Source organism: Staphylococcus sp. HMSC069E10, assembly GCF_001809205.1.
GTDB classification, from domain to species: Bacteria; Bacillota; Bacilli; order Staphylococcales; family Staphylococcaceae; genus Staphylococcus; species Staphylococcus hominis.
On the sequence record NZ_KV796477.1, the window covers coordinates 303,556 to 351,325 of the forward strand.

Consider the following 47,770-nt stretch of genomic DNA (forward strand, 5'->3'; position numbering starts at 1 on the left):
CTTATTTTAACTTAAGTTTAAATATCAAAAGCATCGTATAGAACTTCAACCGCTTTATTTCCATTTTCTGCATCAATAACATAAGAAATACTAATTTCAGAAGTTGTTGTTTGATAAAATGGAATATTAGAATTAATTAACGTAATAAATGCTTTTGAAGCTACACCAGACATATCACGCATTCCTGAACCAATTAACGAAATTTTGACGTAAGCTTCATTAATTTTATAATCTAAAGCATCAAATGTTGTAGAAAGTTCCTCTAAGATACTTGAAATTTGTTGTACATCACTATCTTTAATAGAAAAAGATAGTTGTAAACCTTCAACATTTACGATTTGAGAAATCATATCCACATTAACTGAACCTTCATCTAAAGCAGTAAATAATTGAGTTAGAAGGCGATTATCTGGAAGAGGGTAACTAATTGTTACATGCATCATATGTGTATCTAATGCAACTCCAGTTACGGCTTTTTTTTCTAATATTTCTGTTCTTGGCATAATCCATGTTCCTTTCACATTTGATAACGTTCTACCTAAATACAAGGGGATATCATAATTTTTAGCAAGTTCTACACTTCTTGTTTCTAACACACCAGCACCTAAAGCACTCATTTCCATCATTTCTTCATAAGACACATAATCTAAACGTTTTGCCTCACTCAAAATTCTTGGATCAGTAGCATAAACGCCATCAACATCAGTGTAAATTTCACAAGGGATTTGATTACTAGCTGCTAATGCAACAGCAGTCGTATCTGAACCACCACGACCAAGTGTAGTTAACTCTAATTCGTCGTTCACTCCTTGGAAACCTGCTACAACTAAAACATCCTTGTCTTTAAATTCCTTATTAAATGTTTCAGGATTAATTTCTGCAATTCGACTTTTTAAATGATGACCTACTGTTTTGATACCTGCTTGATATCCAGTCATAGCTCTAGCACTTACGCCAATATCATTTAATACCATCGACAAATAAGAAACTGTTTGTTGTTCACCAGTTGTTAATAATAGAGCAAGTTCTTCATCTTTTGGAGTTGTTGTAAGATGAGAAACATTTTCCATTAATTGATCTGTTGTTTTGCCCATAGCACTTACGACAACAATAAGTTGTTCACCGTCATCTACACGGCGTTTAAGCATTTCTGCAATATTTTTTATCTTTGTAAAATCGGCGACAGATGAACCACCGAACTTCAAAACACGTCGTTTCAAGATTTTACCTCCTAGAATTTAGGGGCACACGTCATAAAAAAGAGCAAGTTCGGAATGTGCGAACTTGCTCGTAATTTATATACAAGTGATGCACTCCATTATTAAATAATAATGACAAACTCTCAGCTCTTAACCACAAAGTCCAACGAACGCTTACTGCGGTTGCAATTCGTTTCGGCATCGCACCCTTTCTATATTAGCCGTGGCAGACAGTGTTCTAATATATACTAATGATTGATGCGCCTCATCAATTTCTTATTCAATTACTATGTTTTTAATTATACATAAGCACCTTTTAACTGTAAACCGATTATTGTGATTTTTTGAAATAAACTGAAAATTATTGAAGTAATATTACTGTTAAAGAAAAGAGATAGTAATAATAAGTAATTTGTATAAATAATAACAATAATTCGAAAATAATAGTATTTTATAAAAAAAACTGTCGCTAAAGTTCGTTATTTAGCGACAGTGTTATGCATAGTTTAAATTTTAAAAATAGAAGATGCTTTATTAAAATCCTATTATTTTAATTTTGTAACACACCAATTTCTTTTAGATATTCTTCATATGGCAATTCTTTAGATAAACTACCTGGTTGGTTTAAATCAATCACGCGATTAGCGATTGTGTTAATAAATTCAAAGTCATATGAAGTAAAGATAATTGATCCTTTGAATGAAGCTAATCCATCGTTAACAGCTGTAATGCTTTCTAAATCAAGATGGTTCGTTGGCTCATCAAGTAGTAAAACATTGGCACTTGAAAGCATCATTTTACTTAACATACAACGTACTTTCTCTCCACCTGATAATACACTTGCTTTTTTCTTAACTTCTTCACCGCTAAATAGCATACGTCCTAAGAAACCGCGTAAAAATGTTTCAGTTTGTTCATCTTCAGGAGCATATTGACGTAACCATTCAACTAAATTCATATCTACGCCTTCGAAGAAATCAGAATTATCTTTAGGGAAATAGCTTAATGAAGTTGTCACTCCCCATTTAAATGAACCTTCATCTGGTTCCATTTCACCAGCAAGTATTTTTAATAGGGTAGTTTTAGCAATTTCACTATCGCCAATTAAAATAGCTTTATCATTTGGATTCATAGTGAATGAAATATTATCTAAAACTTTTTCACCCTCAATTGTTTTTGAGATACCATCAACTACTAATAAATCATTACCAATTTCTCTTTCTGGGGTGAATTTCACATAAGGATAACGTCTTGAAGATGGTTGAATATCATCAAGTTCAATTTTTTCTAATTGCTTCTTACGACTTGTTGCTTGTTTTGATTTTGACGCATTCGCAGAGAAACGAGCAATGAAGTCTTGTAATTCTTTGATTTTTTCTTCTTTTTTCTTGTTTTGTTCTTGAGCCATTTTTTGAGCAAGTTGACTTGATTGATACCAAAAATCATAGTTACCAACATAGACTTTGATTTTACCAAAATCTAAATCTGCAATATGTGTACATACATTATTTAAGAAATGACGATCATGAGATACTACAATGACAGTATTTTCAAAGTTAATTAAGAAATCTTCTAACCAACTAATGGCAGGAATATCAAGACCATTGGTAGGCTCATCGAGTAATAAAACATCTGGATCTCCAAATAAACTTTGTGCCAATAATACTTTTACTTTTTGATTATTTTCTAACTCTGACATTTGCTTATCATGTAAATCTGGGGTAATACCAAGTCCTGATAGTAGGGAAGCTGCATCTACTTCGGCATTCCATCCATTCATTTCAGCAAATTCACCTTCTAATTCAGCTGCACGAATGCCATCTTCATCACTGAAGTCAGGTTTCATATAAATTTCGTCTTTTTCTTTCATCACTTCAAATAGACGTTCATGTCCTTTTATAACTACATCTAATACACGTTCATCTTCATAAGCAAAGTGATCTTGTTTTAATACTGCTAAACGTTCATCTTTTCCAAGAGAAACATGACCCGTTTGTGAATCAATTTCTCCAGATAAGATTTTTAAGAAAGTAGATTTACCTGCACCATTCGCACCGATAAGTCCATAACAATTACCTTCAGTAAATTTAATATTTACATCTTCAAATAGTTTACGATCACCAAAACGTAAACTTACATCCGTAACTTGTAACATTCATTTACTCCTTTATTCATCGTTTATCTAACGCAAAAAATTATATCATATAATGTTCCTATATTCGACCTTATATCATTTATGCCAATGATACTTTATAAAACTCATGTTATAATACTTAGAAATAAACTGCTTAAAGGAGACAACTATGGCATTAGACAAAGATATCGTTGGTTCAATTGAATTTCTAGAAGTTCTTGGATTGGAAGGCTCTACTTATTTATTAAAAGGTCCAAATGGTGAACAAGTGAAGTTAAATCAGTCAGAAATCAATGAGGAAGATGAATTCGAAATTGGAGAAGAATACAGTTTCTTCATTTATCCAAACCGTTCAGGTGAATTATTTGCTACTCAAAATATGCCTGACATTACAAAAGATAAATATGATTTTGCAAAAGTATTAAAAACAGATAGAGATGGTGCAAGAGTAGATGTTGGTTTACCAAGAGAGGTGCTTATTCCATGGGAAGATTTACCTAAAGTTAAATCGTTATGGCCTCAATCAGGAGATTATGTATTAGTCACATTAAGAATCGATAGAAATCATCAAATGTTCGCACGTTTAGCTAGTGAAACAATTGTGGAAAAAATGTTTACACCTGTATCTAATGATGATATGCAAAATCAAGTATTAAAAGCAAGACCATATCGTTTATTACGTATCGGGACTTTTTTATTAACTGAGGATGGTTACAAAGTGTTTGTACATGAGTCTGAACGTAAACATGAGCCAAGATTAGGCGAAGCTGTAGAAGTACGTATTATCGGACATAATGAAAAAGGTGAATTGAACGGTTCATTCTTACCCCTCGCACATGAACGTTTAGATGAGGATGGTCAAGTTATCTTTGATTTGTTAGTAGAGTATGATGGAGAACTTCCATTTTGGGATAAATCAAGTCCGGAAGCAATTAAAGAAGTATTTAACATGAGTAAAGGTTCATTTAAACGTGCAATTGGTCATTTATATAAAAGAAAAATTATAAATATTGAAACTGGAAAAATCACATTAACTAAAAAAGGTAAAAGTCTTATTCAAGAATAATGAGTTCATGAAAATCGAGTTTCTTCCATATTATATAGATAGTTTAAAACCATTGAAAGGTCACACTTTCAGTGGTTTTTTTATGGATTTTATTTATATAAAACATAAGTTTTTTATAAATTAACAAAATATTTACAATTACTCTATTTTATATTAACAAAAGGTATGTAATATAAGCATTGTAAGAAATACATATAACATTTTGGGTTATCTATAATTAGGAGGATGTTTTAATGAAGAAATGGCAATTAGTTGGTACAACTGTTTTAGGTGCTACTGTTCTTTTAGGCGCATGTGGCGGTGGAAATAGTGGCGGCAGTGGTTCAGGAGATGGAAAAGACCTTAAAGGTTCTGCAAAAGGTGAAGGTTCATCTACTGTTGCTCCAATCGTTGAAAAATTAAATGAAAAATGGTCTAAAGATCATCCAAGCGCAACTATTTCATCTGGTCAAGCAGGTACTGGTGCTGGTTTTGAAAAATTCATCGCTGGTGAAACTGACTTCTCACAAGCTTCTAGACCTATCAAAGATGAAGAAAAACAAAAATTAGAAGACAAAAACATTAAATATAAAGAATTTAAAATTGCACAAGATGGTGTAACTGTTGCTGTTAATAAAGATAATGACTTTGTAAAAGAATTATCTAAAGATCAATTGAAAAAAATCTACAGTGGCGAAGCTAAAACTTGGAAAGATGTAGATTCTAGCTGGCCTAACAAAGAAATCAAAGCTTTCTCTCCAAACTCAAGTCATGGTACTTATGACTTCTGGGAAGAAGAAGTTATGGATAAACAAGATATCAAAGCTCAAAAAAATGGAGATACTAACGTTATCGTTCAATCAGTTGAGAAAAACAAAGAAAGTATTGGTTACTTCGGTTATAACTTCTATAAACAAAATAAAGATAAATTAAAAGAAGTTAAAATTAAAGGTGACGATGGTAAATCTGTAGAACCTACTAAAAAGACTATCCAAGATGGTTCTTATCCTTTAAGTAGACCATTATTCTTATATGTTAAAGAAAAATCATTAGAAGATAATGATGTTATGAGAGAATTCTTGAAATTCACTTTAGATGACAAAGGTAAATCAGCTGAAGATGCTGGATACGTTGCTTCACCAAGCAAAGTTTATAAAGATGAAATTAAAGAATTAGATAAATACAAAAAAGATTCTGACAAATAATAATCATTATTAATATAAAGGGCTGGGAATTAACAACTCATGTAACATTCATTTACATGAGTTGTTCAGGATATATACATGGGTGATTGTTAAAGTGTTTTAAATTAATTTGAACTCATTCGTTACCTGATAATTTCCTGCTCTTTTTTTAAAATCTATTGGGAGAAATAAAAAGAGAGGGTTATATATGGCTTCTAACACTAATGTTAGAGAGATGATAGCTAAAAATAACGCTAAAAAAGGTGGATTTTCTGATAAAATCGTGCCAATTATTTTAGGAATTATTGCTGCCATCTCTATTTTAACAACTATCGGTATATTATTTACATTAATCACTGAAACAATCACATTCTTTACACGTGTTTCAATTACTGAGTTTCTTTTTACTAAAGATTGGAATCCTACAAGTTCTGACCCTAAATATGGTATTTGGGCATTAATTCTTGGTACTTTAAAAATTACTTTCATTGGTACTTTAGTAGCTGTTCCTATCGGATTAGGCGCTGCAATCTACTTAAGTGAATATGCAAGCGATAAAGCAAGACGTATTATTAAACCTATTCTTGAAATCTTAGCTGGCATTCCAACTATCGTATTCGGTTTCTTTGCTTTAACTTTTGTAACACCTTTATTAAGAACATTTATACCTCAACTCGATAGTTTTAACTCTATCAGTCCTGGTATCGTGGTTGGAATAATGATTGTTCCAATTATTACAAGTATGAGTGAAGATGCAATGGCTTCTGTACCTAATAAAATGCGTGAAGGTGCTTTTGGTTTAGGTTCAACTAAATTTGAAGTTGCAACTAAAGTCGTATTACCAGCTGCCGCTTCTGGTGTAATTGCTTCAATTGTACTTGGTATTTCTCGTGCTATTGGTGAAACAATGATCGTATCATTAGCTGCAGGTAGTTCACCGACATCATCTTTAACATTAACAAGTTCTATTCAAACAATGACAGGTTATATTGTTGAAATTGCTACAGGTGATGCGACATTCGGTTCAGATATTTACTATAGTATTTATGCAGTTGGCTTCACATTATTCATTTTCACATTAATTATGAACTTAATTTCATACTGGATTTCTAAGCGTTATAGAGAGGAGTATTAATATGACAGCAACGACTGATCCAAGAGCTAAAGGTTTAGTTGACAAAAGTAAAGTCGAAAAAAACCTATCTAGTCGCGATAAAAAAAATAGTCTTAATAAATGGCTATTCTTTGCATGTATTGTATTTGCTTTAATCGTTCTTGCCGCATTACTGATTCAAACACTTGTAAAAGGTGTAGGACATTTAACACCTGAATTCTTTACAAGTTTCTCATCTTCAACACCATCACAAGCTGGGATTAAAGGCGCATTAGCTGGTACATTATGGTTAATGATTACTATCATCCCAATCTCTATTATCTTAGGTGTTGGTACAGCAATTTATCTTGAAGAATACGCACGCGATAATATGTTTACAAGTTTCGTTAAAATTTGTATTTCTAACTTAGCTGGTGTGCCTTCAATTGTATTTGGTTTATTAGGATTAACATTATTTGTACGTGGCGCTGGTATTGAATCATTATCTTTAGGAAATACTGTTATCGCTGCTGCTTTAACAATGTCATTACTTATCTTACCGATTATTATCGTTTCAAGCCAGGAAGCGATTCGTGCCGTACCTAATTCTGTAAGAGAAGCATCTTATGGTCTAGGTGGAAATAAATGGCAAACAATTAGAAAAGTGGTTTTACCCGCTGCTTTACCTGGTATTTTAACGGGATTTATTTTATCACTTTCACGTGCATTAGGTGAAACAGCACCATTAATCTTAATCGGTATTCCAACTATTTTCTTAGCAGTACCATCTGGTTTATTCTCAATGTTTACTGCTTTACCAACTCAAATTTATACTTGGGCTAAAATGCCACAAGCTGAATTCCAAAACGTGGCTTCAGCAGGTATTATCGTATTACTTGTTATCTTATTATTAATGAACGGTTTAGCAATTTTCTTACGTAATAAATTTTCTAGAAAATATTAAGCATTTTATTATTAAAGTTATTTGGGATAGAGAGAAAGATTTCTGCTTTCTCTCTTAAAATAAAAGGAGTTTTATATATGGCAAAAATCAACGTAGATGAAAAGAAAAAGAACATTGAACAACATACAAATGATGTTGTTGATCAACACTCAAATCACACTCATCCAACAAACGACAATCAGTCTCAAAAGACAACAATTGTAACAACTAATAGCGAAAATAAAAAAAATATTAAACCTGACAGTGAAAGAAAAGTAGTTTATTCAACTCAAAATTTAGATTTATGGTATGGTGAAAATCATGCTTTACAAAACATCAATTTAGATATCTTAGAAAATAATGTCACTGCTATTATCGGTCCTTCTGGTTGTGGTAAATCAACGTATATTAAAACATTAAATCGTATGGTTGAATTAGTACCATCAGTTAAAACTGCTGGTAAAATTTTATACAGAGAACAAAATATTTTTGATAACAACTATTCAAAAGAAAAATTAAGAACGAATGTAGGAATGGTATTCCAACAACCAAATCCATTTCCTAAATCAATTTATGATAATATTACTTATGGTCCAAAAATCCATGGTATTAAAGATAAAAAATTACTTGATGAAATTGTTGAAAAGTCATTACGTGGTGCTGCAATTTGGGATGAATTAAAAGACAGATTACATACAAATGCGTATGGATTATCTGGGGGACAACAACAACGTGTTTGTATTGCTAGATGTTTAGCAATTGAACCAGATGTTATTTTAATGGATGAACCTACATCAGCATTAGATCCTATCTCTACTTTAAGAGTTGAAGAACTGGTTCAAGAATTAAAAGAAAATTATTCTATCATTATGGTTACACACAACATGCAACAAGCTGCACGTGTTTCTGATAAAACAGCATTCTTCCTTAATGGTTATGTAAATGAATATGACGATACTGATAAAATCTTCTCTAATCCTTCAGACAAACAAACAGAAGATTATATTTCTGGTCGTTTTGGTTAATGCTTAATGAAAATTATTAGACAAAAATATGAAGGCCAATTGGACGATTTAATTAAAGAACTTCGTCGTCTTGGTCTTCGTGTTTATTCAAATGTTAACAATGCTATTGAATCATTAAGTGAAGATGATAGAAACTTTGCTAGACACGTCATTGAAAAAGATAAAGAAATTAACAAATTTGATTATGACATTAACGAACAAGTAATCATGTTAATTACGAAACAACAACCAATTGCTACTGATTTAAGAATGATGATGGCAGCTTTAAAAATTTCTACTGATTTTGAAAGAATGGGGGATAATGCTGCAAATATCGCTCATATTCGACTAAGAGTAAAAATTACAGATCATTATGTCTTAACACGTTTAAAAACAATGGGTAAACTTGCATTATTAATGTTAGAAGACTTAAATACTGCTGTTAAAAGTGAAGATTTAACATTGATTAAAGAAATTATCGAACGTGATAAAGATATTGATGATTTATACGTGAATATTGTTAACACAACTTATCTAATTGATAATGATCCATTTGTAGCTGGTCAAGCGCATTTAGCTGCACGTAACTTAGAAAGAGTAGGGGATCATGTAAGAAATATAGCAGAAAGTATTTATTATTACTTTACTGGTGAACATTTTGATAAATATGATCGTTAAACTACTTTATAGTTGATAGTTTTATTCAAACTAAAAAAATCAAAGTAAAGGAGTGAGACACGATTCATTTTGAATCGTGTCTCACTCCTTTATAATATATTAATTATGTTCAATTTCATTTGTAAGTGTTTCTACTTCATCTACTAATTCTGAAATATACGCAATAGTAGATTTAAGTGGGGCATTTGTTGTTATATCAACTCCTGCTACTTTTGCAAGTTCAACTGGATTTTTACTTCCTCCAGCTTTTAACGTTTCTAACCATGCATCGACTGCTTTTTGTCCTTCTTTTTTAATTTTTTGAGAGACCACTGTGCCAATAGTTAATCCAGCTGAATACGTATATGAATATAATCCCATATAATAATGTGGTTGTCTCATCCACGTTAATTCCATTCCATCAGTAAGTTCAACCGCATCACCAAAGAATTGTTCATAAACGTTTCTCATTAACTTATTAAGAACGGGTGCTATTAAAGATTCACCGTTATCAACTTTTTTGTATACTTCTCTTTGATATGCTGCTTCCAGTAAATGCGTGACCATATTATGATAATATGTGCGAGATATAATTGAGCCAATCACCCATCGTTTAAACCGTGCATCATTACTATTACTAAATAAGTAGTTTGCCATCAGCATTTCATTCATTGTAGAAGGTGCTTCTACAAAATACATAGATGCTTCTGAATCTAATAAATGTTGATGTTTTTGTGACAATGTAAAATGACCAGCGTGACCCAATTCATGCGCTAATACGAAAGTTTCTGCCATTTTACCTGTCCATGAAATAAATACATATGAATGCGTAAAATAAGGGCTAGCACAATACGCACCAGTATCTTTACCTTTATTTTGAGCAAAATCAATCCATTGATGATTATAAGCATTATCAACCATTTTAATATAGTCATCGCCTAAAACACCTAAAGCACCGTGAATATATTGTTTTGAGTCTTCTATTGAAATATCTGGTTCATAACTAGGATCAACTGATATTTTTAAATCTTCAAATCGCATTTTATCTAAGTTATGAATTCTTTGCAGTATTTTAGCATATTTTTGCATCACAGGTGCTAAATCACTCATGATGACATCAATTTGTCTATCATACATTTCACGTGTAACTTCTTGTTCTTGTAGTAAATAATCTATAACAGAATCATAGCCTCTTAAATTAGCCTCAATTTTTTCTTGTTGTACATGTTGATTATATGTTGCAGCTGTTGTGTGTTGATATTTACGCAATGCATTACTAAAAGCTTCGAAACTTTTACGTCTAAACTCTGGATCTGAACTGTCTTCATACTCATTTTCAAAAGTTGCATAATCTAAAGGATACATTTCATGATTATGTTCAAACGATTCAAACGCAATATCAAGCATTTTAGTTGCTCCATAGAGTTCATAAGCACTTTGAAAAGTAGGCGACAAACTGGCAAGCACTTCTTCAACTTCTGAAGATAATTGATAAGGTTTACGTTTTATTAATTTTTCTAGATAATGAGGACTATTGAACTGCTCTTTTAGCTCTTTTAATTTATCATCAGAGAGTATCATTATTTCAGATTCAACAAATGATAATAAACTAGATATCTTACCATAAGATGTTGATAGTTTGGCATTTAATGTTTGCGCTAATTCATTTGTAGTATCAACACTTAATCTAAGTTCAGCATAATTACCTAATCGATCAAATTGTATAAGTAAGTCTTCATATTCTTTAAGTGCATCTAGAATAATTTTAGTTTCTGATAAATTATTTTTATATTTTTGATTAAATTGAGCGGATTTCTCTAATACATCATTTAAAGTATTATAAAATGCTTCATCATTCGTAAATAAATCTTCTAAATTCCATTTTTCATTATCTGGAACATGTTTTCTGAGTGGTAAGCCTGTGTTCATTTTATTCACTCCTAAATAGTTATTCTCATATATATTATACATAATATTATTTGTAAACTCAGTTTTAAGCCTTTAGTCTGAGTCATTTTAATAATTAAGAAGGTATAATTATTTATAAAAGTATTGTATATTACATATTATAAAATATAAAAGTTGAGGCGTTTTTTATGACGATATTTGATATGCCAAATTATCTTTGGATCACAATCCTAGCAATGATGGTATTAACTGTCTTTTGTACATTGGTACTGAAAAAATGGTTTTCAGCAGCAGTAATTACCTTCGTTGTTTTAGCAGTATTAGCTTTCTTTATTCCTAATTTTTATAATATAACGTTCCAGCCTTTATTAGGCTATGCCGCTTTTCTTGCCATTATCAGTTTAATGATTAGTTTCCTTTTATGGTATTTTACAAGAGGATGGCGCCGAGAACGTAAAGAAAAGCAATTGGAAAAAGAGATGAAAAAATATGATAACGACGAGTACATGTATCGTCGTCGTGATAGAAGATAAATATAAGGGAGTAGGATAGAATTCATTTTGAATTCGTTATCCCACTCCCATTTATATTTTTAATAGTGTATAAAAGGATTATTTTTTAAAGGCTTTTTCAATTTTGTTTAATTGATGAATAGTTGTTTCAATGCCACCTTCACTAAAATACCAAGCATTAGCTTCAAATTGATAGACTTGGTGATTTTTTATTGCTTTCATATCTTTTATCACTTGATTATTCAAAGCAGAAGGTAACGTTTTGTCATCCGCATTTTTAGTTCGATTAATTACAAACAATTTATCAGGATTAATTTTATTTAAATACTCATTAGTAACTATATTACCAGCTGAATTTGCTTTCATTTTAGGATCAGCGTGGTTAATTCCTAAATCTTTATTTAAGAAGCCTCCAAATCTACCAGTTGGTCCGAAGGCACTAATGCCTTTATCATCAACATTTAAAAGTAATACGGTATCTTTATTAATTACTTTTTTAGCCTCTTTCACTTCTTCACTTAATTTATGATTAAGTGCTTTTGCTTTTTCTTCTTTTTTGAAAATTTTACCAAACAATGTCGTATGTTCTTTAATTGATGAAATATAATTATCATTATCGGGACTAACAAATAAAATCTTAGCATTAGGCGCCGCTTTTTTCATTTCATCTATTGTTTTCGTATGTGCTTGTCTAAATGAAGCAAAGATAACATTAGGTTTTGATTTAGCTAATTCATCATAATTAGGTCTTCCTGGATTGCCTAGATTTGTATATTTACTGTTTTTAAATTCCGAAAGGGAAGAAGGCAAAAATGAAGCACCTTGTCCTTTAGCAATAGAAACTATTTTGTCTTGAAGTCCCATTTGCTGCATAATATCTAACGCGCCATAATCTAGTACTGCTACACGTTTCGGATTAACTGGTACTTTAACTGTTTCTGTTTTATTTTTGCCTCTACTATGTGTATGATTCTTATCCTTAAATTCATATGTATTTTTTACTGTAATGGTATCTTTACTAGATGAAGAATTTGAATCCGATTGCTTATCACATGCTGATAAGATTAAAATAACTGATAAAATTAATAGAATATATTTAAATGATTTTTGCATTTTCTAACCTCCTAGAAAGTATTATAATAGAAAATGATAATTATTATCAATTAAATATTTACATTTTATTATCTTATTTTACCTAAAATATTACATATTCCTTTTATATTGTTGGTGATTTCTTTAACATGTATATTAGACTTAAAATAAGTAGCCTTATTGACTTATTTGATGATTTTAAAAGGGGTATGTTGCTCATAATACTGGAAAGGTATATTTAGTAAAATCGTCTTAATAGACGAGACGATAGTCAAACTTATAAGAATGGATCACTTTTTATGATATTAAAGTCTTTCTTTGAAATAATTGTTATTAGAAATAATGGTTCCAATATCACCGATAATCTTTAAATTGATAAGGTAGAACAAAAGATATAAATTATTTATCTGCAAATTCATATGGTATCTTGCATTATGTAAACTAGCTAAGCATTCAATAATTGATTCATTACTATATTAATTATCAAAATAAATTATGTCACAAATATCGAACACTAAATTCATATTAGTATTTTCTACATTATATATAATACATATAATGTAGTTGATTTTTATCATAACAAATTATAACTAAGTCAATCATTTTAGATAGATCAATGTTAACCAAAGAATGATAACTAAAATATATCATTGAAGTGTCATTAAAATAGAATAGGTCCCCTGATCGTTATATATACAACTTCCTATAATATATATTATGTAAACTAAATTGTCGAAATCTGTATTTTATATGAATATCTTCAATTTAAGCTTTTTAACATATTTAAAGTTTTAATATATACCTTAACTCGTTTACATATACCCATGCATTCTAATTTTAGTAGTATTTATTTAAAGTTATTTTTTCTACAGTTCGGTAATCATTATCTAAAGTATTGAATCATGGATATTGGCATTACGATTTATACAATCGTTCTTAATTATTTCTCAAAACAATCTAAAGCGGAATGATTCCAATTAGATTAGTTATTTAATGATATCATAACTATGTATTTATTATTCAAATTATAAAACACTATAAATTTCATTTATTATAAAATATTAAAAATAAATTTCTTTTGGTGTATCATTGATAAAAATAATTGATATGCTATTATTAATTTGTAGGATGCAACTTGTATTTACAACTTAGAATTTACCTACACTATTTATAATTAGTCTCTATCACTAATTATAAAAAAGCATACTGGCAAGATTGCCAATATGCTTTTTATTCTAATTGTTATTTTTTAATCTTCTTACGTATACGATTCAATGTTTTAAATAGCCAATATTTAGGTTTATTAATTGGTTTATAGAAATCCCCAATTAACTCCTCGATATACACATTAAACCCTCTTTTAAAGCGATAAACACCATAATCTTCACTATTTTCAGTAAAATCACCAGATAAACCATAAAAATTATATCGATCATATCCATGATCAAAGCAATAATTCATCATGAACCAATGCATCATATATGGTCCCATATAATTATTGTATTTTTCTGATGAGCCACCTGAGAAATAATTTACTTCATAAGCATTTGCAAAGTATACTCCAGAAGCTAAGTTTAAAATTTGTCCATCAGTTTGACGTAATTCACTTGCATGTAAGAGTTCTTTTTGGTCGTGTTCTATTTGTTTATCTAATTCAGCAATTTTTTTCAGCTGTTTGTCACTTTTATTTTCTTTAGACATCATTTGATCACGACGCGTTTCTTTATCATTTAAAGAGGTTTGCAATGATTTAATATAGTCATCTAAATCAATATATGCTAATGGCACTAATGCTTTATCGCCGTATGTATCTATAAAATTATAAAAATATTCATCTGTTTTTGATACAAAACCAGTACGTGCTTCTGTTTCACGATACAAGTCTAAGAAAATATTTAGTTCATCTCTTTTAAGAAATCTTACTTTTACTCCATAGTTTATCGCTTTATTTATATTTCTTTTACGTTGACTATCAAACTGCTTTTTCAATGATGCAGGTGTTTCACCTTTTAGATAATTTACGCCCATCCATCTCACTTGACTAGAGCGATCATATTTCGTAGTGAAACCATGATGTTCGTAACCATGTGATTTAAATAAATTAACTAAAGCATCATTTTTTTCGTGACCTTCTACCGAATTGATATCTTTATCATAAATTTGATAAATCCAATATGGATCAAGTTTTACATATAAACATTGATGTTGGTGTAGGTATTTTTCTAATTCTCGTAGGTAAAAATCAACAAGACCTAAATCGGAATAATCCATCACTGGTCCACGATTTGAATAGTATACATAACTTCCCATAGTTGGAATTTTTGAGAAAAGACTTGCAGCAATCACTTTATTACTTTCATCTTTTACACCTAATAACACAACTTCAAATCCGTCATTTTCTCTAGTTTTTATATTTTCAGTAACTTGGAAGTAATGACTCTCTAATGATGGATTTTGTACGAAGGTTTCATATTCTTTAACTGTTAACTCTGTAAATTTCATATTCGCACTATTCCCCTCTTAATTCAATCTTTTTTTAATTTTTTTAAGTATTGTATATAGTGAATACATTGGTTTATTTATAGGTTTAACGAAATCACCAACATATTCAATTACATCTGCATTAAATCCCTTTTTAAATTTCACAACACCTGCATCTTCAGCATCATCTGTAAAATGACCACTAATCCCATAAAAATTATAACGGTCAATGCCATGATCAATTGCATAATTAATCATAGTCCATTGAACTGCATAACTTCCAGCGAAGTGTCTATATTTATTTGACGTTCCACCTGCATAATATACAACTTCAAATGGATTAATAAAGAAGAATCCAGCAGATATTGGTAATTCGTTACCGTGTTCTAATTGAAGTTGTGTTGCTTCATCAATTTTTTGCTCATTTGCTTTTAATTGCTGTTCTAAATTTATTTTTTTATTTTGTGCTTTTTTGTTATCTGGTCGTTTTTCAATATCTTTTAGAGCTTTGTTTAAGTCTTTATTTAATGTCTGACGTTCTACATGAAGTTCTTCAAGATATTCATCAAATTTTATATATGCGAGAGGTACTAATACTCTATCTTTAAAATGATCAAATCGATTATAGTAGAAACTATCCTCTCTATCAGAAAATTCTTTAGTCTCTGATGTATCTTCCATAAATGATCTGAAAATAGGTAATTCTTCTTTAGTAAGAAATCTTACTTTAACACCATTTTTTTGGACTTTTTTAGTATTTCTTTTTCGTAAACTATCCATTCCATTTAATACATCTTTAGCAGTTTTATCCTTTAAATTTAAAACTGAATGGAACCGAATTTGTAATATTGGATCAAATCCTGTTGTAAACCCTTCGTGTTGATATCCTAATTGCTTCATTTTATCAAAGAACCAATCATTCCCAGCATTCCCTGTAATATCACCATCATGATTACGATATTGATAAGGCAAATAAGGGTCTATACGTACGTATAAACAACGTTGCTGTTTTAAATATTTACTTAATTCGTTAAAGAAAAAGTGAACGAGCTCTTTGTTTTCATAATCAATGACTGGACCACGATTTGAATAAAAATATTTAAAAATTTTCATAACGGGTACAGCAGTTAGCATACAAGCAGCAATGACTTCATTATCTTTATTTTTAATTCCTACTAAATGAGTTTCAGTTTTCTCGGCAACTTTTAACTCATAATTTTCAGTCATTTGTGTAAAATGGCTATATGGCATTTTTTCAGTAAAATCGCCAAATTCTGTAGCTGTTAAATTTGTAAACTTCATTATCTCTATAACTCCTAATTTAGAATCTTTATTTAATTTGAGTTGACTAATTTTAAAATTTTAGCTTATGTATATGTTGTGAATACGCATCGGTCTAATCTCAATAAGTATACACTAGATAAGGTTAAAACTAAAATATAAACCTGTATATACTTCCAATTAACCTAAATGCTCTTAAATTCTTGGCTTCTTCTATCTTCTCCAAATAATAAGAGCTGAAAATCATTCTTTTTCAGCTCTTAAATTCATATCTAATTTCATTTTAAATCAATTAATACTACATTGCTACTAATTCTTAAGTATTTCATGCTATGAATACTCTAAATAATTTTTATTTTATACTATGCTAACCATTATCTAAAGTTTGTCTAATCTCCCTTAAGTATTCTCCTATTTGACTTAAGTCATCATTTTGAAATCTTCGAACGATTTCACTTCCAATAACAACACCATCTACATCTTTTACCAAATCTTTTATATGGTCTGTAGTTCTTATTCCAAATCCTGCTACAACTGGGAGAGATGTAAAAGATTTAATCATTTTTATCTGGTCTTTAAGCTTTGGATGAAACGTTCCATCTTCTCCAGTAGTAGCATTCATCGTTACAGTATAGATAAATCCTTCGGCATGTTTTGCTATATTTTGTATACGATTTATATCTGTCGTCATTGCTATTAATGAAATTATTTTTACTACTCTATTATGATTTAATTGTTGTTTTAATTGCTCTATTAATTCAAATGGTAAATCTGGAATAATTACTCCATAAACACCAATATCATCGCATTTTTTAAAAAAGGGTTTTTCTCCATAACTTAAAATAACATTATAGTATGTCATTAGAACACATTTACAATTAATTTCATTTTGATGTTTATCTAACTCATCAAATATATAGTCGATTGTTATATGATCTTTAAGTGCTTCATGACCAGCTTTCATAATGATGGGTCCATCAGCTACAGGATCTGAAAATGGAACACCAATTTCTATAATATCTGCTCCACTTTTATCAAGTAATTTTACATTTTCTAAAAATTGTCTATTACCCATGATGTAAGGAATAAATAATTTACTCATTTTTATCCTCCTTTCTCTGTTGTATATATTGTTGAATCGTTTCCATATCTTTATCTCCGCGTCCAGATATTGTCACTACTAATATATCGTTTTGTTTCATTTTAGGTGCTAATTTTTCTACATAGCTTAATGCATGTGCACTTTCTATAGCGGGGATAATACCTTCTATTTTGGTGAAGCGGACAAGTGCTTCCATTGCTTCTTCATCGCTAGCACATTCATAGGTTACTCTTCCAATATCATGATAATATGAATGTTCAGGTCCAATACCTGGATAATCTAATCCTGCTGAGATAGAATGTGCCAATTCAATTTGTCCATGTTCATCTTGGATTAAATACATTTTTGATCCATGAAGCACACCGGCCTTTCCTTTCCCTATCGCAAGTGCATGTTGATTAGTATCCTTACCTCTGCCAGCTGCCTCCACACCGTATAATTTCACATCATCTTCGATAAAAGGATAAAATGTTCCTATTGCATTAGAGCCTCCTCCTACACAAGCAACTATTGCATCTGGCAAACGATGTTCTTTCTCTAATATTTGTGATTTTATTTCTTGACCAATTACACTCTGAAAATCTCTAACCATCGTTGGAAAAGGATCCGGCCCTAAAGCTGATCCTAATAAATAATGTGTATCTTCCACGTGACTTACCCAATACTGTAGCGCTTTATTAACTGCGTCAGATAAAGTTCCTTGACCTTCATCCACAGCTTCAACTCTAGCTCCTAATAATTCCATTCTAAATACATTAAGTTGTTGTCTTTTGATGTCTTCTCTTCCCATAAAAACAATCAGTTCCATATCAAATAATGCAGCCACTGTGGCACTTGCAACTCCATGTTGTCCAGCTCCCGTTTCTGCAACAAGTTTATTTTTGCCCATTCGTTTAGCGAGCAATGCTTGACCTATGGCATTATTGATTTTGTGGGCACCAGTATGATTTAAATCTTCTCTTTTTAAATAAATTTTAGCCCCACCTAATGTTTCTGTATATGATTTCGCATAAGTTAAGGGTGTTTCTCTCCCAACATAATCCTTTAAATAATATGCTATCTTTTGTTGGAATTTAGGATCATTTTTTGCTTTTTTATACGCTCTCTTTAATTCAATGATAGCTGGCATTAATGTTTCCGGTACATATTGTCCTCCATACTCACCAAAAAAACCTAGTTCATTTGCTTCCGTTTGTATCTGTTTCATATTCTAAGCTCCCTTTAACGTAATTTATAATTGTTTCCATTTTCAATTTATCCTTGCATTCATTTGTCTCTATACCACTGGATATATCATAGCCTTTATGTGATAAATCCAGCTTTTCAATCTGTTGAATAGCACTTATATTTATTCCTCCTGCAATAAGATAAGGAATGTCTTGGCTTACTGATTCTAATATTTTCCAATTAAACGTTTGACCAGTACCACCAAATTGAATTGAAGGGGTATCAATAATAAATAAATCTACCCATGGCTTATATTGATTCATATCTCTATTCAAGTTTTCTGTAGCCGGCAACGCTTTAATTATCTTAATATTCTTAAAATTTAATTTAACTTTTTGGATTAATTCAATTGTTTCATTACCATGAAATTGAATGCCGTTCACATTGGTTTGTTGCAACAATGTATTTAATTCTTTATATGTAGGATTCACAACAACTATAACTCGATGAATGTGCTTTGCTACAAATTGATTTAAATAGTTAATTTGTTCTATATTTAAATGACGTTTACTTTTTGGATAATGAATAAAACCTATCATATCTATGTCTAAGGAATTGGCTTTTAAAATATCACTTTTTGTTTTAAAACCACAAAATTTTAGTATATTCATTTCTCTTTATTTAGTTTTAATGAAGGTAATAACGATGATATATTATTACTATTCATTAAAGCTCCTCCCACAAGTAATCCGTCTATGCCACTACTTACAATTTTTTTTACATCATTTAAAGTTGTAATACCACTTTCAGAAATATAGTAATAACCTTCTTTTTTCATTTCCAAAATGTCATTAGTATGTTCTACTTTAGTAATAAATGTTTTTAAATCTCTATTATTTATACCAATGATTTTAGGTTTAATTTGATAAGCGCGTTCTAACTCTTCTTTGTTATGAACTTCAACTAAGACTTCTAAGTTTTGAGATATTGCATAATGATATAAAGACTGAAGTGTATCATTGGTTAAAATATTTACTATTAATAAAATAATAGAAGCTCCGGCTCTCTTAGCAAGATCAATTTGAAGCGGATCAATGATAAAATCCTTACATAATACTGGTAAATGTGTGAGTTGTGTTAACGTTTGTAGACGTTCAAAACTTCCTCCAAAATATTTTTCATCGGTTAAAATTGAAATAGCACTTGCTCCATGATTTTCATATTTAGCAATTTGATGCTCTAAGTTAATGTCCTTGAATGCTTTTACAGAAGGACTTTTAGATTTTATTTCTGCAATAATACTCAATGTTGATTCCCTTTTCAAAGTGGTTTCTAGAGCTGACTTATAAGATACATCAACTTTTTTAATATGTTTTATTTTATCTGTATAATACCCATCGTTTAGTAACTGTTTTTTATACTGTACAATCTCATCTAATATTGTCAATTTTATTCCCCTTTCATCAACTGACATTGTTTTAAAGCTTTGCCACTATCAATTAAATATTTTGCTAAATCAACGCCCTTTTTAATACTATCCACTCTATTTGATATATATAAGGCTAATGCTGCATTCAGCACTACGACATTTCTTTTAGGGGAATGATCTTTTCCACTTAATATGTCAATGGTAATGTTTTTATTTTCTTCAGGTGTGCCACCTTGAAGTTCTATATTATTTGCATGAGCTATGCCATAATCTCGTGCATTTAAAACATAATGTGAAATAGCCCCATCTTCATGTAATTCATATATTTCGTTATCCCCAGATAACGTTGCTTCATCCATTCTATTCGCTCCATGAAGTACGATGCCTCTTCGTCGTCCTAAATCTTTCATAGTTTTAATAATCATGGGTAATTGGGAAGCATCGTAGACCCCCATTACTTGATAATCTAATTTAAAAGGATTGATTAATGGTCCGACAATATTGAAAATAGTTGGTTCATGAATACGTTTTCTAATAGGTTGAATGTATTTCATAATTGGATAAGATTCCATAGCGCTGATAAATGCTAAATGTGTTTTAGATACTTGTTTGGCTACATTTGCTACTTTCGTAGTAGGAATGTGTAATTGTTGTAATAAATCGGTACTTCCAGAATTAGATGTAATGCTTTTATTTCCATGTTTAATGACTGGAACATCTGCGCTTGCTACTACAAATGATACTGTCGTTGAAATATTGAAACTATTTGATTTATCTCCTCCTGTTCCACAAACGCATATACTTCCTTTGTATTCAGGTTGAGTTGAATACATCGTATGAATAAGACTTTTCACTATATAAGTTAATTCTTTTTGTTGTATCGACTTATTTGTGAAAGCTTGTAATAACTTTACTTTATCTTGAGTATGACATTCTGGATTGATGAGATATTGAATAAATTCAGTAGTTTCATGTTGTGAGAGTGTTGCATGACTTTGAATTTGGTTGAGTAATGTTAAGGTCATCATATTTACCTCTTTCCTTTACGATATCGATAAAATTTTTAATTATTTGTTGTCCTTGATCTGTTGCAAACGACTCAGGATGATATTGAATACCAAAATGTAATCCATTTTTTGTCTCATAAGATTGAATGCAATCTTTTGTCCTTCCAGTAATTATTAATTGTGATGGAAAAGAGATTTCATCACTTATTAATGAATGGTAACGCATTATATTAAATTGATTTGCTAAGTTGTTATATAATTTAGTATGTTGAATAACTGTTAATATATCGACTTTACCGTGCATGACTTTTTCGCCTTGAATAACACGGCCACCGTAATAGCATGTTATTGCTTGTGCACCTAAACATACGCCTAATATCGGTAAAGATTTATACCTTTCAATAATATTCAATAGATGGTTACTATCTAAAGGATGACCAGGTCCTGGAGATATGATGAGACCATCACTTTGGTTAACGTAGTTAAGCACATCTTTATCGTCCGGATATTTAACAATGACATCATCTAATTGACTTACTATATCAACTAAGTTATATGTAAATGAATCATAATTATCAATGATTAAAATCATGGTGTTACCTCCAATAAACTTTTTGCTTTTAATAATGTTTCTTCTAATTCTTTTTCTGGTACTGAATCATAAACCACCCCACACCCTGCTTCGACTTTCACAGTAGTATCATCAATTAACATTGTTCTTATTGCTAAAGCAAAATCTAAATTCTGATTACAATTAATGTAGCCTACACCCCCACTATATAGTCCACGTTTATATGGATATGTCTCATATATACGCCTAATTGCTCTAAGTTTTGGAGCTCCTGAAACAGTTCCTGTAGGTAATAAATTAGCAATTACTGTCATAGGAGATAATTTTTGCTTAATCTCACCTTTTACTTCGCTTACAATATGCATGACATGCTCATATTTTTCAATTTCCATTAATTTTGTAATTTTTGAACTACCGGTTCTACTGACTCTATGTAGATCATTTCTGCCTAAATCAACAAGCATTCGATGTTCGCTTAATTCCTTTTCATCACTCAATAATTGCTCTGCATTTTGTTTATCTTCTTTTATGGTTTTACCTCTTTTAATTGTTCCAGCGATTGGATTCGTAATAACCGTTCCATCTTGTACAGCTACAAAACTCTCTGGAGAACTGCCTATAATAATTTGTGTATTCATATTAATATAGTACATATATGGACTTGGATTACGTCTTTTTAAGTTTTGGTATAATTGATAACTTAATTGCAATGTATTATTTTTAAAATGATGATTGTAGCTATATATTCTAGATGGTACAACTTGAAACATATCGCCTTCTTTTATAAGCTTTTTCAATTGCTTTATAGTATTTATAAATTCATCATCTGATACATTTGGTATGATATTTGAAGGCGTAGGAGGACGAATATAATCATCTGTATAAGCTTTAATTTGAGATAGTTCCTTTATTCTATCTTTTACTCTTTTTTCTAAATCTTTCTGTTCTACTTCTGAAAATTGATTTGTAGCAATAACATATAATTCATCTTTATAATGATCAAATACATATACATCTTCTATCATGTGAAATTCAATATCATTGCTATCCTTAATTTCTTGTATAGATTGCTGTTTTAAAATTGGAAATTCATGTCTTACTAAGTCAAAACTACACGTACCAATAAAGCCAGATACAAATGGTAAATGTTTTAATTTTTCATCTGTAATCTGAATATTAAATTGATTGATATAATCTTTTAAATATTCATAAGACTTTTCAGTAATTTCAACATTTTGTTTTTTTGTTTTTATCTTTAGTAAGTCGTTATTTAACACAACAGAACCATAGCTTTCGAATGCTACAATAGAATATCTACCTTTAATTTGCTTTTGACTGGTACTTTCTAAAATAATCTTATTTTTCTTTAACTTTCCTAAAACTTCGGGTGTAATATTTGCTCTAAGTATTTCATAATATAGTTTCATTAAGCTTTAATCCTTTCTCAAAAAAATATCAGCATCCTTATTTAAAAGGACGCTGACGCGCGGTACCACCTTAATTAACTAAATATTTCGAATTATCAAAATATTTAAAGTTCACTTATTTTTTATTTGATTTTTTATAAGTATAAACCCAATTTCATTATTAGTGATGTTAGTTTTCATCAACCACTAACTTTCTATGATTATCTAGCTAATAATTACTATATTTATACCAAAAAGACACCACGATTACGTTCCATAGATAAGGACGCGTTACCGTGGTGCCACCTTAATTAACATTACATGTTCACTTTACTGTTATTAAATTTAATCTTCTAAGTCCAATTCAAACATATGCTGTGCTAATTTACATCATCCATTAGCTTTCTATTTGCTACATCACATATCTTCTACTCAATTCTCAGAATTATTAAAATATTATTATAATTCAGTATAATACATAAATAAATCTTCCTTGTCAATATTTATTTCAATTTATTGATGACAAGCAATAGGCATATAATAAGTTTTGAGCGGCATGTATAGAATCAATATGTGTTCGTTCCAGTGCATGAGAGGACTCAATACCAGCTCCAAATAATCCATGTTTAATATCTGCTCCTGCTTTTAATGCTGCAGACGCATCTGACGTATAATAAGGATAAATATCTATTTTATACGGAATATGATTAAATTTACATAAGTTTACTAGATGTGTTTTTAATTCTTTATGATAAGGTCCAGACGCATCTTTAGCACAAATAGATACTGTATATTCGTCAGAAGATTGTCCCTCTCCAAGTGCTCCCATATCAAAAGCAATAAATTCTACAATTTTATTAGAAATAGATGCATTCGCTCCATATCCTATTTCCTCATTATTAGAAATATAAAATTGAATAGTATGTGGTAATTTAATTTGTTCATTTTTTATTCTTTCTAATAAATCTAATATCATTGCTACACTTGCTTTATCGTCTAAGTGTCGGGATTTAATAAATCCAGATGATGTTATTTCTGTTCTTGGATCAAAGCTAATAAAATTACCTACTTCTATTCCTAAATCTTCTGTCTCTTTCTTAGAAGACGTTTTTTCGTCTATACGGACTTCCATATGTTCAATATCTCTTGGTATTTTTTCATTTTCGCGATATACATGAACACTTGTTTCATGTAAACATATTGTCCCTGTGTACGTTTCGCCAGAGTCTGTTTCAATCTGACAATATTCTCCTTCAATCGCATTATATTTAAATCCACCAATTAGATCGATTGTTAAACGACCATCTTCTTTAATTTCTTTTACCATTGCACCTAAAGTATCTACATGAGCAGTAATACAACGTTGACGTTCATTATCTTCACCCTCAACTGTGATAATTAATGCACCTTTATTTGTTAATTGAGTTGAATATCCTAAATGTTCTACTTTTTGTTTTACATAACTTATTGCATTATAAGCATTTCCCGAAGGACTATTAATGTTAGTTAAGTTTTGAATTAATTCTAATATCTTTGATTCCATTCAACTTCCCCCTTTAATACTTTAAATATATTTTAACCTAGATAAATAGTGAACTCTAATGAATAGTATTGTTTAAAATGAATGACTAATTTAAAATATAGATATTCTGAATATTTAGAAATAAGGAGGGCTCATATGAAAAATATTTTATTTGTTGGTTTAGGATTAATTGGTGGAAGCTTAGCTAGTAATTTAAAATTTTATCAATCTGATCTTATAATTTCTGCCTATGATACTGATGTAACTCAATTAGATAAAGCAATGTCTATTGGTATAATTGACAAAAAGATTAATGATTATGCTCTTGGTGTTAAGGAAGCGGATATTATTATCTTTGCTACTCCAGTTCATCAAACAGCAATATATCTAAATTCATTACCTAATTATGAAACCAAATCACATTTGATTGTAACGGATACTGGCAGTACAAAACTTATCATTCAAAATTTTGAAAAACGTTTATTAGAATCAAATATTCATCTTGTTAGTGGGCATCCAATGGCTGGTAGCCATAAATCTGGTGTCCTTAATTCTAAAAAACACTTATTTGAAAATGCATACTATATTTTAGTTTACGATGATGAACGTAATACACAAGCGGCTAAAACATTACAATATTTGCTCTCCCCTACACTAGCTAAATTTATTATTACTAATGCGAAAGAACATGATTATGTAACGGGAATTGTTAGTCATGTTCCACATATTATTGCTTCTAGTTTAGTACACTTGAGTTCAAGCCATGCAAATGATCATGCTTTAGTCAAACAGCTTGCTGCTGGTGGATTTAGAGATATTACAAGAATTGCAAGTAGTAATGCCGAAATGTGGAAGGATATCTCACTTAGTAATAAACAAAATATCATTAGTTTACTAGAAGATATGCAAACCAATATTAAGGATATGATAGTTAAACTTAAAAATGAAGAAGAACAACAAATATATCAATTCTTTGAAGATGCAAAAATTTTTAGAGATCAATTACCTCTTAAGCAACATGGTGTAGTCAATGTTGGGTATGATTTATATATTGATATTCCAGATAAAGCGGGTATGATTAATAAAGTTACTTCTATACTTAGTTTACATAATATTTCTATAAGAAATTTAAAAATTTTAGAAGTTCGTGAGGATATTTTAGGTGCTTTACAAGTTACCTTTAAAACTCCAAAAGATCGTGAATTAGGTATTGTTGCTTTAAATGAATTTGATACTTATATTCCATAAAAATAGAAGTGGGCCAAAATTCAAAATAAGTTTTGACCTACTTCCGTTTATTTACATTTTATGACCTGCCATTAATCCTAATCTATTATGTTTTGTTCCAGATTCAGTATAAGAAATTGCTTTTGAAACGATGCCTTTACCATATTTCTTTTGTAACGTATCAATCGTTTTAGCTAAATTTTCATCTCTTTGTCTTTTATATTCATCTACAAATAAATTTAATTGTCGATTTTCTTCATTAATGAACTGTGTTAGTGAAACACTTAACGTACGATACAAAGCCTGTTTATCACACAACTGATTCGCATAATCATTAACGACTTTAAATATATCTTGTTCTAGATTTGTAGCATCAGTTAAAGTGTGTTGTTTATGTATTCCTCCACCTTGAGTATATCCAAATGAAAAATGTATAGTACGTGCTAATTGCTTTCTTTCTCTTAATCTACAAGCAACATCTTCAATCAACTCTTGCATCACAATTTTTGTTTCATTAAATTGATAGTCTCTCATCAAAATTTGGCTTTTACATATAGTTGGATTATTAATTTTACTTTTTTCTCTTATTTTACTTTGATCTATACCGTTAGCATGTAAATGCATATCAGTGCCTAATATACCAAAGTCTTTCTTCAAATATCTATGAGGATAATGGGCTAAATCACCTATTGTAATAATTCCTTTTTTATTTAACTTTATTTCTGTTTTTTTATTGATTCCCCAAAATGATTTTAATGGTGAAATACACCATAATTTATCGGGAATGTCATGATACCGCCACTCAGTAATACCTTCTTTGGTGTGTTTAGCTTCGATATCCATAGCTACTTTACTAAGTAACAAGTTAGATCCAATACCTATTGTGCAGTATATTCCCGTCTTATCCAAAATTTCTTTTTGAAAACACTTAGCAAAAGAATATACTGTAGTATTAAAAAGATGGTAGCTATTTGTTACATCCATAAAAAATTCATCAATACTATACTGATGTAAATCTTCCCCTGGAACATATTTAAGAGCAATTTTAGAAATTTCTAATGATACTTCTAGATATCTTCTCATACTTGGATTAATAATATAAATATCATTACGTTGTGGAATTTCAAATAATCTAGATCCCGTTTTAATACCAAGTTCTTTTAATTTAGGTGTTGCTGCCAAAACAACAGATCCTTGTCGCTTAGTGTCAGCTACCACTGCTAATTTTGTCATTAAAGGATCTAATCCTTTTTCTATACAAGACACACTAGCATAAAAACTTTTCTGATCTACACATAGTATGTCTCTATCTTCAAGTAAATTATAATCATACATATCAACCCCCTCCTTAGATAATTCAATTATATAAGAACACTTGTTCTCTTACAACATTAAAAAGAACAAATGTTCTATTTAAATATCTTGAAGTTCATTTTTTAAAAATGATATACTAAGCACATAATTATGTAAGGAGGAAAACATCATGCCGATTGTAAATGTAAAATTATTAGAAGGACGCTCAGATGAGCAATTAAAAAACTTAGTCACTGAGGTTACAAATGCAGTAGAGAAAACAACAGGCGCAAATAGAGAAGCAATCCATGTAGTCATTGATGAAATGAAGAAAAATCACTACGGTGTAGCTGGCGTAAGAAAATCAGATCAATAATATTATAATCTTTGAAGTTTACATAATAATATTATTGTAGTTAAATAGATAATAAATAAGCAGGCCAAAGTGGCCTGCTTATTTATTATTCGTCTAAAAATGATTCTATTGCTTTTTTATTTTTCTCTTTATCAATATCTAATGCACTACCATCGTTATTAGTATTGATATTTTGATAAGAATTTTTTAACGGTACAGTTAGTGTTTCCACATTTTTATCGCCTCGTATTCCAAAACTTAGTCCTGTTTGGAAAATAGCTGAGTTTGGCATATCTGTATTAATATATCCTCTCAATATACCAGCTACTTTAGGTAATTTCACGATTGTACTTGGGGTAATCAATTCTTTCTTAAGTGTTTGCATAACTTGTTGTTGACGTCTCACACGTCCAAAGTCTCCCTCTGGATCATGTCTAAATCTCGCATAACCTAATAATTCTTTACCGTTTAATCGATGGTGTCCTTTTTTTAATGAAACCCCTATATTTTCTGACATATCTTTTTCAACATCAATTGGCACACCATTAGGTTCTAATTCATCAATCATTTTTTCAAAGCCAGTGAAATCAATGACTGCATAGTATTCAGGATTAATACCTAAATTTTTATTTAGTGTTTGTCTCAACAACTCTGGTCCCCCAAGTGAGTATGCAGCATTAATTTTATATTTGTCATAACCAGGAATTTCCGCATAAATATCACGCATAATTGACATCATTTTCATTTTTTTCTTAATATAGTCATACTGTACAACCATAATAGAGTCAGTTCTTGATTTTCCACCATTAGCTTGGTCAGCACCGAGCATTAATACTGTGATTTTCCCGTCATTTTTAACGGCTCCATTAAATTTATGAATTTTAATATCTTTTGCATGTTCTTGTGCATATTTCATACCACTTTGATATCCATGAACGACATACGTAATCATTGCAATAAGTAAAACTACAATAATCAGTATTACAAAAGGTAATTTTCGAAATTTTTTCTTCTTGCGTCGTTTAGAAGGTATCGTTGTCCCCGTTTGTCGTCTTAATATTGTATTATCCTTCTCTTCTGTCATATTTACCTACCTTACACTCTCTAAAATCTTCAAAATAATATTCGGATATACTATAATATATAAATAAGTTATATAAAATATCTTAAAAAATCAAGTGTTTTCAATAAATATTACAAAGGTGTTATGAAAGGATGGCGTAAATGAATATTAATACAGCATACTTCGCAGGAGGCTGTTTCTGGTGTATGACAAAACCGTTTGATCAATTTGAAGGTATTGAATCAGTAACATCAGGTTTTATGGGAGGATCAGTTAAAAATCCAACCTATGAACAAGTAAAGAGCGGAACTACTGGACACTATGAAACTGTTAAAATAGAGTATGATGTTGCTTTATTTTCTTATCATAAATTATTAGAAATATTTTTTTCAGTCATTGATCCATTAGATGCTGGGGGTCAATTCCAAGATAGAGGGTCACAGTATCAAACAGCTATTTTTTATACAAATGATGATCAAAGAAAAGTTGCGATTAACTATATCAAAGATTTAGAACAAACGATGCATTCTGATAAAGCCATTGCTACTAAGGTTCTTCCCGCTTCAAATTTTTATAAAGCAGAAGAATATCATCAAAATTTCTATAAAAAAAATCCTGAACGTTACGCACAAGAACAGCGAGATCGTGCAAATTATGATCCTCGTTCTAACTCATAATAAAAAAGATATCCGAAATTGTTTTCGGATATCTTTTTTATTTATGTCTAATCACTCGCATTACTTTTAACATACTGTACCAGAGAGAACTATCTTTTCTATACACCAAAAATCGCGGTTCCCACTGGGGACTATATTTTTCTTTATATCTTCGTAACCCCTGAAAACGATATAAACCATTAAAATGTTCAAACACACGTCCCGCAATACGTTCTCGTAAATAAGAATAATCGAGTTGACCTACATTTGATAAGGTAGCCATACCCATGTTAAAAGCTTTATACCCTTTTTCTTTACCCCATAATAACATATGTAGATATAATCCATCCATTAGAGGTAAATCTAATTCAGGTAACCAACGAATTAAATCTACTGAAATTGCTTCGTTATAGTATGTCGGCATTAATGTACAAAAAGCAATAATCTTACCTTCTTCATTTTTCATAATTCCAATTGGGGCTTTATCTAAATACTGTTCTGTAAATTGCCCAACAGAAAAATGCATTTCAGTACGTCCATCGAGCCACTTATCACTTACTTTTCTAAGCTCTTCTATAAACGCTTTAGAAAATGGTGGTTCTATAATGTCAAATTTAATATTTAAATCATTAAATTTATTCAGTGTTGCTCTAAAACCACGTCGTTTTTTTCCAGAAGTAGTAAATTGTGTTAAATCAATAATAGCCTCTTCGCCTAATTTAAAAAATTGATTTCCAAAATTATGATACAACGGCATAAAACGATCAGATACTTGATAGAAAATGACATCATAACCTAACTTTTCAGCATAACTATAGAAATCAGCCAACAATGATTGGAATGATGCCGTATTTCCAATTGGATCTCCCAATACGACCAGCGCATTTGATTTATATCTATACATAAGAAAAGCTTGTTCACTGTCATACATAAATACATCTTTATCACCGCTATATATCAAATGACTTAAATAATTCCCTCCATATGTTTCTATGATTGATTTACATTGAGAATATTCTTGTAATTGATGTGGGCGTTCAAAGCGACGACCAAATAACCATGCAATACCAACAATTAATAATATAACAACTATCACAGTTAACCAGAAATAGTATTTTAATAATGACGTATCCATTTCCAAGTGATATAAATCTAAAGCATATAAAGTTTCAGAAATAATGAAATGATTAATATATAAAACAATCACACTAATGACTAAGGTAAATATTAAGTTTTTTAATCTAAATGGACGTTTAAATACTTTCGCACGTCGATAAGCTAAAATAAGTAAGATAAAAATAATGATGAGCCATGTAAGTAACATGATAGAAGCATACGTATATAACGTTGCAAGAAATATTAACACAAGTGAAATCATTGAATAAATAATTGCTCTCTTACTTTGCTTATATATACCCCTTACATTAACAAGTAATATTAAACATGCACTTGTATGAATAGACAACATGATATAGTAAATAAAATGATCAGCATCATATAATCCATCATAAACAATCGTCACATTATTAATAAAGAAAATAAAACTTGTTAATAGTGCAAGAATAGATAAAGCAAATGCTGGGATTTTTGAAATAATATCTTTTTGATAAGACAGTATGAATGAGGTAACATCTTTAGCGGGTACAAAATATTTAGATTCTTCAAAGTACTTACGCGCAGAATTGCCAAATTCAAACGTAGATAGAATTAAAGCAATGATAATAGGTACAAAATAATAAGCAAAACGATATAGCAGTAAGGCAATCAATATTTTTTCTTCAGGAATATCTAAAGATTTTAGTCCTAATAAAACAACTAAATCAAATGCCCCGAATCCACCTGGAATAAAACTAATCAGTCCAGAGAGTGCAGCAATAATAAAAATACCAAGTAATGTTGTAAAAGCTACATGAATATCAATAATCCATGCCGACAAGTAAAGTACAACAGCAGCAGCTATCCATTCAATACTTGAAACAAGCGTGCAATATATCCCTACCAATTTATTATGTTCAGTAACCGGTTTAACGACTGTATACACTATAAAAATAGGTAAAAATAAAGCGACTACGTACAATACCCATTTTACAAAACGTACTTTATCAAGAATATGAGAAGCATCGAAAATATGAAGTACGACTAAAATAGATAAGAAGCTTAAACCAGTTAACATTGAAACTAATATGATTGAAATAGCGTGAAGTAATCTTTTTCTATCAGAAGTATAATTTTTATAAATAAATGTTCTAAATCCTGCGCCTATAAATCCACCAAATCCAACAATAGCATTAAATGCATTAATAATATAACTCAAACGAAATACTTTGTTCAGTGGTATACTCAACTTTAAAGTTTTAACAAGAATGACATCATATAAACTTAAAAGTAGCATTGATGCGCCACCACATATAAATAAACCAATTAAAAACCATCGATTGATTTTACTAAATGCTTCTAATGTTTGTTTGAAGTTAATATGTGACAATTCATGATATAAAGTAGCAACTACTACAATAAAAAGTGTGATAGCAAATACCACTTTTAATATAGATATTAATCTATTTTTATGTTCTTCAGTCATTATTCATTATTATCCTTTACATTATATTAATATAAAATATATCATATCATATTCTAGTTATATATCTTTAGACTATTGAACTAACATAATTGTAAGATAAAAGAGAGTGGAAGAGAATTCATCGTCCCACTTTTGCAAGATGATTAGTACTATATTAAAAAGCCTAAGACAACTCATTATGTCTCAGGCTTTTTAATATAGTGCTTTATTCTGCTTCTGTGTAATTTTTATGTTCTTCTTTTTTAATTTCATATTGACCTGCATCGTCACCATAATATTTATTGTAACGACGTTTAAATAATAAGAAAATGTGAGAAGCTAATACTTTTAAAATAGCATAGCCAGGAATACCTAAAATAACTCCTACAATACCTAACAAATTACCCGCACTTAATAAAATAAAGATAATTGTTAGAGGATGAATTTTTAATGTTTTCCCCATAATATTAGGAGAAATAAAATGACCTTCAATAAATTGAACTAACGTCCACACAATAATCAATTTTAATAGCATAAACGGTGAAGTAATAATCGCAATAATAATTGCCGGAGAAATTGCAATTGTTGGTCCTAAGTATGGGACTACACTCGTTACTGCAGCAATTGAAGCTAGAACTAACCCATAATCCAAACCAATAATCGAATAACCAATAAACAATAAAATACCAATACAAAATGATACAATAATTTGGCCTTGAATATATGATCCGACCTGTACACTCATTTTTTCTAATAAATCATGATAGTCTTTTCTAAATTTAGGTGGCATAATTTTAGTTGTATAGTCTCTAAATTTAGTTCCATCTTTCAACATAAAGAATAATACAAATGGTGTAGTTGCAATCACAACACCGACATTCACAATAGCTTCTGCAAATGTTCTAATTTTAGTTCCAAATCCACTAAAATAATCTGATGTTAACGATGGAATCTTTTTAGAAGTAGAATCAAGCCATTCCTGAATTTGATTATAAAATGAAGATAAAATAGACATATGTGTCACTTTATCAATAGCTCTATTAAATTTTTCAATATATTTTGGGAAGTTATTTGCAAGTTGTTTAATTTGATCACCAATCACAGGAATTAATAAATCAATAATTAATGTTGCACCTCCAATAATCACTAGAAAGACTATTGTAATTGCTAATAATCTTGGAATATTATAACGTTCCATCAAATTAATTACTGGATTTAACAAATAATACAAAATAAGCGATAAAATAATTGGCGCTGCAATAGTATTAAAGATAATGACAAAAGGCTGAAAAACATAAGAAATTTTGTCAAAGATGAATATAGTAATACCAAGTAATACTAATGAAACTAGCGCAAATAATAAATCTTTACCACCCAGAAACTTCATAAAGCGTGTTTCAGAAAAGCTTAGCTTATTAGCTTTCTTTCCTTCAACCTTTTTGTGGTCCATTGACATATCATTTTCACCGTACCCTTTAATCTAAAATAAAATAATCTATATTATATCATACCATGTAGCTTATTAATTTTGTGTGTTATTTTGAGATTGAAAATGATAAATATGCAAAGCTAAATAAACAATTTCTGAATCATCTATATCAATATCTAGATCTTTTTGAATAACTTTAGAAATCTTATATGCTGTACTATAACAATTAGGGTAATATGTTTTGACCATATTGATAAACTCATCTTGTGCATGAACGTATTCCTTTTTATTTAAACGACGAATTAGGAATTGAATATGTCTAATAAATCGTTGATATTGAACAGTTCGAGGATTTACAGGATACCCTATGTCATTTTCGATAATTAATACACATTTACTTATCATTTTATTAATTAAAGATATTTCACTCATAGGTAAATCTTCTTTATTTGAAGCAATATGCAATGCTATAAAACCTATTTCATCATCAGGAAATGTGACGTCTAATTTCTCATTTAATCGCTGTATAACTTGTGTGGCGATATCATATGCCTCACTATATAAATGTTTAGTTTCCATTGCAAAGGGATTACTAATTATTTGATTTTGTTTTAAGCGTTTATATGCAAAAGTAATATGATCGGTTAAGGCAATGACTAGTTGTTTATCATCTTTCATATAAGTTGTACTTGTAATATAGTTAACTGATTCAATAATTGCCTGTAAGACCTCTTCATCAGCTATTTCAACTAGAGATTTATAATATTCTTGTTGTTGTTTTTGATCTAATTTATACACTTTCTCAATAGAAGCATTATCATCTACGACCATTCCAGGCTTTTTATTAAAACCAATGCCTTTACCGATTAAAATAACTTCTTGATTACTATTGATGCATATGATGACGTTATTATTTAAAATTTTTGAAATATGATATTTGCTCATCATTATCATCCTTTTTTACTATTAAAATTATATAGTTAAACATTATATTTGAAAAGTCATTCTTTTAAAAAACACTTCTTTCTCGCATTACTCTAAGAGATGGAGAAAAGAAGTGTTGATTTAAATTATTAATGTTTTTTAGATATTTTATCTTCGCGTCCCCAAGATTCAATACCAAATAAATTAATCTCAAGGTTTTCTGGTTTAAATACCGGTTTTAAACCGGCACGTTTTTGTTGAATATAATCTTTCATAACAGCAAATGCAATATTTGAAAGACCTATAATGGAAACAAGGTTTACAATGGCCATTAATCCCATAAATAAGTCCGCTGTACTCCATACGGTTTCAGTTTTAACAACTGCGCCTATAAATACTAATACAACAACTAAGCATCTAAAAATAAATAAAATTGCTTTATTTTTAGATAGAAATTCTATATTAGATTGTCCGTAATAGTAATTACCAACTACAGAAGAAAATGCAAATAGCGTAATCGCGACAGTTAAGAAGATACCACCTGGAGAACCAAGATGTTCATTCAATGCAGATTGTGTAACTTCTACACCTTGTGGCGCTTTTTCACCAAATTTTAAGCCTGAGTAAAGTAAAATCATAATAGCTGTTGCTGTACAAACAAGCATTGTATCGAAGAAGACACCTAAAGATTGAAGTAATCCTTGTTTTACTGGATGTGGTACAGCAGCAGTAGCAGCCGCATTGGGTGCTGAACCCATACCTGCTTCGTTAGAGAATAAGCCACGTTTTATACCTTGTAAAATCGCTGTACCTACCGCGCCACCAGCGACTTGTTCCATTCCGAACGCACTTTTAATAATTGTACCAATCATTGGAATGATTTGATCAAAATTCATTAGTAAGATAAATAAAACTATACCAACATAAACGATAGCCATTATTGGAACAATTAAAGATGACAACGTTGCAATACTACGTACACCACCGAAGATAATGATTGCTGTAATGACAGCCAAAATAATACCAGTAATGACTGGACTAATATGATATTGTGTTCTTAAAGATTCAGCAATAGTATTCGATTGAACAGTGTTAAATACAAATGCAAATGTAACAGTAATTAACACAGCAAATGTGATACCAAGCCATTTTTGATTTAAACCTTTGGTTATGTAATAAGCTGGACCTCCTCGGAAGCCACCTTCTTTATCATGAACTTTGTAAACTTGTGCAAGTGTTGCTTCTATAAATGCACTCGCAGCTCCGATAAATGCGATAATCCACATCCAAAAAACTGCCCCAGGACCCCCTAACACAATTGCTGTTGCTACACCAGCAATATTTCCTGTTCCAACACGGGAACCTGCACTAATAGCAAATGCTTGAAAAGGTGAAATACCTTTCTCTCCATTTTTCAAAGTTTCTGGTTTTTCAACTAATGCTCTAAACATTTCAGGTAACATTCGTAATTGAACAAATTTAGAGCTAATAGTAAAGAAGATACCTACTGTCAATAGTAAACCTATTAAATACTGTGACCAGATTAAATCATTTCCAACTTGAACAACAGATTTAAACCAATCAGGTATTAAACTATCAAAATCTCTCAATTAAATCCCTCTCATCAAAATTATTGTTATGATATACATTACAAGAGATTTATATTGTAGTATTAAAGGTCAAAATGTACATGTTTTTCATGTCATCACTTTGATATACTTATCAACAATATAAATCTCTTGTGAGTTATAAATAGTTAAATATTAAATTAATTTTATCATCTTATGAATTACTTGAAAACAAAAATTTTAAAATCATATTAATTTATTATCATTGATTTTACATTTCCAAATTCATTTGTATCAACTACAAATGAACCATTTGTATATTGTTCAGAAAGATGAATATTAGAAATTTCACCTGTTTCAGCATGTTTATCTGAATAAAGTGTATAGTATGTTTCATCTCTGACAACATATGCAGCTACAATACGATGAGGATTTTTTTTCAATTCTTTTAAAAGTGTAATACCTCTTTGTGCGCGTTTGGCATCTTGTAATATATCTTTAGCAATACGTTTTATTGCTCCTCTTTGGGTAGCCATAATTATTGAATTATTCTGATCAACAGTATCAGTCATAATAACATAATCTTCATCTTTTAAATTGATAGATTTCACACCAGCCGCTCTTAATCCTGTATCTGAAAGTTCTTCTGTAGAATACGTTAATGACATGCCTTTATGTGTAATAACAGTAATCATTTGTTCTTGAGTTATGCGAAGTACATTTACCACTTCGTCTTCATTTTTTAATTTTGTTGCAATGAGTGGCTTATTAAATCGCGTGGTTTTAAATAATGATTGATTACTCTTTTTAATCATGCCATTACGAGTTGCAATAATATAAAATGCTTTACCATCAAATGTTTTTTCGTTAAATACATCTATAATTCTCTCGTTTTCTTCTAAAGGCACAATTTGCGATACATGCTGACCTAACTCTTTCCATCGCACATCTGCAATTTTATGAATTGGAATAAAGAGATATCTTCCTTTATTTGTAAATACTAAAGCTGTATCTTGAGTATTTACAGTTTGGTATTTGAGTAGACTATCTCCCTCTTTTAAACCTACTTCTGTCACACCACTTGCATTAAAGCTACGTGTAGACGTACGTTTTATATATCCATGTCTAGTCACACTTAAAACCACTTCTTCACTTGGTACAATAACTTCTTTATCAATTTTAATTTCTGATATTTCCGCTTCAATTGAAGATAAACGTGATGTTTTAAAACGTTTTCGAATCTCTGTAAGTTCTTTTTTAATAACATTTAATAATGCGTCATGGTTATCAAGAATATTTCGGTACGCTTCTATTAATTTTTGTAATTCTTCATGTTCTTCTTCAAGTGCAACAATATCAGTATTAGTTAAACGATATAATTGAAGCATCACAATGGCTTCTGCTTGTGCTTCAGTAAAGTCAAATTCTTTTACTAAATTATCTTTTGCATCTTTTTTATTTTTAGAATGACGAATCAGCGCAATCACTTCATCTAATATAGATAAAGCTTTCATAAGACCTTCTACAATATGCATGCGCTTTTCAGCATGATTTAAGTCGTATTTTGTACGATTAGCTACAACTTCAATTTGATGATTTAAATAGCTGTCAATAATTTCACGTAGACCCATTAATTTTGGACGTCCATCACTAATAGCGACCATATTGAAATTATAAGTAATTTGTAAATCAGAATTTTTATATAAATAGTTTTTAATAGACTCTGAATTAACATCTTTTTTTAATTCAATAGCAATTCTTAAACCTGTACGATCTGTTTCATCACGTACTTCAATAATACCATCTACTTTTTTATCAGCACGAAGCTCATCAATACGTTTCACAAGCGAACTTTTATTCACTTCATAAGGAATTTCTGTCACAATTAATTGTTTACGTCCATTTCTTAACGCTTCTTCATCTACTTTTGAACGAACAACAATTTTTCCTTTTCCTGTTTCATAGGCTTTCTTAATACCATCAATACCTTGAATAATACCGCCTGTCGGAAAATCAGGACCTTTGATATATTTCATTAATTGATTTACTGAAATATTAGGATTATCAATATATTTTAATGTTGCTTGAATTACTTCACCTAAATTATGTGGAGGAATATCAGTAGCATATCCTGCCGAAATACCAGTCGAACCGTTTACTAGTAAATTTGGAAATCTTGCCGGTAACACCATAGGTTCAAGTGTTGTGTCATCATAGTTTGGTATAAAGGACACTGTTTCCTTATTAATGTCACGAACCAACTCCTCAGAAAGTTGACTTAACTTCGCTTCTGTATAACGCATCGCAGCAGGTGGATCATTATCAATACTACCATTATTACCGTGCATTTCGATTAATACATGACGCAACTTCCAATCTTGGCTTAAACGTACCATTGCATCATAAACTGAAGAATCACCATGTGGATGATATTGACCAATAACATCCCCAACTGTTTTCGCACTTTTACGGAAATTTTTATCATACGTATTGCCACTACTATACATAGCAAATAAAATTCTACGTTGTACAGGTTTTAAACCATCACGCACATCCGGTAACGCACGTTCTTGAATAATATATTTACTATATCTTCCAAAGCGATCACCAATAACATCTTCAAGTGATAGGTCTTGAATTATCTCACTCAATTGACTTCCTCCTCATCATATTCTTCAGTATCAAGTATTTGAACTTCTGTATTATCTAAAATACTTTGATCTTCTTGCATGCCAAATTCAACATGATTTTCAATCCATTCACGTCTTGGTGCAACTTTATCTCCCATTAATGTTGTTACACGTTTAGAAGAACGTACTTCATCATCGATTTGGACTCTAATCAACGTTCTTGTCTCAGGATTCATTGTAGTTTCCCACAATTGCTCAGGATTCATTTCACCTAAACCTTTATAGCGCTGTAAAATAAAGCCTTTACCTAATTGTTTTTGAAGTTTGTCCAATTCATCATCTGTCCAAGCATATTCTACTTTTTTAGATTTCCCTTTACCTTTTTCTAATTTGTATAACGGAGGTAATGCAATAAAAACACGACCTGCTTGAACAAGAGGTCTCATATATTTGAAGAAAAATGTTAATAATAACACTTGAATATGGGCGCCATCTGTATCAGCATCAGTCATAATAATAACTCTATTATAATTACTATCTTCTAATTTAAAATCATTACCAACACCAGCACCAATTGTATGAATAATTGTATTAATTTCTTCATTTTTGAAAATATCTTCAAGTTTTGCTTTTTCAGTATTAATCACTTTACCTCGTAAAGGTAAAATAGCCTGGAATTTTCTATCTCTTCCAAGTTTAGCTGATCCCCCTGCTGAATCACCTTCGACAAGATATAATTCATTTTTCTCAGTATTCTTACTTTGAGCAGGCGTTAACTTTCCTGATAATAATGTATCTTTACGTTTGTTTTTCTTACCAGAACGTGCATCCTCCCGTGCCTTACGAGCCGCTTCTCTTGCCTGTTGCGCTTTAATAGCTTTCTTCACAAGTGATTTAGATAATTGTCCTTTTTCCTCTAAATAATAAGGTAATTTTTCAGAAACAACAGAATCTACTGCACTACGCGCTTCTGATGTACCAAGCTTAGATTTAGTTTGTCCCTCAAATTGCAGTAATTCTTCTGGAATACGTACAGAAATCACTGCTGTTAATCCTTCTCTAATATCATTACCATCTAAGTTTTTATCTTTATCTTTAAGTTCATTGATACGGCGTGCATAGTCATTAAATACGCGTGTCATTGCTGTTTTAAATCCTACTTCATGAGTTCCTCCGTCTTTTGTACGTACATTATTAACAAAACTTAATATACTTTCAGAATATTGATCATTATATTGAAAAGCAACATCTACTTCGATTCCATTTGCAGCACCTGTAAACGTCGTAACATCATGCAATACTTCTTTACCTTCATTGATATAACTTACAAATTCTTTAATACCTTCTTCGTAATGATAAACATCTTCACGTTCTTTTCCATCACGTAGATCTTTCAATGTAATTTTTAAGTTTTTTAATAAGAATGCAGATTCTTGTAAGCGCTCACTTAATATATCAAAATTAAATGCCGTTGTTGCTTTAAAAATACTTGAATCTGGTTTAAATGTGACTTTTGTACCTGTTTTCTTAGTTTTTCCCGCTTTCACTAAACCAGAAGTTGGAATACCACCATCCTTAAAAGATTGCTTATAAATTTGTCCATCTCGATGAATTTCAACTTCTAACCATTCACTTAAAGCATTAACTACGGAAGCACCAACACCATGAAGTCCTCCAGAAGTTTTATATCCACCTTGTCCAAATTTACCTCCAGCATGTAATACAGTAAAAATAACTTCTACAGTAGGTTTACCAGACGCATGCATACCAGTTGGCATACCTCTCCCATTATCTTCCACTGAAATACTATTATCTTTATTGATTGTTACATCAATTTCATTACCATAACCATTTAAAACTTCATCGACGGAGTTATCGACAATTTCATATACTAAATGGTGTAATCCACGTTTATCAGTCGACCCAATATACATCCCAGGACGTTTTCTAACTGCCTCAAGTCCTTCTAATACTTGAATCGAATCATCTGAATAATGATTTGTCATTTTTGTTGCCAATGCGTTCGCCTCCTACAAACGTACGTTCGTTTTTTTAGCTTTACAATAGTTATTCTTATATAAAACGCATTAAAATGCAAGTATGAGTTCTATAAGATAAACATTTAACTTAATATATAAGACGTTTTTTCAATTTTTAATCGTTGTCAGGAATACTTTGTGATAAAATATACCTACATTATATAAGGGATGTGTAAACAAATTATGATGATAGTTCTCATGTTGATTTTAAGCTATCTCATTGGAGCTATTCCAAATGGTTATGTTATAGGAAAAGTTTTTTTAAAAAAAGATATTAGAGAATTTGGAAGCGGTAATACTGGTGCCACAAATAGTTTTAGAGTTTTAGGAAAACCAGCTGGATTTATCGTTACTTTTTTAGATATATTTAAAGGATTCATTACTGTATTTTTCCCGTTATGGTTTCCAGTGCATGCGCAGGGACCAATTAGTACATTCTTCACACATGGATTAATTGTCGGTATTTTTGCAATAATTGGTCACGTTTATCCTATTTATCTTAAATTTAAAGGAGGTAAGGCTGTAGCCACAAGTGCCGGAGTTGTGTTAGGAGTTAATCCAATCTTACTTTTAATTTTAGCAGTCATATTCTTTGGAATTTTATATTTAACAAAGTATGTGTCATTATCCAGTATTATTGCGGCAATCAGCTGTGTGATAGGTTCATTAATTATTCATGATTACATATTATTTGGAATGAGTGCTTTTGTATCAATCATTTTAATTTTTAGACACCGTTCTAATATTGTTAGAATTTTTAAAGGTGAAGAACCAAAAATCAAATGGATGTAAAATGGATGATCTTGCACCAAATGTGAAGATTCAGTTTAGTTCTATTAATTAAATATGATAAGCGGTTCATGTTTAATAGTGAGAACAATATGTTTTAATTCAAACAATTTTTGCATTATAAATATAATAATAATTAATATAAAGGATGGTTCTTACAATGAAAATCAAATTGACTGATGAAGCAGTTGAATGGTTTAAAAATGAATTAGATTTACCTGAAAAGAATAAAGTCTTACAATTTTATGTGAGGTATGGTGGAGAATTTCAACTTAAACAAGGTTTTAGCCCAGCATTTCGTGTGGAACCGAGCAATGATGTTGAGATAGGTTATCACGAAAATTATAATGATTTAATTGTTGTAGTTTCAGAAGATGACTTATGGTATTTTGAAGATCATGAAGTTCTAGTTGAAAAAGTAGACCATGAAGACGAAATTGTTTATTCTACAACTAATTAAAAAAAGACCATAAATATCTAATATTTACAGATATTTATGGTCTTATATTTATATATTCAAATCGCTACGTTGTGTGACTTCTAATTCCTTACCTTCGTTATTCAATGCTTCGACTTCACTATATACTTGATGCCATTCTGGAAAATAACGATCTAAACGAATTGGTCTGAAATCACTTGCTTTAATACATAATAGCTGAGTGGAACCTGTGGTAGCTAATTCCCCTTTTTCATTATATACTTCATAACAGTACGTTGAACGCAATCTTGAATAATGTTCTACCCATGTTTTCACTTTAACTTTTTCAGGATAAAAAATGGATTTCTTATATTGAACTTGTAAATCCACGACGGGTGAGATGATACCTTCTTTTTCCATATCTGCATAACTAAAACCTAATTTACGAATATAATCAGTACGAGCAACTTCAAACCATGTAGCATAATTCCCATGATAAATTACTCCCATTTTATCTGTTTCTTGGTATCTCGCTTCAATTTCAGTCATACTATAAATCATATTTATGTACCTCTTTCCAATTAAGTTCACTTTCAATATTAACATAAAAAGGATGATTGCTATAGAATTCCCATTTACTACTTTTATTACTGAAATAGCTCAATGACACGAATGAAGAAAAAATCCTTAGATGAGATTGCCATCTAAGGATTCAAAATACATTCAAATTTTTAAATACTTTTTCGAATAATTGTATTATTGAGCAAGTTTATTTCTTAATACCATTTGTAGAATGCCACCGTGACGATAATAGTCGATTTCAACTTGTGAATCAAAACGAACAATGACATCAAAATCAACCACTTCTCCATTTTCTTTTTTTGCATGAACTTTAATAATATCATGTGGTTGTACATCTTCGTTAATATCTACAGAGATTTCTTCTCTACCATTTAGACCAAGTGAATCAGCTGATTCTCCATCTTTAAATTGTAATGGTAATACACCCATCATAACTAAGTTAGAACGATGAATACGTTCATAACTTTGTGCTATTACAGTTTTAACGCCTAATAAATTAGTACCTTTAGCAGCCCAGTCACGTGAAGATCCCATACCATAATCGTTGCCTGCTAATACTGCTAAGCCAGTGCCATCTTCTTTATATTTCATTGCAGCATCATAAATTGGCATAATTTCATCAGTTGGCCAATATGTTGTAAAGCCGCCTTCTGTACCTGGTGCTAATTGGTTTTTAATTCTAATATTCGCAAATGTACCACGCACCATAACTTCATGGTTACCACGACGAGAACCATATGAGTTAAAATCACGAATAGCTACGTCATGATTTAATAAGTATTTACCTGCTGGTGTATCTTTACCAATAGCACCTGCTGGAGAAATGTGGTCAGTTGTAACTGAGTCACCAAATTTACCCATTACACGTAAATCTTTTAATGGTTCAATGGTACCTGGTTCTTTTGATAAACCTTGGAAGAATGTTGGATTTTGAATATATGTTGAATTAGGATCGAAGTTATATAATGGAGAGTCAGTAACATCAATTTCATTCCACATTTCATTGTTGTTATATACATTTTCATATTCTTCTTTAAATAATTCAGGTGTGACAACACTATCTACTGTATCAGCGACTTCTTTAATTGAAGGCCAAATATCATTTAAGTATACATCTTGACCATCTTCACCTTTACCAAGTGGTTCATTTTGTAAATCAATATCAACTGTACCAGCTAAAGCATACGCAACGACTAATTGAGGTGAAGCAAGATAGTTCGCTTTAACTAATGGATGGATTCGACCTTCAAAGTTACGGTTACCAGATAATACAGAAGTAACTAGTAAATCTTCTTTAGCAATAGCTTTTTCAATTTCTGGCAATAGCGGTCCAGAGTTACCAATACAAGTTGTACATCCATAACCTACTAGATTAAATCCTAAATCATCAAGATATTTTTGTAATCCAGAATCACGTAAATAACCTGTCACTACTTTTGAACCTGGTGCTAATGATGTTTTAACATATTCAGGCACTTTTAATCCCTTTTCAACTGCTTTTTTCGCAACTAAACCAGCACCTAACATAACGTAAGGATTCGATGTGTTTGTACATGAAGTGATCGCTGCAATAGCAATATCTCCTGTTTTCATAGTTGTTTCAGAACCATCCTTAAATTGAATATGAGCTGATTTATCAAATTCTCTTTGATCCAAACCATGACCTTGATTTCCAGCAGGAGCAGTTACAGATTTTTCGAATTCTTTTTTCATATCACTTAAGAAAATTAAATCTTGAGGACGTTTAGGACCAGATAATGAAGCTTCAACTGTCGATAAATCTAAATGAATTACATCTGTATATTGTGGATCTTCTTTATCTGATGTAAAGAACATATTGTTTTGTTGTAAATAAGCTTTGACTAACTCAACGTGCTCTTCAGAACGGCCAGTTAATTTCATATATTTAAGTGACTCTTCATCAACTGGGAAGAAACCACAAGTTGCACCATATTCAGGAGCCATGTTAGCAATAGTCGCTCGATCAGCTAATGGTAAATCGGTAACACCAGGACCGAAGAATTCTACAAATTTACCAACTACACCCTTTTTACGTAGCTCTTGAGTTACTCGTAATGCTAAGTCAGTGGCAGTTGATCCTTGAGGTAATGAATTAGTTAAGCGTACCCCAATCACTTCAGGAATTGGGAAATATGATGGTTGACCAAGCATACCTGCTTCAGCTTCAATACCACCGACACCCCAGCCTAATACACCAATACCATTTATCATAGTAGTATGTGAATCTGTACCAACAAGCGTATCTGGGAAAGCAGTTTGTTCACCGTCCACGTCTCTTACATGAACTACCTTAGCTAAATATTCTAAGTTAACTTGGTGTACGATGCCTGTTGCAGGCGGTACAGCATTATAATTATTAAATGCTTTTGTAGCCCAGTTTAAAAATTGATAACGTTCATAGTTCCTTTCAAATTCTAATTTCATATTGCGTTCTAACGCATGTGGGTTTGCATAGCTATCTACTTGTACAGAGTGATCGATGACTAAATCAACCGGTACTTCTGGATTGATTTTATTAATATCTCCACCTACATCATTCATAGCTTTACGTAATGAAGCTAAGTCAACAACCGCAGGTACCCCTGTAAAATCTTGCAAGATTACACGAGAAGGTTTGAAAGGTACTTCTCCTTTATTACCTTCTTTACCAAAATGGGCTAATGCTTTAATATGATCATCTGTAATAACAAAGTCATCTTCTTGTCTTAATACTGATTCTAGTAGAACACGAATAGAATAAGGTAACTTACTAATTTTAGTTAACCCTTGTTCTTCAAGACTTTTTAAATCATAATATGTATATGATTTACCTCGAACTTCAAATGATTTTTTTGATTGTTCTTTAATGTTAGAAGCCATTTGATTATCCCCCTTGAATATTAAACATTCATAATTATATTCCTTTAATTAAATTGTATAATTATATGTTTTTTAAAACAACTATATATCACTAGAATTTGAGTGATTTGAATTTTGGTTTTATAATCAGTTAATATAAGAATTACTTATCATATTACATTTAAACTATAAGTATTTTTTATTAAATGAGAATTTTTTTCAATACGCTAAATTAAATAAAAGGAAAGTAGAATAGAAATTTATTTTGAATTTTTGGCTCCAATATCAACCTATATTGGATATGGATTTTTTTGAAAGTCTTTATATTTCGATCTAACCATATTAAAAAACGCCTAAGACAAATAAGTTGTCTTAGGCGTTTTTTTTAATTATTGTTCTGCTTTCTCTGCATTACGTCGATTTTGACGTTTTTCTAATATATCAGATTCATAGTCTTTTTGTTGATATTCAATATATTCTTTTAGTCTATGTTTATTAGGCTGTAATGTTAATCCTAAGAATTTGCGTTCTTGGTTAGCATCTTTATAGAAACTAATCATCATTAGTATGACCACAAAGGAGAATGGTAATGCACTAATAATTGCAGCACTTTGTAGTGCGCCTAATGCTTCTGCGCCATCTCCACCACCTGCTAAGAGTAAGATGAAGGCAATAAGAGATTGTGCAATACCCCATGTTACTTTTACCACGTTAGATGGTTCTAATGAGCCATATGTTGTTTGCATACCTAATACAAATGTTGCTGAATCGGCTGATGTAATAAAGAATGAACCGATTAATATAAGTGCAACAAGTGATAAAATCATTCCTAAAGGTAAATGATTAAATACGCCAAAGAGTTGCGTTTCTGCTGACATCTTGAATAGCTCAGAATGTTTTTTACCCATTTCAATACCTAATACGCCAAACACACTGAACCATAAGAAACTTACTAGAGCCGGAACAAGTAATACACCTGAAATAAATTCACGAATTGAACGTCCTTTAGACACACGTGCAATAAATACACCTACGAATGGGCTCCAGCTTAACCACCAGCCCCAATAATATAGTGTCCAAGAAGACATCCATTCTCTTTTTTGAGAATTTAATGCTGCTGTATCAAAACTGTTGAATAAGAATGTATTGAACAAACTACCAATTGAACTTGTAAACATGTTCAAAATTAATACAGTCGGTCCAACAATTAAAGCAACAATCATTAATATTGTACCTAAACCAATATTAGCATTACTTAAATATTGAATTCCTTTACTTAGACCAGACCAAGCACTAATAATAAATAAAATTGTAACAACAACAATAATAAGTGATTGAACCCATACATTATTTGGGACACCAAATAAGTAATTTAAACCACCGTTAATTTGTAATGCACCCATACCTAATGATACAGCTACCCCTACTACTGTAGCGAATACTGAAAGTACATCAATAATCGTACCAATAGGTCCTTCTACTTTATCTCCAAGCAATGGGCGTAATGTTCTAGAAACAAGTCCTGGTTCATCTTTTCTAAATTGAGCGTATGCTAAGGCAAGAGCTACGACACCATAAACTGCCCAAGCATGAAATCCCCAATGGAAGAAAGTAGAACGAAGTGATTCAGTAAAGGCTTCTGTCGTTTTTGGACTAGCAGTTGGTGGTGCTGCAAAGTGTGACATAGGTTCTGCTGCACCATAGAATACTAAACCAATACCCATACCTGCACTAAATAGCATGGCAAACCATGAAATCGTATTAAACTCTGGTTTATCATCAGGTTTGCCAAGTTTTAATTTCCCAATTGGACTGAAAATCAAAAAGACACAGAAGAAAACAATAATAGTTGTAAGTATTAAATAATACCAACCAAGTTTATCAGTAATCCATCCACTTATTGAACTAGTAATTGAATCGAATTGTTCCGGAACAATTGCCCCAATTAGTACAATAATCGCTACGATAATCGCACTATAAATAAATACCGGCGAAAATTTCTTTCCTTTCTTACTTGATTCAGAAGAAGAATTCATAACTAATATAACTCCCTTCATCCTAATATTAAATTTTTTCAAAATGAAAAATACACAATTAATTATAAAAATAATTAATTAATTTTTCGGTAAACCACTTTAATATAATAACAAACGTTTTAATCTTAATCAAATTTCATTAATTTTAATATTTACTAATTTATTTATGTTTTGTATGATATATTATATAAAAATCAAATAAATAGGAGATTACTATGCTAAAAGAATTTAAAGAGTTTGCATTTAAAGGAAATGTTTTAGATTTAGCAATTGCTGTAGTTATGGGGGCAGCATTTAATAAAATTGTATCATCCTTAGTAACTTATATTATCATGCCATTGATTGGTAAACTGTTCGGTTCGGTCGATTTTGCTAAAGATTGGCAGATTTGGGGCATTAAGTATGGTCTTTTCATTCAGTCAATTATTGATTTTATTATCGTTGCTTTTGCATTATTTATCTTTGTTAAGATTGCCAATACAATTATAAGAAAAGAAGAACCAGAAGAAGAAATTGATACAAATACGGTATTACTTACAGAAATTCGAGATCTTTTAAAAACAAATAAATAAATCAAAAGAGTCCGGGACATAAAGTATCTAGAT

38 protein-coding genes and 1 riboswitch are annotated in these 47,770 nt (G+C 30.6%); of the genes, 13 read left to right on the forward strand and 25 right to left on the reverse strand.

Annotated features, from left to right (window positions below):
* Positions 1–17 precede the first annotated feature (17 nt).
* Together HMPREF2561_RS05425 and HMPREF2561_RS05430 are read right to left on the reverse strand one after the other, a co-directional pair.
* The gene (locus tag HMPREF2561_RS05425; RefSeq protein WP_170999967.1) at positions 18–1,223 is read right to left on the reverse strand and encodes an aspartate kinase; all 1,206 of its coding nucleotides are present in this window, start codon (positions 1,221–1,223) and stop codon (positions 18–20) included.
* A 77-nt stretch (positions 1,224–1,300) separates the two neighbouring features.
* Positions 1,301–1,476: riboswitch (Lysine riboswitch) on the reverse strand.
* 273 nt (positions 1,477–1,749) lie between these two features.
* Positions 1,750–3,354: an ABC-F family ATP-binding cassette domain-containing protein gene (locus HMPREF2561_RS05430; protein WP_070468465.1), complete on the reverse strand. Its 1,605-nt coding sequence runs from the start codon at positions 3,352–3,354 to the stop codon at positions 1,750–1,752.
* A gap of 148 nt (positions 3,355–3,502) precedes the next feature.
* Between HMPREF2561_RS05430 and cvfB the strand changes: the two genes are divergently transcribed.
* The 6 genes from cvfB to phoU all read left to right on the forward strand — a co-directional run bounded on the left by cvfB (position 3,503) and on the right by phoU (position 9,280).
* On the forward strand, positions 3,503–4,399 hold the full coding sequence (gene cvfB, locus HMPREF2561_RS05435) for an RNA-binding virulence regulatory protein CvfB (RefSeq protein WP_017174703.1): 897 nt from the start codon (positions 3,503–3,505) through the stop codon (positions 4,397–4,399).
* Between the two features lie 233 nt (positions 4,400–4,632).
* Positions 4,633–5,583, forward strand: coding sequence for a PstS family phosphate ABC transporter substrate-binding protein (locus HMPREF2561_RS05440; protein WP_017174702.1), 951 nt, complete (start codon positions 4,633–4,635; stop codon positions 5,581–5,583).
* Between the two features lie 187 nt (positions 5,584–5,770).
* Positions 5,771–6,697 (forward strand): phosphate ABC transporter permease subunit PstC, encoded by a 927-nt coding sequence (gene pstC, locus HMPREF2561_RS05445; RefSeq protein WP_017174701.1) that lies wholly within the window; start codon positions 5,771–5,773, stop codon positions 6,695–6,697.
* Position 6,698: 1 nt separating this feature from the next.
* On the forward strand, positions 6,699–7,619 hold the full coding sequence (pstA, locus tag HMPREF2561_RS05450; RefSeq protein WP_037541016.1) for a phosphate ABC transporter permease PstA: 921 nt from the start codon (positions 6,699–6,701) through the stop codon (positions 7,617–7,619).
* A gap of 77 nt (positions 7,620–7,696) precedes the next feature.
* Positions 7,697–8,623 (forward strand): phosphate ABC transporter ATP-binding protein PstB, encoded by a 927-nt coding sequence (pstB, locus tag HMPREF2561_RS05455; protein WP_017174699.1) that lies wholly within the window; start codon positions 7,697–7,699, stop codon positions 8,621–8,623.
* Between the two features lie 6 nt (positions 8,624–8,629).
* A complete protein-coding gene (gene phoU, locus HMPREF2561_RS05460; RefSeq protein WP_017174698.1) occupies positions 8,630–9,280 on the forward strand; it encodes a phosphate signaling complex protein PhoU in 651 nt (216 codons plus the stop codon).
* 99 nt (positions 9,281–9,379) lie between these two features.
* Here phoU and pepF read toward each other — a convergent pair whose 3' ends face one another.
* Complete coding sequence (gene pepF / locus HMPREF2561_RS05465; protein WP_070468467.1) at positions 9,380–11,188, reverse strand: oligoendopeptidase F; 1,809 nt, start codon at positions 11,186–11,188, stop codon at positions 9,380–9,382.
* Between the two features lie 167 nt (positions 11,189–11,355).
* Here pepF and HMPREF2561_RS05470 point away from each other — a divergent pair, with 167 nt between their 5' ends.
* Positions 11,356–11,700 (forward strand): membrane protein, encoded by a 345-nt coding sequence (locus HMPREF2561_RS05470; protein ID WP_017174696.1) that lies wholly within the window; start codon positions 11,356–11,358, stop codon positions 11,698–11,700.
* A gap of 78 nt (positions 11,701–11,778) precedes the next feature.
* On the opposite strand, the gene HMPREF2561_RS05475 is transcribed toward HMPREF2561_RS05470, so the two are convergent.
* The 11 genes from HMPREF2561_RS05475 to HMPREF2561_RS05525 form a co-directional block, all read right to left on the reverse strand.
* Positions 11,779–12,792, reverse strand: a complete 1,014-nt coding sequence (locus tag HMPREF2561_RS05475) for a siderophore ABC transporter substrate-binding protein (protein ID WP_017174695.1) — start codon at positions 12,790–12,792, stop codon at positions 11,779–11,781.
* A 1,221-nt stretch (positions 12,793–14,013) separates the two neighbouring features.
* Entirely contained in the window at positions 14,014–15,273 is a 1,260-nt protein-coding gene (locus HMPREF2561_RS05480) for an aminoacyltransferase (protein WP_017174694.1), read from the reverse strand.
* Positions 15,274–15,291: 18 nt separating this feature from the next.
* Positions 15,292–16,554 (reverse strand): aminoacyltransferase, encoded by a 1,263-nt coding sequence (locus HMPREF2561_RS05485; RefSeq protein ID WP_049416474.1) that lies wholly within the window; start codon positions 16,552–16,554, stop codon positions 15,292–15,294.
* A gap of 346 nt (positions 16,555–16,900) precedes the next feature.
* The gene (trpA, locus tag HMPREF2561_RS05490; RefSeq protein WP_049416471.1) at positions 16,901–17,635 is read right to left on the reverse strand and encodes a tryptophan synthase subunit alpha; all 735 of its coding nucleotides are present in this window, start codon (positions 17,633–17,635) and stop codon (positions 16,901–16,903) included.
* The gene (trpB, locus tag HMPREF2561_RS05495) at positions 17,628–18,842 is read right to left on the reverse strand and encodes a tryptophan synthase subunit beta (RefSeq protein ID WP_049416468.1); all 1,215 of its coding nucleotides are present in this window, start codon (positions 18,840–18,842) and stop codon (positions 17,628–17,630) included. The genes trpA and trpB overlap by 8 nt, the downstream gene beginning before the upstream one ends.
* The gene (locus HMPREF2561_RS05500) at positions 18,814–19,473 is read right to left on the reverse strand and encodes a phosphoribosylanthranilate isomerase (RefSeq protein ID WP_048681664.1); all 660 of its coding nucleotides are present in this window, start codon (positions 19,471–19,473) and stop codon (positions 18,814–18,816) included. Before HMPREF2561_RS05500 ends, trpB begins: the two co-directional genes overlap by 29 nt.
* A complete protein-coding gene (trpC, locus tag HMPREF2561_RS05505) occupies positions 19,470–20,249 on the reverse strand; it encodes an indole-3-glycerol phosphate synthase TrpC (RefSeq protein ID WP_017174689.1) in 780 nt (259 codons plus the stop codon). Before trpC ends, HMPREF2561_RS05500 begins: the two co-directional genes overlap by 4 nt.
* Positions 20,250–20,251: 2 nt before the next feature.
* Positions 20,252–21,256, reverse strand: a complete 1,005-nt coding sequence (trpD, locus tag HMPREF2561_RS05510; RefSeq protein WP_176719191.1) for an anthranilate phosphoribosyltransferase — start codon at positions 21,254–21,256, stop codon at positions 20,252–20,254.
* Complete coding sequence (locus tag HMPREF2561_RS05515) at positions 21,201–21,830, reverse strand: anthranilate synthase component II (protein WP_017174687.1); 630 nt, start codon at positions 21,828–21,830, stop codon at positions 21,201–21,203. Before HMPREF2561_RS05515 ends, trpD begins: the two co-directional genes overlap by 56 nt.
* Complete coding sequence (locus tag HMPREF2561_RS05520) at positions 21,827–23,236, reverse strand: anthranilate synthase component I (protein WP_017174686.1); 1,410 nt, start codon at positions 23,234–23,236, stop codon at positions 21,827–21,829. Before HMPREF2561_RS05520 ends, HMPREF2561_RS05515 begins: the two co-directional genes overlap by 4 nt.
* 487 nt (positions 23,237–23,723) lie before the next feature.
* Positions 23,724–24,758: a M42 family metallopeptidase gene (locus HMPREF2561_RS05525; RefSeq protein WP_037541014.1), complete on the reverse strand. Its 1,035-nt coding sequence runs from the start codon at positions 24,756–24,758 to the stop codon at positions 23,724–23,726.
* 135 nt (positions 24,759–24,893) lie between these two features.
* Here HMPREF2561_RS05525 and HMPREF2561_RS05530 point away from each other — a divergent pair, with 135 nt between their 5' ends.
* Complete coding sequence (locus HMPREF2561_RS05530) at positions 24,894–25,985, forward strand: prephenate dehydrogenase (protein WP_048683130.1); 1,092 nt, start codon at positions 24,894–24,896, stop codon at positions 25,983–25,985.
* Positions 25,986–26,036: 51 nt separating this feature from the next.
* Here the strand turns inward: HMPREF2561_RS05530 and HMPREF2561_RS05535 are convergent, their stop codons facing one another.
* Positions 26,037–27,299, reverse strand: a complete 1,263-nt coding sequence (locus HMPREF2561_RS05535; RefSeq protein WP_017174683.1) for a Y-family DNA polymerase — start codon at positions 27,297–27,299, stop codon at positions 26,037–26,039.
* Between the two features lie 148 nt (positions 27,300–27,447).
* Here HMPREF2561_RS05535 and HMPREF2561_RS05540 point away from each other — a divergent pair, with 148 nt between their 5' ends.
* Positions 27,448–27,633, forward strand: coding sequence for a 2-hydroxymuconate tautomerase (locus HMPREF2561_RS05540; protein ID WP_017174682.1), 186 nt, complete (start codon positions 27,448–27,450; stop codon positions 27,631–27,633).
* 85 nt (positions 27,634–27,718) lie between these two features.
* Here the strand turns inward: HMPREF2561_RS05540 and HMPREF2561_RS05545 are convergent, their stop codons facing one another.
* A complete protein-coding gene (locus tag HMPREF2561_RS05545; protein WP_049419820.1) occupies positions 27,719–28,696 on the reverse strand; it encodes an LCP family protein in 978 nt (325 codons plus the stop codon).
* A gap of 140 nt (positions 28,697–28,836) precedes the next feature.
* Here HMPREF2561_RS05545 and msrA point away from each other — a divergent pair, with 140 nt between their 5' ends.
* Positions 28,837–29,352: a peptide-methionine (S)-S-oxide reductase MsrA gene (gene msrA, locus HMPREF2561_RS05550; RefSeq protein ID WP_002449832.1), complete on the forward strand. Its 516-nt coding sequence runs from the start codon at positions 28,837–28,839 to the stop codon at positions 29,350–29,352.
* A 37-nt stretch (positions 29,353–29,389) separates the two neighbouring features.
* Here msrA and mprF read toward each other — a convergent pair whose 3' ends face one another.
* The 6 genes from mprF to parE all read right to left on the reverse strand — a co-directional run bounded on the left by mprF (position 29,390) and on the right by parE (position 40,448).
* Positions 29,390–31,912, reverse strand: coding sequence for a bifunctional lysylphosphatidylglycerol flippase/synthetase MprF (gene mprF / locus HMPREF2561_RS05555; RefSeq protein ID WP_048762429.1), 2,523 nt, complete (start codon positions 31,910–31,912; stop codon positions 29,390–29,392).
* 205 nt (positions 31,913–32,117) lie between these two features.
* Positions 32,118–33,347 (reverse strand): AI-2E family transporter, encoded by a 1,230-nt coding sequence (locus HMPREF2561_RS05560; protein WP_048762427.1) that lies wholly within the window; start codon positions 33,345–33,347, stop codon positions 32,118–32,120.
* 66 nt (positions 33,348–33,413) lie between these two features.
* Positions 33,414–34,265 carry a glucose PTS transporter transcription antiterminator GlcT gene (gene glcT / locus HMPREF2561_RS05565; protein ID WP_048762426.1) on the reverse strand — a complete coding sequence of 284 codons (852 nt, stop codon included), beginning with the start codon at positions 34,263–34,265 and terminating at the stop codon, positions 33,414–33,416.
* A gap of 128 nt (positions 34,266–34,393) precedes the next feature.
* Entirely contained in the window at positions 34,394–35,854 is a 1,461-nt protein-coding gene (locus HMPREF2561_RS05570) for a glutamine transporter AlsT (RefSeq protein WP_017174677.1), read from the reverse strand.
* Positions 35,855–36,063: 209 nt separating this feature from the next.
* Positions 36,064–38,463, reverse strand: a complete 2,400-nt coding sequence (gene parC, locus HMPREF2561_RS05575) for a DNA topoisomerase IV subunit A (RefSeq protein ID WP_019835481.1) — start codon at positions 38,461–38,463, stop codon at positions 36,064–36,066.
* Complete coding sequence (parE, locus tag HMPREF2561_RS05580) at positions 38,460–40,448, reverse strand: DNA topoisomerase IV subunit B (protein WP_037541070.1); 1,989 nt, start codon at positions 40,446–40,448, stop codon at positions 38,460–38,462. Before parE ends, parC begins: the two co-directional genes overlap by 4 nt.
* 216 nt (positions 40,449–40,664) lie before the next feature.
* On the opposite strand from parE, the gene plsY reads away from it, so the two are divergent.
* On the forward strand, positions 40,665–41,273 hold the full coding sequence (gene plsY, locus HMPREF2561_RS05585; RefSeq protein WP_069723832.1) for a glycerol-3-phosphate 1-O-acyltransferase PlsY: 609 nt from the start codon (positions 40,665–40,667) through the stop codon (positions 41,271–41,273).
* Positions 41,274–41,430: 157 nt separating this feature from the next.
* Positions 41,431–41,730 (forward strand): HesB/YadR/YfhF family protein, encoded by a 300-nt coding sequence (locus HMPREF2561_RS05590; protein WP_070468470.1) that lies wholly within the window; start codon positions 41,431–41,433, stop codon positions 41,728–41,730.
* 48 nt (positions 41,731–41,778) lie between these two features.
* On the opposite strand, the gene menI is transcribed toward HMPREF2561_RS05590, so the two are convergent.
* The 3 genes from menI to HMPREF2561_RS05605 all read right to left on the reverse strand — a co-directional run bounded on the left by menI (position 41,779) and on the right by HMPREF2561_RS05605 (position 47,165).
* On the reverse strand, positions 41,779–42,249 hold the full coding sequence (menI, locus tag HMPREF2561_RS05595) for a 1,4-dihydroxy-2-naphthoyl-CoA hydrolase MenI (RefSeq protein WP_017174672.1): 471 nt from the start codon (positions 42,247–42,249) through the stop codon (positions 41,779–41,781).
* A 195-nt stretch (positions 42,250–42,444) separates the two neighbouring features.
* Positions 42,445–45,150, reverse strand: coding sequence for an aconitate hydratase AcnA (acnA, locus tag HMPREF2561_RS05600; protein ID WP_061544425.1), 2,706 nt, complete (start codon positions 45,148–45,150; stop codon positions 42,445–42,447).
* A gap of 368 nt (positions 45,151–45,518) precedes the next feature.
* Complete coding sequence (locus HMPREF2561_RS05605; protein ID WP_017174670.1) at positions 45,519–47,165, reverse strand: glycine betaine uptake BCCT transporter; 1,647 nt, start codon at positions 47,163–47,165, stop codon at positions 45,519–45,521.
* 215 nt (positions 47,166–47,380) lie between these two features.
* Here HMPREF2561_RS05605 and mscL point away from each other — a divergent pair, with 215 nt between their 5' ends.
* On the forward strand, positions 47,381–47,737 hold the full coding sequence (gene mscL, locus HMPREF2561_RS05610; RefSeq protein ID WP_017174669.1) for a large conductance mechanosensitive channel protein MscL: 357 nt from the start codon (positions 47,381–47,383) through the stop codon (positions 47,735–47,737).
* Positions 47,738–47,770: the final 33 nt, after the last annotated feature.

Coding starts and splice junctions, on each gene's coding strand:
- HMPREF2561_RS05525 (WP_037541014.1), bottom strand. CDS start 24,758: ATGGAATCAAAGATATTAGAATTAATTCAAAACTTAACTAACATTAAT.
- parE (WP_037541070.1), bottom strand. CDS start 40,448: ATGACAAATCATTATTCAGATGATTCGATTCAAGTATTAGAAGGACTT.
- cvfB (WP_017174703.1), top strand. CDS start 3,503: ATGGCATTAGACAAAGATATCGTTGGTTCAATTGAATTTCTAGAAGTT.
- mprF (WP_048762429.1), bottom strand. CDS start 31,912: ATGACTGAAGAACATAAAAATAGATTAATATCTATATTAAAAGTGGTA.
- HMPREF2561_RS05590 (WP_070468470.1), top strand. CDS start 41,431: ATGAAAATCAAATTGACTGATGAAGCAGTTGAATGGTTTAAAAATGAA.
- HMPREF2561_RS05470 (WP_017174696.1), top strand. CDS start 11,356: ATGACGATATTTGATATGCCAAATTATCTTTGGATCACAATCCTAGCA.
- phoU (WP_017174698.1), top strand. CDS start 8,630: ATGAAAATTATTAGACAAAAATATGAAGGCCAATTGGACGATTTAATT.
- plsY (WP_069723832.1), top strand. CDS start 40,665: ATGATGATAGTTCTCATGTTGATTTTAAGCTATCTCATTGGAGCTATT.
- HMPREF2561_RS05535 (WP_017174683.1), bottom strand. CDS start 27,299: ATGTATGATTATAATTTACTTGAAGATAGAGACATACTATGTGTAGAT.
- glcT (WP_048762426.1), bottom strand. CDS start 34,265: ATGAGCAAATATCATATTTCAAAAATTTTAAATAATAACGTCATCATA.
- HMPREF2561_RS05475 (WP_017174695.1), bottom strand. CDS start 12,792: ATGCAAAAATCATTTAAATATATTCTATTAATTTTATCAGTTATTTTA.
- HMPREF2561_RS05480 (WP_017174694.1), bottom strand. CDS start 15,273: ATGAAATTTACAGAGTTAACAGTTAAAGAATATGAAACCTTCGTACAA.
- trpB (WP_049416468.1), bottom strand. CDS start 18,842: ATGAAACAGATACAAACGGAAGCAAATGAACTAGGTTTTTTTGGTGAG.
- trpA (WP_049416471.1), bottom strand. CDS start 17,635: ATGAGTAAATTATTTATTCCTTACATCATGGGTAATAGACAATTTTTA.
- HMPREF2561_RS05515 (WP_017174687.1), bottom strand. CDS start 21,830: ATGATTTTAATCATTGATAATTATGATTCATTTACATATAACTTAGTT.
- msrA (WP_002449832.1), top strand. CDS start 28,837: ATGAATATTAATACAGCATACTTCGCAGGAGGCTGTTTCTGGTGTATG.
- acnA (WP_061544425.1), bottom strand. CDS start 45,150: ATGGCTTCTAACATTAAAGAACAATCAAAAAAATCATTTGAAGTTCGA.
- HMPREF2561_RS05560 (WP_048762427.1), bottom strand. CDS start 33,347: ATGTCAATGGACCACAAAAAGGTTGAAGGAAAGAAAGCTAATAAGCTA.
- pstC (WP_017174701.1), top strand. CDS start 5,771: ATGGCTTCTAACACTAATGTTAGAGAGATGATAGCTAAAAATAACGCT.
- HMPREF2561_RS05520 (WP_017174686.1), bottom strand. CDS start 23,236: ATGAAACTATATTATGAAATACTTAGAGCAAATATTACACCCGAAGTT.
- HMPREF2561_RS05485 (WP_049416474.1), bottom strand. CDS start 16,554: ATGAAGTTTACAAATTTAACAGCTACAGAATTTGGCGATTTTACTGAA.
- mscL (WP_017174669.1), top strand. CDS start 47,381: ATGCTAAAAGAATTTAAAGAGTTTGCATTTAAAGGAAATGTTTTAGAT.
- HMPREF2561_RS05540 (WP_017174682.1), top strand. CDS start 27,448: ATGCCGATTGTAAATGTAAAATTATTAGAAGGACGCTCAGATGAGCAA.
- HMPREF2561_RS05440 (WP_017174702.1), top strand. CDS start 4,633: ATGAAGAAATGGCAATTAGTTGGTACAACTGTTTTAGGTGCTACTGTT.
- pstA (WP_037541016.1), top strand. CDS start 6,699: ATGACAGCAACGACTGATCCAAGAGCTAAAGGTTTAGTTGACAAAAGT.
- HMPREF2561_RS05605 (WP_017174670.1), bottom strand. CDS start 47,165: ATGAATTCTTCTTCTGAATCAAGTAAGAAAGGAAAGAAATTTTCGCCG.
- menI (WP_017174672.1), bottom strand. CDS start 42,249: ATGATTTATAGTATGACTGAAATTGAAGCGAGATACCAAGAAACAGAT.
- pstB (WP_017174699.1), top strand. CDS start 7,697: ATGGCAAAAATCAACGTAGATGAAAAGAAAAAGAACATTGAACAACAT.
- HMPREF2561_RS05430 (WP_070468465.1), bottom strand. CDS start 3,354: ATGTTACAAGTTACGGATGTAAGTTTACGTTTTGGTGATCGTAAACTA.
- pepF (WP_070468467.1), bottom strand. CDS start 11,188: ATGAACACAGGCTTACCACTCAGAAAACATGTTCCAGATAATGAAAAA.
- HMPREF2561_RS05500 (WP_048681664.1), bottom strand. CDS start 19,473: ATGAATATACTAAAATTTTGTGGTTTTAAAACAAAAAGTGATATTTTA.
- trpD (WP_176719191.1), bottom strand. CDS start 21,256: ATGACCTTAACATTACTCAACCAAATTCAAAGTCATGCAACACTCTCA.
- HMPREF2561_RS05545 (WP_049419820.1), bottom strand. CDS start 28,696: ATGACAGAAGAGAAGGATAATACAATATTAAGACGACAAACGGGGACA.
- HMPREF2561_RS05530 (WP_048683130.1), top strand. CDS start 24,894: ATGAAAAATATTTTATTTGTTGGTTTAGGATTAATTGGTGGAAGCTTA.